We start from the raw sequence: 56,389 nt of genomic DNA on the forward strand, positions 1-56,389 counted from the left end.
GATTCGCCGAGCACCATCCCAAGGATCCGCGGGCCCGAAAAGCCGAGCGTCTTCAGCACGCCGATCTCGCGGGTGCGCTCCCGGATCGACAGCGCCATGGTATTGCCGACGATCATCAGGATGGTGACGAAGGCGGCACCCACAACCAGCAATACAATCAGCGCGATGTTGCCGAACTGGGCCGCGAACGCCTTGCCGAAGGCCTTTTCGGTGTCGGTCGAGGTCTCGGCGGTAGAATTGGCGAACATCGCGTCGATCGTCTTTGCGACGCGAGGGTTGCTTTCGGGAGAGGTGGTCTGAAGGATCATCCAGCCGATGGTGTCCTTGCCGAACGAGCGGGTCTCGTCGAAGTAGGCGTATTGAAACAGCAGGAAGTTGGTGTCGACGTGCTCGGCCTTGCCCTTGACGATGCCGGCAATGGTGAGATCCCAGGTATGCCCGCCGCTCTTCTGGCTGAAAATATTGCTCGCAACGGGGATGCGATCGCCGATCTTCCAGCCCCACTTCTGCGCCAGGCTTTCGCCGACCACCGCGCTGCCGCGATCTCGCATGAAGGCTTGAAGCTGTTCGGGCGGAACTTCGAATTCGCTGCGGTACACGTCGAAATAGGTGCTCGGCTCGATCGCCAGCGACATCAGGAAATTCTTCGGGTCCTGATAGTAGCCGCCGAACCAGTTGGCGAAGGTCACCTGCCGCACGCCTTCCACCGCCCGCACCCGATTATAGTAGGCGATCGGCAGCGGCTGGGTGAAGTTGATCTTGTTGACGGTGATCATGCGGTCCGCGGCGGCGGCATCTTCGCCGGCGGTGAAGGCGCGGTAGAATCCAGCGAGCACGCCGAAGATCATGAAGGCGATCAGGATCGACACGATCATCAGGCTGGCGCGCAATTTGCGGCGGAACAGGTTTTTCCGGACCAGGTCGAAGTCGTTCACGCGGCGAGCTCCCGTTCGACGAAGCGGCCCTTGTCGAGATGCAGGACGCGCTTGGCATAGTTGGCCGCCGCCGGATCGTGCGTTACCATCACGATGGTCTTGCCGAGTTCGCCATTCAGCAATTGCAGGATTGAAAGGATCTCGTCGGCGGATTGCCGGTCGAGGTCGCCGGTCGGTTCGTCGCACAGCAACAGGTTTGGATCCGAGACAATCGCGCGTGCAATCGCCACGCGCTGCTGCTGGCCGCCCGACATTTCGCGCGGACGATGCTTGACCCGATCGGCGAGTCCAACCACGGACAGTGCGGTGTGAACGCGCGCGGCGCGATCCTTGCGGTTCAACCTGGTGAGCAACAACGGCAGTTCAACGTTCTGCGCCGCGGTCAGCATCGGCATCAGATTGTAGAATTGGAAGATGAAGCCGATATTGGCGGCCCTCCAGGCGGCGAGTTCACCTTCGGAGAGACCATCGATGCGCTGGTCCGCAACCGAAATTTCGCCGGCGTCGACGCGATCGATACCCCCGAGCAAATTTAGCAGCGTCGTCTTGCCCGAACCGGACGGTCCCATGACGGCCATGAAGTCGCCGCGCGGAATCGCAAGATCGAGATGGTCGAAGATCGAGATTGTTTCCTTGCCCTTGGTGAAACGCTTGGCTACGCCGGTAAGGCGAACCATCGGATGCTCGGCTGTCACGCTTTTCTCCTCTCAAGGTTTCCGGCCGGAAGCTAGTTCGCGGCGGTGGTCTTGGTGGCGTCCTTCACATCGGCCAGGAAATTCACTTTCACCGCCATGTCGGGCAGGATGCGCGGATCCTTCTTGTCGAAGCGGATTCGAACCTTCACCGTGGCCTTCTCGCGGTTCGCCGTCGGCACTATGGCAATCACCGAGGCGGGAATCGTCCAGTCCGGATACGCATCCAGCATCGCGTTCACGGCGCCTCCGGCGACGACCCGGCCGATGAAGGCCTCATTGACGTCGACTTCGATCTCGATTGAATCCATGTCGACGATGGTGCAGATGCCGGTCCGCGTGTAGCCACCCACCGACATCGGCGAAATCATCTCGCCGGGCTGTGCGCTGCGGTCGATGACGACACCGGCGAAAGGCGCCCTGATCTGATGCTTGTCGAGCATCGAGGCGCTGCGCCTGGCGTCGATCTTGGCGGTCTCGAATTGCGACTGCGCCTGGCGCATTTGCGCGTTGAGCACGCCGACCCGGGCCTGCGCCTTGGTCAGATCGGCCTCGGTCGCAAAATTCTTCTGCGAGAGTGTTTGCACGCGCGTCATGATCCGGGTCGCGTCCTCCAGATCGGCGGCGATCGCGGCGATCGCCGCATTGGCCGTCTCGGCGCGCGAGCGGGCCAGCTCATAGTCCCGTTCAGCAAGCACGCTGTCGAGCCGCGCGACGACCTGCCCCTCGGTCACTGTCATGCCTTCGTCGATGAACACTTCGACCACCTTGCCGGTGATCTCGGCGGCAACGGTCGCCTTGCGGCGCGCCACCACATAGCCGGAGGCCGCCAGGCTGCCGGTCGCCTTGCTATTCGTTGGCGGCTGCTGTGGCGCCTGCGCTTGTGCGACGGGCTGCTGTGCGGTGCGCGATGCGCCCTCTTTGGTCGGGTCCTGCCTGTGGAACTCGAATGCGGCAAAGGCGGCGAATCCGACGACGCAGATGATAATCACCAATGAGATCGGCAACCAACGGCTGCCCGATCGCTCCGCCTTGCCGGCGCTGCGATCGATCGTAAGCGATCTCAGCAGTTTGCTCTTGTCTTCGGTCATTGTTCATTTCCATCCACCTGCTCGCTGCCGTTCCCGCGCGGTCGGCATCGTTCTCGCGCTAGTGGTCTCGCTCACAGCCGGTCTACGCGTCGCGTCATCTTTTGGGGCGGGCCCGCTTTCGGCGAGGCGGCAAACCCAGCTCGGTTGTAAATCCCGTTCAGCTCTCGCGAGCGCCAGGCGGCGCCCGTTCTTTCGACGAGGCGAATAGCGTGAATTTAAAGCTTAATGGCAACGGAAGCAATTGCTGGAACACCAAGAGTTGCATGTGGCCAGATGCTGCCATTTTTGGTATGCGGCGGTTCATCCAATAGCGATCGCCACTTTGCCGAAATGCGCGCCGCGCTCCATAAGGGCGAGCGCAAAGATCTTATCGATTGCCGGTTCCATGCGATTGGCCGAGATGGCGTCCACCATGCCTTGATGTCCTCGACCGATCCGTCGCCGGTTCTTCTTCAGCGCGGTCTGGCGTTTGGCCTTTGCGGATGCCATGTATCCGCAACAGAAAATCAGTAGGCGATGCAGCCGTTCGGTGACCGAGCGCGTCCCCAGCATCTGCGCCACCGCCAGTCGGGCGTTGAGGTGATCCCGCCGTTTTCCGAGATGCGGATCGTCGGCCATGGCCCCCGTCCAAGGAAGCAATTAATCGACATTGGACACGGGTAGGCGCGACGTGACGCAGGGTGCTTGCGCACGCCTGCCACGGGGTCGGGTCATCGCTTGATCGGATTTGGCTTGATTGGATTTGCTGTCAGGCGGCCGGTCGAGACACCGCCCGCCAACACAGCCGGCCCAAGAAAGGCCGGCGAACGGCAGCGAAAAGCGCCGCCGGTTCCAAGCTTCCTACTGAACGAGCAGCGGCACGAAGCGCAGTTCGCCTTCGCCGTTGGCAACCATCAGCAGGACCGACTTACGCCCGTCCTTCTTGATCTGATCGACCCGCTTCTTGACGTCGGCGGTGTTCGTCACCGCCTCCTGCGCCACTTCGACGATGACGTCGCCGGCGGACAGCCGCTTCTCGGCGGCATCGGACGCGTTGTCGACGCCGGTGATGACCACGCCCTTGACGCTGTCCTTGATCTTGTACTTGCCGCGCAGATCCTTGCTCAGCGCGGCCAGGTCGAGACCGAGCACCTTCTGCGTGACCGGCTTCTCGGCGGCAGGCTCGTCCTTCGACTTGGCGGCGGCCTGCTGCACCTTCTCGTTATCCTCGAGCCGGCCGAGCGTCACCTTCTTGGTTTCCTCCGCGCCCTTGCGGATGACGACGACTTCGACTTCCTTGCCGACCGCGGTGTCGGCGACCACCCGCGACAGGTCCTTCGGATCCTTGACGTCCTTGCCGTCGAACTTGACCACGACGTCGCCGGGCTCGATCCCGGCGGGCTTGGCCGGGCCCTTGTCGTCGATGCCGGCGACCAGCGCGCCGCGCGCCGGCTTGATGTTGAGGCTTTCGGCGATCTCGTCGGTGACCTGCTGGATGCGTACGCCGAGCCAGCCGCGGCGCAGCTCGCCGAATTCCCGGAGCTGATTGACCACGCCGATCACGGTCTTCGAAGGTACTGCAAAGCCGAGGCCGATCGAACCGCCGGTCGGCGAGATGATCAGCGTGTTGACGCCGACCACTTCGCCCTCGAGGTTGAACAGCGGACCGCCGGAATTGCCGCGGTTGATGGAGGCGTCGGTCTGGATGTAGCTGTCGTAGGGCCCCTGGCTGATATCGCGGTTGCGCGCCGAGACGATGCCGGCCGTCACCGAGCCGCCGAGGCTGAAGGGATTGCCGATCGCAATCACCCATTCGCCGAGACGCAGTTTGTCGGACTCGCCGAACTTGACCGCGACCAGCGGCTTCACCGGCTTGAATTTCAGCACCGCGATATCGGTCTTCTTATCGACACCGACCAGTTCGGCCCTGATCTTGGTGCCGTCGTTCATGATGATGTTGATCTCGTCGGCATCCGCGATGACGTGATTATTGGTGACGACGACGCCAGCGGTATCGATGATGAAACCGGAGCCGAGCGAATTGGTCTTGCGCGGCTGCATCTCGCTTCGCTCGCCGCCCTTGGGAGCGCCGCCGCGCCGGTTCTTGAAGAAGTCGTCGAAGAATTCCTCGAACGGCGAACCCGGCGGCAATTGCGGCGTGGCCTGCCGGTCGCCGCCACCACCACCACCACCCTTGGCCTCGACGTTCTGCGAGGTCGAGATATTGACGACGGCGTCGATCACCTTTTCAGCGATGTCGGCGATGCCGTCCGGGCCCCGCGCAAAAGCCGGCGCTGAAGCCAGAGCGCCGGCGGCGCCGAGTGAAATCGCAGCCCCCATCATGCGCAGGCGACGGCTCAAAGCGGGTCTGGCTCCGGTCATGTCAGCTTCTCTCCAGCGGGTCGATTTGGGGTCCACAGTGCGCCCGAACGGGTCTGAGGCGCAAGCATTTGAACCGGGCATTTCGGCGAAAAACCGGCCATCGGCGGCTCACGATTTCGTTGATTCCGCAGACGATTTGCCAAGGTCGGCACAGCCGGCGCTAGCGGCGAACCAGCCAGATCAGGAGCAGGCCCACGACCGCCGATCCGATGCCCACCGCGCGCAGAATGTTGTCCGGCGTCGTCATCGCGCTCTTCATCGCCCGGCGCATCCAGGCCGGGCTTGCCGCGAACATCAGGCCTTCCAGCACAAACAGGATTCCCAGGCCGATGAGGAAGTCGGCAAACGCTATGGACCTCATCGGATGGCAACCTCCCGCTGAACGCAGTTCTTGCTTTTGTCGCAGGCGAAGCGGGGTCCGCTTCGCCTGATATGGTGTGGCCGGCCGAGAGCTATTGCTTCGGCGTGGCTGGCGCGGGCGCGGCTGGCGGGTGGCCGGCCGAATTGGCGAAGAAGCGGAAGAACTCCGAATCCGGCCGCAACAGGAAGCGGGTGTCGTTGCTGCGAAGCCCGGTCTCATAGGCCGACATCGAGCGGTAGAAGGCGAAGAAGTCGGGATCCTTGCCGTAGGCCTCGGCGAACAGGCGGTTGCGCTCGGCGTCGCCGGCACCACGCGTCTGTTCGGACGTCGAATTGGCTTCCGCGATGATGACGGTCGCCTCACGATCGGCCTTCGACCTGATCTCCTGCGCCTTCTGTCCGCCCTGGGCGCGGAACTCGGCGGCCTCGCGTGCCCGCTCAGTCTGCATGCGCTGATAGACCGCCTGGCTGTTCTGCTCCGGCAGATCGGCGCGGCGGATTCGCACGTCGACCACCTGGATGCCGTAACCGTCGGCTTCCTTGTCGAGTTGTTCGCGAATACGCAGCATCAGGGCTTCGCGCTCGTCGCGCACCACCGTGATGAAGGAGACCTCGCCCAGCACGCGGCGCAGCGCCGCGTTCAGCAACGTGGTGAGCTGGACGTTGGCGGCCTGGATCGAGCCGATGCTCTGATAGAAGCGCAGCGCGTTCTTGATGCGGTAGCGGGCGAAGGCGTCGACCACCAGCCGCTTCTGGTCCGAAGCGATCACTTCCTGCGACGGATTTTCCAGATCGAGGATGCGCTTGTCGATCGAGATGACGGTGTCGATGAACGGCGCCTTGAAGTTCAGGCCCGGTTCAGTGACGACGCGGATCGGTTCACCGAGCCGCACCACCAGCACTTGCTGGGTCTGGTCGACGGTGAAGACGGAGCTGTAGCCGAAGATGACGACGACGAACAGCGAGATCAGGAGGACAATGCCTGTGACGGGAGACCTCATCGGTTGCCTCCCTGCTGCTGCTGACCGGTGGCGGGCGGCGTCGGCGTTCGCCGCGGCGACAACTCGTTGAGCGGCAGATACGGCACCATGTTCTGTCCATTCGGGCCGCCGTCATAGACGAGCTTCTCGGCATTGGCGAGGATACGTTCCATTGTCTCCAGGTAGATCCGCTGCCGCGTCACGTCTTTCGCCTTGTTGTATTCGTCATAGACCTTCAGGAAGCGCGCGCTCTGGCCCTTGGCCTCGGCGACCGCCTGTTCCTTGTAACCTTCGGCGACCTGCAGGATCTGTGCGGCGCGGCCGCGAGCGTCCGGAACGACGCGGTTGGCGTAAGTCTGCGCTTCGTTCTGCAGACGCTCGAGGTCGGCGCGGGCGGCCTGCACGTCGCGGAACGCGTCGATCACCTGCGCGGGCGGATCGACCTTCTGCATCTGTACCTGTGTGATCTGGACGCCCGAACCGTAATTGTCGAGCGTCTTCTGCATCAGCTCCTGCACGCCGGCTTCCGTGGTGGTGCGGGCGCCGGTCAGGATCGGCTGGATGTTGGAACGGCCGATCACTTCGCGCATCGCGCTTTCGGCGACCGCCTTCACGGTGCCTTCGGGGTTCTGGATGTTGAAGAGGAAATTGCCGACGCCGTCCGGCTTGATCCGCCACAGCACCGTGAAATCGACGTCGACGATGTTCTCGTCGCCGGTCAGCATCAGGCTTTCTTCCGGCACGTCGCGCATGGTGCGGCCGCGCCCGCTCGGATCGCTGATCAGCGTCATGCCGATCGAGATAGTGGAAACGCGCAGCGCCTTCGGCAGCAGCACGGTCTCGATCGGATACGGCAGATGGTAGTTCAGGCCGGGCTGCACGGTCTTGATGTGCTTGCCGAAGCGCAGGATCACGCCGAGTTCTTCCGACTGAACGCGGAAGAAGCCCGACAGGAACCAGATCGCCAGCGCGCCGATCAGAACCAGTGCGATGCCCATGCCGCTGAAATGGCCGCCGGGCAGAAGATTCTGCAGCTTGTCCTGGCCGCGGCGCAGAAGGTCCTCGAGATCGGGCGGGCGTGGTCCAACCGATTGAGGTCCGTTGCCCCACGGTCCCTTCGGACCCGAGCCCCACGGGCCCCCGCCTTGATTCTTCCACGGCATATTAAAGTCTCCTCCGCGGGCCCGGGTCCGCCTGATTGGGCAAAATGCTCGGCCTCGCATGTCCGACCGGCTTTATAGGGGACCGCCCGGGCCCTTACAACGCAAGCTTATGATCTGAAACAGCTATGATTGGGGCCATAATTGTCAATGCAAACATTGGCTAGCGAGGTTAATGCGACAATTGACGCGTGCCGCGCCGACGAAATGTCACATAGGAGAACTCGGCGCTGTCGTCGGGTCCGGCCGGATTCCGCACGCGCGCGACCTCTTCCCAGTCCGAAGCCGCAATTGCGGCGAAACGCGTGTCGCCGTCGGGCCGGGCATGCACCTCGGTGATTTCCAGCCGATCGGCACGATCGATCCAATGCGCGTAGATTTCCGCGCCGCCGATGATCGCGATCTCAGTGGCGAAACGTCGCAGCGCATCGCCGGTGGCGATCGCCTCGGCGTCGGCAAGGGAAGTGGTGACCACGGCGCCCTCCGCGCGGTAGGCGGCATCGCGCGTCACCACGATGTTGGTCCGCCCTGGGAGCGGCCGGCGCGGAAACGACTGGAAGGTCTTGCGGCCCATCACGATCGGCTTGCCCATCGTCATCGCCTTTAACCGCTGCATGTCGGATTTCAGCCGCCACGGGATGGCGCCATCGGCGCCGATCACGCCGTTCTCGGCGACCGCGACCATGAGGACGATCTCCATCAGCGCGCGCCCCGCGCCAGCGCCGGACCGCTCACCCGGCATACCGTCCACTCGTCCATCATGACTGCACCCAGCGATTTGTAGAATTCGATCGACGGCGTATTCCAGTCCAGTACCGACCATTGCAAGCGCGACCAGCCGTTGGCCACACATTGCTTCGCAAGCTGCGACAGCAGCGCCTTGCCGATGCCTTTGCCGCGCTGCGCCGGCTGGACGAACAGATCCTCAAGATAGATACCGGACCGGCCGCTGAACGTTGAGAAATTGACGAACCAGACCGCGAAGCCGACCGGCTCCCCCTCCCACTCCGCTATCTCGCAAAACAGCCGCGGATGGCTGCCGAACAGCGCGGCGTCGATGTCAGCTTCGGTGGCCTCGACCTCGTGAAGCAGCTTTTCGTACTCGGCGAGTTCGCGAACCAGGGACAAGACAAGCCCGGCTTCATCGGGACGTGCGCGGCGGATAGCAAGGGCCATTCAATCGCTCACACCGCGACCGCAGCCTTGATATGCGGGTGCGGATCGTAGCCTTCGAGCACGAAGTCCTCGTAACGGAACGCGAAGATGTCCTTGACGTCAGGATTGATCTTCATGACCGGCAGCGGCCGCGTCGGCCGCGTCAGTTGCAGGCGCGCCTGTTCGAGATGATTGGAATACAGATGCGCATCGCCGAGCGAGTGCACGAAATCTCCCGCCTTCAATCCCGTCACCTGCGCCACCATCATCGTCAGCAATGCGTAGGACGCGATGTTGAAGGGCACGCCGAGGAACACGTCGGCGGAGCGCTGATAGAGCTGGCACGACAGCTTGCCATTGGCGACATAGAACTGGAACAGGCAGTGACAGGGCGGCAGCGCCATCTTGTCGACGTCGGCCGGATTCCACGCGCTCACGATCAGGCGCCGCGAATCCGGGTTGCGCTTGATCATGTCGATGAGATTGGAAATCTGGTCGATGCGGCGGCCGTCGGGCGCCGGCCATGATCGCCATTGCGAACCATAGACCGGGCCGAGATCGCCATTGGCGTCGGCCCATTCGTCCCAGATCGAAACGCCGTTATCCTTGAGGTATTTGATGTTGGTGTCGCCGGCCAGAAACCACAGCAATTCGTGCACGATCGCCTTCAGCGGCAGCCGCTTGGTGGTCAGCATCGGAAACCCGGCGCTCAAGTTGAAGCGCATCTGGTGACCGAAGATCGACAGCGTACCGGTGCCCGTGCGGTCGTGCTTCTCCGCGCCGTCGCTGAGGATCCGTTCGAGCAGGTCGTGGTACTGATTCATGGCACTTCTTGGCGTCGGTTTCGCAAGCCTATCGGGAAGGCGAATTTAGCGGCCTGAAGCGGCAATCGACAGCGCCGATTCGGCGACGCCCCGATTATACCCGGAAAAATGATGCGCCTTCCGTGAAACAACAAGGGGCGGAACCTGCGTTCCGCCCCTCACCTATCTACTTGATCGGATTGATCAACCTGCCGGCTTGAGAACCGGCGTCCACTTCGCGATTTCGCTCTTCACCAGCGCGGCCAGCGCTTCCGGCGTGCGATCCTTGGGGCCCGGGATCACGCTGCCGAGCTCAAGCAGGCGCTTTTTGACGGTCTCGTCGTCGAGTGCCTTGACGATCGCCTCGTTCAGCTTGGCGACGATCGGGGCCGGCGTTCCCTTCGGCGCGAAAATCGCATTCCACGCCTGGGCCTGGAAGGCCGGCAGGCCGGCCTCCGTGGTGGTCGGAACATCGGGCAGCGACGGATTGCGCTCGGCGGTCGCAATCGCATAGGCCTTGATGGTGCCGCCATTGATCTGCGGCACGGCGTTGACGATCTGGTCGCACATGTAGTCGACCTGTCCGGCCACGAGCGCGTTCATCGCAGGCCCGGTGCCGTTGAAGGGCACGCCGACCGGCTTGACCCCCAGCACCGAGTTCAGCAGTTCGCACGACACGTTCGAGACCGAGCCCACGCCGGCATGCGCCGCATTGATCTTGGTTTCGTTCGCCTTGACGTAGGTGATGAATTCCTTGAGGTCCTTGGGCGCGAAATCCTTGCGCGCCAGGATCAGGATCGGCGTGCCGGCGAGCAGCCCGACCGGCTCGAAATCCTTCTCGGGATGATAGGCGAGTTTGGGATAGAGCGGAACCGACGCCGCATGCGTGCCCATATGCCCGGTGATCAGCGTATAGCCGTCATTGGCGGCCTTCGACGCGCGGGTCGTGGCGGTGGTGCCGCCGGCGCCGACCACGTTCTCGATGATGATGGCCTGGCCGAGCGTCTGGGCCATATGGCCGGTGACGATGCGCGCGATCACGTCGGTCGGACCGCCCGCCGCAAACGGCACGATCATGGTGATGCTACGCGTCGGATAGTTTTGCGCCTGGGCCGGCGCGGCAAGCGCGACCAGCCCGGCAAGGATGGCCAGGCAACCACCCGCCATAGAGCGACGACCATATAGTTTCATCTAAGTCTCCCAGCTAAAGCCATTGAAGCAAATGCCGGCCCGATCGGCCGGCATTTCCATTTCACGAAATAACGCGCGAAGTCGAGTCGACTTCGGGCTGTGGCGAGCCGACGCAGGTCAGTTCTCGGACTCCACGAACACCTCGTCGCGCTTCTTTCGTAGCGAAGGCAGCACCGCCAGCACCAGCAGGGCTGCAGCGATAGCCATCAGCAACGCCGATAGCGGACGCGTCAGGAACACTGACCAGTCACCGCGTGAGATCAGCAACGCGCGGCGCAGGTTTTCTTCCATCAGCGGTCCGAGCACCATCCCGAGCAGCAGCGGCGCCGGCTCGAAATCGTGCTTGATCAGCCAGTATCCGACCAGCCCGAATGCGCCGGCGAGCATGACGTCCGTCGGAGCATTGTTCACCGAATAGATGCCGATCGAGCAGAAGACCACGATCGAGGGGAACATCAGCCGATAGGGCACACGCAACAGCCGCACCCAGATCCCGACCATCGGCAGGTTGATGATCAGCAGCATCAGATTGCCGACCCACATCGAAGCGATCATGCCCCAGACGAGGTCGGGTTGCTTCTGCATCACCTGCGGTCCCGGCACGATGCCGTGAATGGTCATCGCGCCGACCATCAGCGCCATGACAGCGTTCGGCGGAATGCCGAGCGTCAACAGCGGGATGAACGAGGTCTGCGCCGCCGCGTTGTTGGCGCTTTCCGGCGCCGCCACGCCTTCGATCGCGCCGCGGCCGAACCGCGATGGGGTCTTGGACAGCTTCTTTTCCATCGTATAGGCCGCGAACGATGCGATTGTCGCACCGCCGCCCGGCAGAATTCCGAGCATCGATCCCAGAACCGTGCCACGCCCGATCGCAGGTGCAGAAGCAATCAGGTCTTTCTTGGTCGGCATCAGGCCGGTCACCTTCTGCTGCACCAGCTGGCGGTCGGTTTCACCGCCCGCATCGAGATTGCGGATGATTTCGGCGAAGCCGAACAGGCCCATCGCGACGGTGGCAAAGCCTAATCCGTCCGCGAGTTCGGGGATGTTGAAGGCCATCCGCGACGCACCGGTCTCGATGTCGGACCCGACCATCGACAGCAGCAAGCCGAACACGATCATCGCGATCGCCTTCAGCACCGAGCCCTTGGCGAGCACCACCGCGAAGATCAGGCCGAGCACCATCAGCGAGAAATATTCGGCGGGCCCGAACGCCAACGCGATTTTGGTCAGCGGCGCGCCAAGCAGCGCGATCAGAACGGTCGCGACGCAGCCCGCAAAGAACGAGCCGATCGCCGCGATCGCCAGTGCCGGACCTGCCCGGCCCTGCTTGGCCATCTGAAAACCGTCGAGCGCGGTCACCACGGAGCCCGCCTCGCCCGGAATGTTGACCAGGATCGAGGTGGTCGAACCGCCATATTGCGCACCGTAGTAGATGCCGGCGAGCATGATCAGCGCGCCGACCGGCGGCAGGCCGAAGGTGATCGGCAGCAGCATGGCGACCGTGGCGATGGTGCCGATGCCCGGCAGCACGCCGACCAGCGTTCCGACCAATGCACCGATCAGGCAGAGCAGAATGTTGACGGGAATGGGAATGGATACGCCGCCAAGAAAAGCGGGGGTCCACTGCACCAGCTGGAATACGACGCCGAAGCCGAGACCAAGGTTTGAAAAAATGTCACCCATCACACCCTCACCGGATCATAAATTTGGGCAGCATCTGCAAGGGCAGACCAAGCGCGTAGGGAAACAACAGGCTGCAGAACGCCGTCAGGCACACGGCGACGATGATGGTTTCCGTCCATTTCGTTTCCGGCGTCCCCAGCGCTGAAATCAGGAAGCTCGAGAACGCCGTGACGATCAGGCCCATCGGGCGGATCAGGAACGCAAAGGACAGGATCGCCAGCGATACAAAGAGCGGGCCCCGCCAATGGTATTTCGCCAGGTGCGCGCCCTCGGTGACAATGCCGACGAGCATCACCGCAATGCCGAGGCCAAGCAACAGAAAGGCGAACATGCGCGGCGCTGTCCCGGCTCCGAACGAGAACCCCCGCATGCCCTGCAGATCGCTCGACGCCCACAGGGCGAACACCGCGATCGCCACCAGCGCGAGTCCGCCGATAAAGTCCTGCGGACCGCGAATCCATTTCGGCAAGATGGAATTGACCGGCGCGTGGCTCGGCGTATCACTCATCGATATCTCTCCCCCCGACAGGGCTTCCCGCCCGTTCTGATTGGATGGCGTTTCTGATTGGATGGCGTTTGTGCACAGTCCCAGGGTCTTGCCTAGCGATTTTCCTCAGATAACGCCAGCAAAACCCAAAGCACCTCCGGCCAGCAATATCCAGACCGGATTGAGCCGCGTCGCAAATGCCAGAACCGCGGCGGCTGCTGTAATCAGGCCGGCCACCCAGCTAAGGTCCGAACTCAGCGCCAAAATCAGGCCACTGGCGCCCATCAGGCCGATCGAAAGCGGAACAAGGGCCGCCTGGATAATGGCGGGCCAGCGGGATTGGCTCGACCGCTGCAAAAGGCGGCTCACATAATAGGCAAGGACGGCGGTCGGGCCGCACATCGCCAGGGTCGCCGCCAGCGCACCGCCCACCCCGGCGACGGAGTAGCCGATCAGGGTCACGATCAGCACGTTCGGCCCGGGCGAGAGCTGGGAGATGGCGAAGATGTCGGCGAATTGCTTGTCATTCATCCAGTGGTGAACGTCGACCGCGATCCGGTGCATCTCGGGTATGGCCGAATTCGCGCCGCCAACCGCAAACAGCGACATCAATCCGAAAGTCCAAACGAGCGTCGAAATCGGATTGCCCTCCGAATTCATGCGCCCACCCGCTGGCGCAGAAAATAGGTAATGCCGAGGCTGAGCGGGACCGCCACCAGCAGCACCGTCTGCAGCGGCAGCCGCAGCACGCCGATGGCAATGAATACCGCAAGCAGGATCACGAGCCCGACCAGGTCGCGCTTTTTGATCAAGGGCATCATCATCTTGAAGACGACCGCGATCAGAAGCCCGACCGCCGCGCAGGAAACGCCGGCCAGGATCCGCCGCAGCGCGTCGATCTCGCCGTAGCGCGCGTACAGCGCCGCGAGGATCGTGGCGATCACCATGGGCGGACCGACCAGCCCGGCAAAGGCCGCGATGCCGCCGGCAATGCCACGAAAGCGCGAGCCGAACACGACCGACAGGTTGACGATATTGGGCCCCGGCAGAAAATGGCACAGCGCGAAGGTCTCATTGAATTCTTCCGCCGTCATCCAGCGGTGCTGGTCGACGATACCGCGCCGAGCCCAGACCAGCACCCCGCCGAAGCCGGCTAGCGACATTTTGGCGAACGCCACAAACAGCTCGAGCAGACCGGGCTGGTTTGGCGGGTGCGATGCAGGAAGATCCGGCGCCGTGACAGCGGCCGGCGGGGATTCCGAAGCCGGGGATTTCATGGTCCAAAACCTAGAACGGCGGCACCGCCAGGGCCAATCCCAATTCGGCCGGTTCCCGCGCTTTCCACGCCTATCCCGGCACTATTTTTCTCAGCCTTTGCCCCCTATATTAGGGGTGCCGGTTCGCCGGCTATGGAAATAAATTGCCGTCGCAATAAACCATTCGGACCCGGGGGCAGTACCCGGCGCCTCCACCCAAGCCCACCCCCTTGAAGGCGGGTTTCGGCGGGGGCGAAACAGGATCGACGAGGGCGTAAAGGGCGTGTTTTTTCTCGGTATGGTTCCGCCGTTATCGGGCTATGCAATAGTTGCAAACGACAACTATGCTCCGGTTGCTCAGGCTGCGTAACGCAGTTTGAAAAACCAAGTCTAAAGTCCTAGTGGGTTAAGCTCCGCTAGGCGGGGTTCGGAGGCACCTGGCAACAGAAGCCTCCACTTTTATTTGCTCCCGCTTTTCCTGCGAGATTTCTTGTGAGTTTTCTCGCCAGTTTTCTTGCCGGTTTTCCTGCCGGTTTTCTTGCGATTTGCCGCTCGGCGGAACGCTGCTGCCGGAAATTCGATCGATGACGCCTGCTGACCTGCGGCCGCCGCCGGGGTAGCATGGGTCAAATGGCGAGTCGGGCGACCGGCAGCGCCACCCTTCTCAACCTGACAGGACCACCATGGCGACCGACCACATCCGTTATGACGTGCTGGCGCGTGACGCGCTGCGCGGGGTGCTGCGCCGCGTGCTGACCGACGCCGCCGAGCACGGCCTGCCCGGCGAGCATCATTTCTTCATCACCTTCCTGTCCACCGCCGACGGCGTCAAACTGTCGCCGCGGCTGCTGGCGCAATATCCGGAAGAGATGACCATCATCCTGCAGCACCAGTTCTGGGATCTGGTGGTGAGCGAGGATCGCTTCGAGGTCGGCCTGTCGTTCGGCGGCATTCCCGAGCGGCTGGTGGTTCCGTTCGCCGCGATCAAGAGCTTCCTCGATCCTTCGGTGAAGTTCGGGCTGCAATTCGAGCCGTCCGACGAGGCCGCCGAAACGCCCACTGCCAATCTGCCCGCCGTTCCCGCAGCTACCAGCCTGCCCGTTCCTGCACCGGCGACAGCCGCCGAAAGCAAGGATGAGAGCAAGGATGATCCGGCCAAGCCAAGCGAGGGCGCGGAAGTGGTGCGGCTGGATCGTTTCCGCAAGAAATAACTGGAGACAATCTACGCGCGGGAAAATCCGCGGCGCGCTAGAATGACCGTTCCGCATCCAAGCGTAACGGAATTCATTGATGGCCCGACGAGCGACACCCAAGCGATCCAAGTCCACCCGCAGCGAAACCGACAGTTTCGGGCCCATCGACGTTCCCGCCGATCGCTATTGGGGCGCGCAGACCGAGCGCTCGCGGCAGAATTTTCGTATCGGCCATGACCGCATGCCGACCGCGCTGGTCCATGCGCTCGGCATCGTCAAGCTCGCCGCCGCGCAGACCAACCGCGACCTCGGCCTGCTCGACGCGCGCCGCGCCACCGCCATCTCCCGCGCCGCGCGCGAGGTGATCGAGGGCAAGCTCGACGACCATTTTCCGCTGGTGGTCTGGCAAACCGGTTCCGGTACCCAGACCAACATGAATCTCAACGAGGTGATCGGCAACCGCGCCAACCAGATGCTCGGCGGCGAACTCGGCGCCAAGAAGCCGGTTCATCCCAACGATCACGTCAATATGAGCCAGTCGTCGAATGATTCATTCCCGACCGCGATGCATATCGCCGCCGCCGGGCGCATTATTGACGATCTGATCCCGGCCCTGAGCGAATTGCATCGCGAACTGCGCAAGAAGGAAAAGGCGTTCGCTGGGATCGTCAAGATCGGACGAACCCATACCCAGGATGCGACGCCGCTGACGCTGGGTCAGGAATTTTCCGGCTACGCCGCACAGGTGGAAAGCGGCATCGCACGGCTGCGCGTGGCGGTGAAGGATCTGTATCCGCTGGCGCAAGGCGGCACCGCTGTCGGCACCGGCCTCAACTCGAAACCGAAATTCGCAAGGACATTCGCAAAACACGTCGCCAAGATCACGAAACTGCCGTTCACGAGTGCCGCCAACAAGTTTGAGGCGCTGGCTTCCAACGACGCCTATGTGCTGGTGCACGGCGCGATCAACTCGGTGGCAACCGGCCTGTTCAAGATCGCCAACGATATTCGCTTTCTGGGATCGGGCCCGCGCTCCGGCCTCGGCGAATTGATCCTGCCCGAAAACGAACCGGGTTCGTCGATCATGCCGGGCAAGGTCAACCCGACCCAATGCGAAGCGCTGACGATGGTTTGCTGCCAGGTGTTCGGCAACCAGACCGCCGTGACCGTCGCCGGCAGCCAGGGCCATTTCGAGCTGAACGTGTACAAGCCCGTGCTGGCATATTGTATGTTGAATTCCATCCAATTGTTGTCGGACGTGGTTCGCTCCTTCACCGAGCATTGCGTGGTGGGAATACGCGCCGACGAAAAGCGCATCCGCGATCTGATGGAGCGTTCACTGATGCTGGTGACGGCGCTCGCGCCCAAGATCGGTTACGACAACGCCGCCAAGGTCGCCAAATCGGCGCATGCGCGCGGAACCACGTTGAAAGAAGAGGCTGTGCGGCTTGGGTTCGTTACTGCGGCCGAGTTCGATCGCCTGGTCCAGCCCGACAAGATGACACACCCGGGCTAATGGTCGCGCGCCCCCGGTAAACTACGGACGTGCAGGACTTGATATAGATCATAACTCCAAAGAATGAGTTTGCTCATCTATCGCCATCTCGCGGACACATGGTACGAGCACAAAATATTTGGTTTTCGCAGAGCGAAACTTATTTATTGATGCTATCAGAGAGCGCTACACGGGGATTCTGATGACGATCGATTTTGCACGCGCGCGGCGTGATCACGTTTGCATACGTAACGGATTTTCACACCTTCAAGTCGCCGGATGATGGAGGCGAGCATGGGGGACGTGGTCAACCTGAAGCGCTTCAAGAAGCGCAACGAGCGCGAAGCCTCGGCCAAGCAGGCCGACGCCAACCGCGCGCGGTTCGGCCGTACCAAATCCGAACGCGCGCTCGACGAGCAGGCGAAGGATCGCGCCGGGAACTTGCTGGATCAACATCGCATCGACGGCGGAGACGCATCATGAAGTCGCCGGTCGTCAAGCGCTCGATCGTGGTCGCCGGCCACAAGACCAGCGTCAGCCTCGAAGAGGCGTTCTGGAACGGCATGAAGGAAATCTCGGGCCTGCGGAACATGACGCTGTCCGAACTGGTCGGCGAGATCGACAGCAATCGCCAGCAGGGCAATTTGTCCTCGGCGATACGTCTGTTCGTGCTGGACTATTTCCGCACCCGCGCGATGCCGGCGGCCGCAGCTGCGCCTGAGGCCAGACCGCAGAGCTAGAACGCATGTCGTCGGGCTCAAACTAGCCGCAGGCGTTCCTCGCAAGGGAATTCGCCCGCGGCGATCGTCTCGCACACATTAATAGACGAGGCTCGAACCGGGCGGCTTCTCAAGCGCGGCCGCGAGCGAACGATACTCCGTGCAGTCGGTGCCGCAGATCGCAGCGATCCGGCTCAGATGATATTGCGCAGAATCACGGTTGCCCTGCTCGATCTGCCATAGGCCGTAGTACTGCCACGTCAGCACGTGGTTCGGATCCGCCTTGAGCGCGCGCTCGTACCAGGCTTGCGACAGTTTGTAGTCGCCGAGCTTGCGATAGGAGTAGCCGATCAGATTGGCCACCTTGGGATGGTCGTCGTGGCCAAGCGCCTTCAACTGCTCGATGGCGCCGGCATACTCGTTGCGGTCATAGATCGTCGCATAGGCCGCACGATACCCCTGGATAAAGGCGGGGTCGCCGAGGCTGGTTTCCTTGGCTTTCTTCTTGGCCTTTTGGGTGCTGCTTCTGGCGGGCCGCGGCGCCGACCTGGTTTCCGGCGCTGGGGTCGTTGCCATCGGTGAATCGGCGCCGCCGCCACCTCCGGCGGCAAAGGCTGGAACCGGCGGTGACGCAACGGCCAGCGCCATCAAGGGCATTGCCAGTGTTACTAACCTGATCACGGATTTGACCACGCGCACCTCCTGCTCTCGAGGGTAGAAATTCCTCCAGCCGTATCCATCAACCCCGCCTTGCACCGTACATTCCCCGACTTCGTCAGAGCCTCCTCACAAATCGGAGAGACCGGCGAGGACGCCCTTGCCTTCGGGCCGGCAAGTTTCTAGGAAATGCCGATCCAGCCACACGGACACATGGAGAGAGCAATGGACATCGCAATGCACACCGCGCCGCGATCCCTGTCCATTTCGGAAGCTCTTCATGCCCGCCTTTCTCATTCTGGATTCGATTTCCCTCAATACACCTGACGGCCGGCCACTGTTCGACGGACTGACGCTTGCGCTTGGGCGCGAGCGAACGGGGCTCGTCGGCCGCAACGGTTCCGGCAAATCCACACTGCTGCGCCTGATCGCAGGCGAGAGCGAACCTGCCGGCGGATCCGTGCAACGCATCGGCTCGATCGGCATGCTCGCGCAGCTGGCGGATGACCGGCAGACGGTCGCGCAAGCGCTCGGTGTTGCCGGCGACCTCGCCCGCCTGCGCCGTCTCGAACGCGGCGAGGGCTCGCTCGACGATGCCGCGGATGCCGACTGGACGCTGGAAGCCAGATTGCAGACCGCACTGGTCGAAACCGCCCTGCCCGCGATGCCGCTGGATCGTGCGATCGCCTCGCTAAGCGGTGGCGAACGAACGCGCGTCGCGCTGGCGCGCCTCTTGATCGAGGCGCCGGACTTGTTGTTGCTCGATGAGCCCACCAACAATCTCGACGCCGATGGACGGCAAGCGGTGGCGCAACTGCTCGAACGCTGGCAGGGCGGCGCACTCGTCGCCAGCCACGACCGCGCGCTGCTGGATCGCGTCGACCGCATCGTCGAACTGACGCCGGTCGGCATTACCGTGTTTGGCGGCGCGTGGTCCACCTTCGCCGAGGCGCGCGATACCGCCCGGGCACGCGCGGGAGCCGAGCTCGAGCGCGCGTCGGACGCGCTGCGCGACACCGAACGCTCTGTACAGAAGGCGCGCGAGAAGAAGGCACGCCGCGACAGCGTCGGTCGCGCCTACGCACGCTCGGGCAGCCAGGCAAGGATAATGTTGGGTGCCCAAAAGCAGATCGCGGAAGCGAGCAGCGCCCGCGAGGGTCGCCTTGCCGACCGCCTGCTCGGCGACCGCACCGATGCGCTGGAAGAAGCCCGCGCCAAAGTGGAAGTCCTGACACCGCTTTCGATCGACCTGCCCAAGACCAACCTGCCCGGCGGGCGCGAACTCATCGCCTTCGGGGATGTAACGATGTCCTTTGAGGACCGCCGTTTGTTCGGCCCCCTGTCGTTCGAGGTCCGAGGGCCTGAGCGGATCGCGATCCGCGGCGCCAACGGCTCCGGCAAGACCACGCTGTTCCACCTGATCACGGGAGAACTGAAACCTGCGAGCGGTGAGATCCGCCGCCTGACCGATCGCATCGCCGTGCTCGACCAGCATGTCGGGCTGCTCGATCCGGCTTCATCGATCCTCGACAATCTCCGCCGCCTCAATCCGGAGCTGACCGCGAATGAAGCGCATGCCGCCCTCGCCCGCTTTGCCTTCCGCAACCGCGCGGCGCTGCAAATCGCCGGCACCCTGTCCGGCGGCGAGCGGCTGCGCGCGGGAATGGCCTGCGTGTTTGCAAGACCTCAACCGCCCTTCATGCTGCTGCTGGATGAGCCGACCAATCACCTCGATCTCACCTCGATCGAGGAACTGGAAGCTGCGTTGAAGGGCTTCGACGGCGCGCTGATCGTGATCAGCCACGATCAGGCGTTCTTGCAGTCGTTCGGGATCCAGCGCGAGATCGTGCTCTAGATTCTTGTTTGACGCGTTTTCTGCCGCAGATAAGTCTACGCAATCTGCGCAAACAGATTGCTATGCGAACCGGTAGCCACTTCGCTTGAAAACGCTTTGGTTAGTTATTCTGCAGCGCCGGCCGCTGCGGAGGCGGATTGGCGACCTGCGGTGTCAGCGACAGCGGCGGCCTCGGCCTCGGCTTGGCTACCGGCGCAGCACCGGGCGCCGGCCTGACTTCGATCGGCGGCGGCAGCGGTGCAAGCTGCGGCTGGCTCGCCAGCGGCGCCGGCGGATTTGGCGCGGGCGCTGTCGCAATCGGTGCCGGTGGGCGCGGCGGTGTGGCGGCCTTTGGCTTGGCTGCCGGCGGCCGCCGCGGATCGCGGCCGGGCACCGGCACTGGCGACAGCGCCTCGCTCGGCGACGCCGCTTCCGGCGTTAATGGCACCGCCGCATCCGGCGGCAACGATATCGGGGCCGGCATCGGCGGCGGCGGTTCGCCACGCTCGATCGCATCCAGCCTTCGTGTTTCGTGATCAATCGTCCGTACCGCCAGCCAGGACGACAACGCCGTCACGTCGACGCTGCGACTGAGCGCATCGGGCGTGCCCACGGCAAACAATTGAATTTCGGGGCGGCCGGTCGCAGGCCCCACTATCGTCAGCGCCAGCGCGGCGCGGATGTCGGCCTGATCGGCCGGAATGTCATAGCCGCCGGAGACGGTGGCGCGCACACCATTGGCGTCGAGCGTGGTGGCGCCGACGCGCAGCCGGCCATCCCGGATGTTGAACGGGATTTGCGCCGAGCCGACCGCCAGCGCGCCGGCCAGCAGCGCCGGTTCGACGATTTGCTTGAGCCGCGCATCGTCCTTGGCCTGGCCGCCATCGCTGGCGCGAACCGCCACCTCAAAGGCGCGCGGGTCGAGCCCGGCAATCCTTGCGGATTCCAGCGTCACGGTTCCGCTGCCGGAGAGTGCGCCGGTCAGCGCCGCCGCGCTGCGGCCCTGGCTTGCCAACGCCATCTGCAGCGACGCACGGCCCGCGGGCATCGAGAGATTGCGATAGCGCAGCGCCGTGCCATCGACGCTACTGAGCTGCACGCTCGCGTTCAGCGCAATGCCATTTGGGCCCTGCCTGGCGTCGATCGTGGTCGTGGCCTCGCCACCGCCGATCTTGCCCTTGATGGAATCGAAGGTCAGCGACTGGCCGTCGCTTTTCACAATCCCGCTCACCGGCTGCAATTCGCTGCCGCCCGGCAGCAAGCCACGCAATGCCTGGAATGCGACCTTGCCGCGCCAGCCCTTGACCAGCCCCGCGGTCAGCGGCTCCGCCGCGTCGTGTCCGGCAGCCCCCATCGCCAACGCAAAGGCCGGCGCCAGCGCGATCTGGTCGAGACCGATTTCGCCTTCGATATTTTTTTCATCGCCCAGGGTAATCGCGACGTGTCCGCGCAGCCGCGAACCGGCAATGCTGCTGTCGAGATCGTCGAATGTCAGCTTGTTGCCTGCGAGTGACACGCGCGAGGACAGGCCGATATTCTGTGCCAGCGTGTCCGTCGGCTTGAGGTCGAGCAACGGCCCGAAATCGGCGCTGCGAACTTTCAGGGAGAAACTACCCTTGGCCTCCTGCGCCCATGGCTCCGCCGTACCGTCGGCATCGGCGTCCAGACCCTTTCCGGAGATCTTCGCCTTGAGCCGCAGCGATCCACCCCATGCCCCCGTCGCCGAGCCTTCGAATTGCGCCGGGCCGTCGCCGGCGGTCATCGTGCGATCCAGTCCCAGCAGCGCCAGCAAGGCACGGCCCTGCCCCGACGACATCTTCGACTCGATGCCGATTTCGCTGCGCCCCAGCGCCTGCAGATCGATGCCCTGGATCGCCGTCACGGCCGGCCTTGCGGTGATCGTGGTGATCCCCTTGAGCTGCGGCGCCTCGATGTCGACCACCGCGCGCGCGTTCGCATGATCGGCCTGCCCCGCGCTCTTGTTGAGTTCGAGCGCGAGTTTGACGCGCGCAGGCCCCGGGCTCGCTCCCATCGCGTTGAGCCGCGCGGCCAGCGACGGCGCAAACGGCGCCACCAACGCGGTGATCTGGCCAAACGACGACGCCGTCGAATGAAGTTCCAGCTTCCCAATCGAAGCGAAGCGATCGAAACGGCCGACGCCTTCCAACGCGACCTTGTCGGGCTGGCCAATATTCAACTGGTCGAGCGAAAACGCCTTTGGTCCATAACCAAGCCTGGCCACCAGCGGCCGCAACTCCTGGCCGGCGGAAATGGCGCGGCCGATATCCAATGACAGCCGCCCTTCGTCCGGCCATTCGGCCTGCGGGCCGGCCAGCGAACGCGCCAATGCCGTGGCCGCATCAAGGTCGAGGCGCTCGGCCTTCAACTCTGCCGTGATCTTCGAGCCGCTGCTTGGCTGCCGGTGTGACACCGCGATACGGCCTTCGACGGCGCCGCCATCGATCTCGGCCTTCATCGCATCGATGGCAAATCCATCAGGCGCGATGGTGACGTCGCCGCGCAGCCGCAACGGCTTCTGGCTGCGAAAGCCGATGTCGCCGCGGCCCTGCAGCCAGGTCATCAGCGCGTCGGGATCCGACGATTCGACGTTGAGCGCGGCCTTGAACTGATCCGGCGCCGCGCCTTTGGCGATCGCCTCACTCAGCGAGACCCGCGTCGTACCCGGCGCGCGAAACTCCAGCTTGCGTACGCTCCAGGATTTCGCATCGCCATGCAGTTCGGCCGCGATGTCCTGCAACGGACGGCCGCCCAGCATCACCTGTTCGGAGGCCAATCCGATCTGCGCCGCGATCGGGACTTGCGGAAGGCCCGACATCAGCGTGCGCACCGCCGGCAACACACGGACCGGCTCAGTGGCGGTAACGTCCTTGCTGTCCTTGGCGAAGAATCTGTCGGCATCGAGCTGGCGCGCGGCGAGCGAAGCCCGCAGCAACGGCGCGGCGCCGAAGCGCAGGTCGCCATTGCCCGCCAGTTTCAGCGCGCGCTCGTCCGCGCCATACGTCACTTCGAGCGCATCAAGCCGTGCGGTTGAGTAATCGGCCTTGACGCGGGAGCTGACACGCCAGGATGGCGGCGACGTGTCGAAGTCGTCTGCCTTTGGGCGCGGCGGACTCGCCAATACCATTGTGCCCTCGAAGCGCGGCGCCCGCGCCTCGAAAAACAATAGACCGTCGAGATCGGCCGAAAGCGTCTTCGGACCGGGATCGATATTCAAATGCACACGGGTGCCGTTGCCGTCGGCGGTCTGGCCGGAAGAAACTCGAAACGGATAGCGCGTGCCCAACAGCACGAAATTGCCGTCACCACGGATCGAGCCCGCCAGCGAACGCACATCGCCGGAAAAGGCGATGTCGTTCAGTTCGAGGGTGCTGCGGCTGGCGGCGTCGTGCAGCGCGATCCGGCCGGTGAGATTGAGCCGATCGATCGCCAGCGAGCCCGGATTGAGTGTTCCGGTCGAGGCCGGCCAGTCGATCCGGCCCTTTGGATCGAGCCCGAGATCGAGCGACATGCCGTTGATGGAAAGTTCGGTGGCGCGCACTTCGCCGCGCATCAGCGAACCCAGGCTGAATTCGACGTCGAGCTTGTCGGCGCGCACCTTGCCGAGGTCGTTGGCGCCGCCGACCGTTACCGCCCGCAGCTGCAACGACGGTGCCGGCAACAGCCGCGCGTCGAGCTTGCCGCCGACGCGCACCGGCGCGCCGATGATCCGGCTCGCCTCGGCCTCGAATTGCGGCCGGAATTGATTCCAGTCGATGAAATACGGCCCGACAAGCGCGGCCACCAGCGCAATGATAAAGGCGATTGCCAGGCCGAGCAGCGTCGTCTGCACGGTGTCTCCCCATGAACCGCTCCGGCACAGACCGCGCCACGCGAACTCAGGGCCGGAGCAGCCCAATATATAGAGAGAAGTATGGCGAAGTCACAGCGGCATCAGCGCCATAGCCCCGCCGGTTCCGATTTATTCAGAACCTGAGGCCTCGTTGATGTCGAGGCGATATGGTTACCAGCTCGCCGGCAGATGCTTCAGGCCCCGGAGCACGAAGGTCGGCCGCCATTCCGGGTTCACCGCGTCATCCAGCCGCAGGTCGGGAATCCGGCGCAGCAGCGTGGAAAGCGCGATCTCAGCCTCGATGCGCGCCAACTGGGCGCCGAGACAAAAGTGGATGCCCCCGCCAAAGGACAGCGGCTTCACATTTGGTCTGGTAATATCGAGACGCTCGGGATGATCGGGATAGACCGCCGGATCGTGGTTGGCCGAGCCGAGCAGGCACAGCACGGTCTCGCCTTTCGGAATCCGCTTGCCGCCGAGGTCGTCGATGTCTTCCAGCGCCACCCGGCCGGTCAGCTGCACGGAGGAATCGTAGCGCAGGAACTCCTCGACCGCATTGGTCATGAGCTCGGGCCTGGCCTTGAGCAGCGCCAATTGGTCCGGATTGCGATGCAGCGCCAGCAGGCCGTTGCCGATCAGGTTGACGGTCGTCTCATGGCCGGCGCCAAACAGCAGGATGATGTTGGCCGTCAGCTCCTCATTGGAGAGCTTGTGACCGTCTTCCTCCGCCTGCACCAGCTGCGTGGTCAGATCGTTGCCGGGGTTCTTTCGCCGCAACTCGAACAATTGCTGGAAATACATCTCGGAAATCATCGTGCCTTCGTTGGCCTGCTTGATCTCCTCCGGCGACAACGGCACGGGATCGAGAATGCGGCCACCCGCACGCGCCCTGGTGTAAAACGCCTCGCGATGCTCTTCGGGAATGCCGAGCATGTCGCAGATGACGGTCACCGGCAGGCGGAAGGCGAAATCCTCGATCAGGTCCATCTTCCCTTGCGGGATGATCCGGTCGAGCGTCTCGTCGACGATTTGCTGGATGCGCGGACGCATGTCCTCGACCCGGCGCGCGGTGAAAGCCTGCACCACCAGCCCGCGCAGGCGGGTATGGTCGGGTGGATCCTGCTGCAGCATCATCAGGCCCAGGCTGCGAAAGGCCGGCTCCTCCATGATGTTGGGCCCATAGCGCCGGATGGTGCGTTCGACATGCTGCTTGCCAAAGCGCTTGTCGCGGATCACCAGGCTGGCTTCGGCGTGCCGGCTGGCGACATAAAGGCCGAGCGGCGTCAGATGCACGGGATCGGTGGCGCGCATCCGCGCGTAGTGCGGATAGGGATTGCGGATGAATTCCGGTGACAACGGATTGAAAAGCGGTTCGCTCGTCGCAGCCTGAACGTGCTCGTTCATGATGACCTCGATTGGTTTCCACACCGCAGTTTTTATTAGTCTATCAGCACATCGCATGCTCTGATGCCGGCTCTTCCATCCGGGTCTCTGCAACTCGATACACTGTTGTATTGAGTTGCATTCTCACCTAAATTGCGCCGATGTCAAGGTTGCGAACCAGACCGACAAGGGACGATACCCGCGACAAGCTGTTCGAGGCGGCGGCGCGGGTGTTCGAGGAACAAGGCATCGGTGGCGCCAGCATCGAAACCATTGCCGCCGCGGCCGGCTTCTCGCGCGGCGCATTCTATTCGAATTTCACGAGCAAGGACGAGTTGATCATCGCCATGCTCGAGAATCACGTCGAGCAATCGATTCTGCGCCTTCACGATCTGCTGGCGAAACACAAAAGCCTGCCGGATTTCATCGACGCGCTGAAGACCATGGATCGCAGCCAGCAGGATCCGCTCGGCCGCTCGCCATTGCTGCACATGGAGATGATCCTGTTCGTGGCGCGCGCCGAAAAGCGCCGGCCCGAACTTGCCAAGCGGCTGCGCGCTCGCCGAAAATTGATCGCCGACATTGTCGAGACCACGGCGAAGAACAGCGGCAAGGATTCGGTGCTCGATCCGGCATGGTGGGGGGCTATCGTTCTGGCGATGGAAGACGGCTTCCGCCTGCATCGGCTGATCGATCCGGATACCACGCCCTCAGACAGCTTTCTGCGCGCAATCAGCGATCTGGAACGCGTGATCGGCGTGGCGTCCAAGTAAATATTCTAACCGTCGCCTTGCATCTTATGCAGCTGACCCGCGACGGCGCGGATCTTGCGCGGTGAGGCCTGCCAGATCGCGAACGCCGACAAGGCGCTCACGGCGACGCCGATCGCAAAGGCCAGCGTGTAGCTGCCGTAGCGGTCGAACAAAAACCCGGTCGCCCACGGGCCGGCCGCGCCGCCGGCCAGCGCCGCCAGCATGATGGTGCCGAAAATGCTGCCATATTGCTTGCCCTGGAAGATTTCGAGCACCACCGCGCCCATCACAGAGGTCAGGCCGTAGCCGAGCACGCCCTGGGTCACGATCATCAGATAAACCAGCGGCAACACAGGCGCGAATTTCAGCCCGATCAGCGCCGCAAAGCAGATCGCAAAACCCAGGCAGCTGATCGCCCAGATCCATTCACGTCCGACCCGGTCGGAGAGATGCCCGAGCCAGATCTGGCCGGGAATGCCGAGCAGGCTGACCACGCCGAGCGCCCAGACCGCGACGTTGGCCGAGAATCCGATATCGAGCAGGAACTTGGTCTGGTGCACCTGCACCGCGTACCAGACGTACAGGCCGCAGAAATAGCCGAGGCAGATCCACCAGAATCGCGCGGTGCGCAGCGCACGCCGCAAGGTCCAGTCGGTAGCGGCCCAGACCGGATCGACGATGTTCGAGATCGGCTTTGCTGAAGTCGCCGTCGGCGCGGCATCACCATCCGGCAGTAGCCCGATATCTTCGGGGCGCATCCGCAGCAACAGATTGATCGGCGCCAACACGACGAGGACGACAATGCCCATTGCGGTGCAGGCGGTGCGCCAGCCGGTCTGCTCGATCATATGCTGCACCCAGGGCAGCAAGGTCACCGAACCGATCCCGACGCCGGCAAACGCCAGCCCCATCGCGAGGCCACGGCGGCGAATGAACCAGTTCGGTACGAACAGCGATTGGCCGGAATAGCCGAGACACACGCTTCCCGCGCCGACCAGCACGCCGATGGTGAGATAGAGATGCCAGGGCTGCGTCGTCAGCGGCGCCAGCAGCAGGCCCGCGCCCATCAAGGCGACGCCGAGTTCCATCACCGCGCGCGGGCCGTGGCGGTCCATCAAGCGGCCGATCAATGGGCTGACGCCGCCGGAGACCACGAAGCCGAACGAGAAGGCGCCCGCGGTGACGCCGCGTTCCCAGCCGAATTCGGAGATGATCGGCGGAAAGAACAACGAGAACGCGGTCCGCGCATTGACGCCGATCGCCATGGTGACGAACGTCACCGCGACGATCATCCAGCCGTAAAAGAAGGGAAGGCGCATTGGCATGTCATTCCGGGGCGCACGAAGTGCGAGCCCGGAATCTCGAGATTCCGGGTCTGGTCCTTCGGACCATCCCGGAATGACGGGGTCAAGAGCTTTTGAAACTATACAAGCGCCAGCTCGTCTGGTCAGCCATGAATGCTGCAGGGCATCAAGGACGTCGCGTCCAGCTGATGGCATTCACGGCGCCGACCGGAATCTCGCTTGCGATGATCTTCTCGACCTGCCGCACCGTTTCCAGCGATTGGTACTCGATCGCCGGCGGCGTCAGGCCGCCGATATGCGGCGTCGCGATCACGTTCGGCAGCTTTGCCAGTTCCGGCGTCGGCATCTGGTCCAGGGCCCGGCCGACATCCATCGCCGCGCCAGCGATGCGGTTCTCGTGCAGGGCCGCGGTCAGCGCCGCCTCGTCGACGAGATTGCCGCGCGACAGATTGATGAAGAACGCATGCGGCTGCATCCGCGCCAGCGCCGCCTGCCCGATCAGATTTTCCGTCGCCTCATTGGCGACTGCGAGGCAGACGACAAAGTCCGAACGCGCTAGCAGATCGTCGAGCGGCAGATGCCGGATGTCAGGCTCGCTCACACTCGCAAAGGGATCGGCGACCAAAACTTCCATGCCCAGCACTTTGGCAATCCCGGCAAGGTAGCGGCCGATGCTGCCATATCCGATAATGCCGATGCGGCTGCCGGCCAGTTGTCGGCCCATCACCACTTTGGGCTTCCGCCCGGCATGATAGTCGGCGCTGGCACGCGAGACGCCGCGCGATAGGTCGACCATGAATCCGAGCGCAAGTTCGGCGACCGACTGGACGAAACCGGGTCCGGCCCGGGTAACCAGCACGCCCGCGCGCGAAGCCTGCTCGACGTCGATGTTGCGAATGTCGACGGCGCAGCGAACGAAGGCGCGCAGCTTTGGCAGCCGCGCAAATATCTCGCCGGGTCCGGCGGTGAGCCGGTCGGCGACGATAATCTCGACGTCACGTGCGGCGTCGATCAGGCCGAACGCATCCAGCGCGTCGTTGCCCTCGTGCAATTGCACCTGCGCGATCGCCTGCAATCCGCTCAGGCTGCGCTCGCCGTAATATTGCGCCCTCGCTTGCGGCGGATGGGTGAGCAGGACTTTCAAATCAACATCTCCGCCTGTTAGCACCTACTTGGATTTGGCGACTGAAGTGCCGTCCCAATCCTGGTCGCTCGGATTCTCGAGTTGCTCCCTGCAGCGCGCGATCATCACCGATGCCGCCGCATCATCCTTGACCTTCTTCACCTCTTCGAACGCCGTGATCGCGGCCGTGAATTCGCGCGCCCGCCAGCATGCGAGGCCGGCTTCATAGGCCCTCACCCAGTCGATCGCACCGCCGGCCTCGTCCGCCATCGCAAGCAATTCGTAGATTTGCAAGCCCCCGGCGCGGCCGTAGACCGCGAGGCGATCGAGTTCGCGCACCACGATGCGGTCGCCCGCGAGACGCCGCGTTTCGGGACCGATGATGATGGTCGAGCCGTAGACCTTGTTGGTGCCCTCGAGCCGGCTCGCGATGTTCACGGCGTCGCCGATCACGGTGTAGTTCAGCCGCACTTCGGACCCGATATTGCCGACCAGCATGTCACCGGAATTAATGCCGATGCGGATTTTGACCGGCTGGCCATGGTCGTCGACCAGACCGACCTCGGTCATCGCGCGCTGGCAGGCCAGAGCCGCACGGCAGCAATCGACGGCGTGTTCGGGGTTCGGCGCCGGCGCACCCCAGAACGCCATCACGGCATCGCCGATGAATTTGTCGATGGTGCCGCCCTGCGCCTGGATCTGCACCGAGACGGAATCGAAATAACGCGACAGCAGCGGGATGATGCGGTCGCCGAGCCGCTCCGAGATGCCGGTGAAGCCGGCGAGGTCGATGAACATCACGCTCATCGGCCGCACCGCGCCGCCGAGGCGCGCGCCGTTACCGTCGCTGATCAGCCGCTTCACGAGATCCGCGGGAATGTATTTTCGGAACGCCGCCAGCCCCTGCGCCATGTCGCCGATGGCGCCGGACAGGTTCTCGATCTCGGTCAGCCGCGACGGATGCCGCTCGACCTTGTCCAGATCGAAGCGCTCGACATGCCTGATCTCGCCCACCACCTTGATCAGCGGCGCCGCGATCAGGCGCTGGGCGAGCCATGCCGACAGCAGCCCGGCGATCACGATCAGGATCGCAAGTCCGATCAGCAGGTTCCGGATCGTCATCTGTACCGGCCCCAGAAATTCCGACTCCGGCACCACTGTCACCAGCGACCAGCCCGGAAACGAGATCGGCGTCAGCACCGCCTGATAGACCTTGCCGTCCCGCGTCACCTGGCGCTTCAGCGGCTCGCCCTCGCCGGGATTGTAGGCGGTGCCGGCCTTCTTCATCGCGTCCACCGCGACCGCAAACAGCGGATGGCCGGTCTTCAGCGGCGTCACTTCGCTGGCATCCGGATCGGGCGCCGCGACCACGCCGCCCTCGCGATCGAGGATGAAGGCGCCGGCCGATTTGCCGACCGTCAGCTGCGACAGGAAATTCGAGACCCGCGTCAGTTCGATGATGATGGCGATGACGCCGGCGGGTCCTTGATCGATCTGGATCGGCGCCGCGAAGGCGGCCGCCAGACGTTCGCCGTTGGGATGCTTGGTCAGCGTCGACCAGTTTTCGTCGTTGGAGCTGGCTACCTCGCGGAACCATTCCTGATCGGTGACGGAATAATTGGTGTCCTCGACGCGGCTGGACTTGAGCAGCGTGTCGCCACCTCCGAATTCATAACGGTTAATCTTCGCCTTTCGATCGCCCGCGATCTCGATCATCTCGATGACGCCATTGCCAAGCTTGTGCCCGCCAAAGAACGTTCCGTCCGGCCATCCGAACGCTACCCAGGAAATGGTCGGTTGCGACCGCAACTGCGATCGGATCACCACCTCGCGCATCTCGGCGTCGCGCGCCTCGAACACCCTTCCGAGCAACAAGGTGCGCACCGCCGACATGGACGATCGCGCTTCCGAGGTGATCGATTGCAGTTCGTCGCCGACCGCGGAGACGATCTGGTCGTTGATGGTGTCGGCAAGGGTCTGGCTGACCTGCTGGGCGGTGCGCCACCACAACAGGTGCACGCCGACGGCGCTGACGACGATCGACGTCAGCACGAGGGCCGAGATGGCGTTGCGAATGCCGATGCGCATTGCGGGGTCCTGGTTCGCGGGATCGGTTACCGCAATACGGAACGATACTAGCGTCTGTTTCACCGGCGAGGCTATCCCGGCGCCTTCCATATGCCTTGTCATACCCTTGGACACGGCTCTGTGACCAGAGTTGAGCCGGAAGCCGACGAAACTTACCGATTGCCTGTTCCGTACAAGCCAAGACGGCGCTATGCCTTGCGGCAGTTCTCGAAGGTCATGCAATGCACGATGTTTCCATCCCGGCGGCCCTGATTGCCGGACTTGTCAGCTTCCTGTCGCCCTGCGTGCTGCCGCTGGTGCCTCCGTATCTGATCTACCTGACCGGCGCGACCATCGAGCAGGTCAACAATGACGGGGCGACGAAGGCCTCGAAACGCGCGGTGATGGCCGCGGCGCTGATGTTCGTGCTCGGCTTTACCACCGTGTTCGTGGCGCTCGGTGCCAGCGCTTCGTTCGTCGGCGGCCTGATCCGGGCCTGGTCGGCGGAGCTCTCGATTCTCGCCGGCATCGTCATCATCATCATGGGCCTGCACTTCCTGGGGCTGACCCGCATCGGGCTGTTGATGCGCGAGGGACGGCTGACCGCACCGAAGCCGGTCGGGCTGTGGGGCGCCTATGTCATGGGGCTTGCGTTTGCGTTCGGCTGGACCCCCTGCATCGGGCCGATCCTGGCGGCGATCCTGTCGATCGCGGCCGCCGAAGCCACGGTGACCAAGGGCGCGGGCCTGCTCGCGGTCTATTCCCTCGGGCTTGGAATTCCGTTCCTGCTGGCCGCCTTCATGATCGAACAATTCTCCGAGCTGTTCGCGCGGATGAAGCGGCATCTCACCACCGTCGAGCGCGCCATGGGTGTGTTGATGGTCATTACCGGCATCGGTTTCCTGACCGGCGCCGTTACCAGCGCCAGCATCTGGCTGCTGGAAACGTTTCCCGCACTGCAAAATTTCGGCTAACGCCCCGTAACAAACGGGCTATCCGTTGCGAAACTCCTGCCATGACCAGATTGCCGCCCTGCGCGGCCGCAGCGTCTTCGTGCGCACTTGATTTGAGAGGCCGCCGGTGCGGCCTCGCGTCACGATAATAATCGGAGGGGGCCCGCATGAATTTTATCGTCAATCTTCTCATCCTGTTGCCGGCGCAGATCGGCTCATACTTCTCCTGGGCCGGCCCGCTGATCATGCGGCTGGTCGTCGGCTACACCTTCATGCTGGCCGGCTGGGGCAAGCTCACCAATTTGCCGCAGGTCACCGAGAATTTTATCGGCTGGGGCATCCCGTTTCCGAAAATCCTCACCCCCTTCGTATCCGGCGTCGAGTTCTTTGGCGGCGCCATGCTGATCCTCGGCCTGTTCACCCGGATCCCCGCCGCCATGCTGGCGGTGGTCATGCTGGTCGCGATCAAGTCGGCCAAATGGGATGACGTCGATTCGCTGCAAACGCTGCTCGGCTTCGAGGAAATGACCTACTTCGCCGCCTTCACGTGGCTCGCCATCGCAGGCCCTGGTGCCGCCTCCCTCGATCGGCTGCTGATGAATACCCCCGGATACAACAAAGTGCCGGCCTGAGCATCGGCAGCCCCCGCCCTCACAATGCCGTGACATCGCGGATAAGTCTGAGCCCGGATTTTGGCGCGCGCGTAGCTGTCGAGACACCAGCGCTTCCGGGAGCCGCCATGAAACTCGTCCGCCTCGCCGCCTTCGCCCTTGCCGCGCTCGCGGCCGGTTCCGCCCACGCATCCGATGGCGTCAAATGGAGCGAATGGAGCGATGACCTGTTCACCCGCGCCGCCGCCGAAAAGCGCTTTGTGATCCTCGATCTCGAGGCGGTGTGGTGCCACTGGTGCCACGTCATGGAAAAGACCACCTATGCCGATCCGGAGGTCGAAGGCCTGCTGGCGTCGAAATATCTGCCGGTTCGTGTCGACCAGGACGCCAATCCGGATCTGTCGAGCCGCTATGGCGATTGGGGCTGGCCGGCGACCATCGTGTTTGGACCCGACGGCACCGAGATCGCCAAGCTCCGGGGCTATATCGAGCCGGAACGGATGCGGGCGCTGCTCAAGGCCATCATCGACGATCCCTCACCCGGGCCTTCAGTCGGCGAGGCCTTTGAAGTCAAACCTTCAGCATCGGCCTTCCTCAGCAAGCAGCAGCGCGCGGACCTAACCAAGATTGTCGACGAGTCCTACGACGAAAAGCTCGGCGGTTGGGGCGAGAACCAGAAATTCATCGACGCCGACAGCCTGGATCTTGCGATCACCCGTGCAGAGACCGGCGATGCCCTTGCGATCAAGCGCGCGCGACAGACGCTGGACGCTGCAATCGCACTGATCGATCCGGTGTGGGGCGGCGTGTATCAATATTCCGAAGCGGGCTCCTGGACCCATCCGCATTTCGAAAAGATCATGTCGTTCCAGGCGCAGTATCTGCGGCAATACAGCCAGGCCTATGCGCTGTGGAAGGACCCGAAATATCTCAAGGCGGCCCGCGATATCGAGCGCTATCTTGCGGCCTTTCTCTCGGGTCCCGAGGGCGCCTTCTATGTCAGCCAGGATGCCGATCTAGATCACGACACCGACGGCCACAAATATTATGCGCTAGGCGATGCCGGGCGCCGCAAACTCGGCATGCCACGCATCGACAAGAATCTGTATGCGCGCGAGAACGGCTGGGCGATCTCGGCTCTCGCCGCCTATTACAACGTCACCAACGATGTAAAAGCGCTGGCCATTGCCGAGCGTGCTGCGAAATGGGTCAACGCCAACCGCGCGCTGCCGGGCGGTGGGTTCCGCCATGGCGAGAAGGATCGCGGCGGACCCTTCCTCGGCGACACGCTGGCGATGGGCCAGGCCTTCCTCGATCTCTACGCAGCCACCGGCAACCGCGACTGGCTCACCTCCGCGGCCAAAGCCGGCGATTTCGTCGCGACTTTTCGCGACGAGGCCGGTGGCTTCGTAACGTCGAGGAAAGCGGAAGGCAAAACCGGCGTATTGGCAAAACCGGCAAAACTGCTTGATGACCAGGTGCAGGTGGCGCGCTTCATGAACCTGCTCAACCGCTACTACGGCGACGAAACCTATCGCGAGCACGCCTCACATGCGATGCGCTATGCGAGCAGTGCCTCGGCCGAGATGATGCGCCCGTTGCCCGGCGTGCTGCTCGCCGACGAAGAACTCGCGATCGAGCCGACCCATATGACGATCGTCGGCCACAAGGATGCGCCCCGCGCGCAGGCCCTGCATACCCTCGCACGGGCGCTGCCGGCCCGCTACAAGCGCCTGGAGTGGCTCGACCTGCGCGAGGGCAAGCTGCCCAATCCCGACGTCGAATACCCCGATCTCGGCGAGCCCGCGGCGTTCGCCTGCAGCAACCGGATCTGCTCGTTCCCCTCGTTCAATGCCGAAGAGCTGCAGGCCACGGTGAAACAGATGGCAAAGTTGAAACCTTCGCGCGCCGCGATGAACTAGGCGCCGTTCATAAGACGGGCGATGCGCGCCCGCAGCCCCGCGACCATCCCGCCAAGCGGGAAGCGCCCCTCTGTGACCGGCATCACAGCGCCTCCACCCGCTTCAAGCGACAAACGGCCAACAGGAATGAACCGGTGTTGGTCGTCATGGCTTGCTCAAAATATGCTTGCTGGTCGAATGTGGCGCGCGGCTCGCTTGCAGCGATGCTGCTGGCCGTTTCGCTGTTTGCGGCCGGCCCTGCCGGCGCGGAGATTATCAGGAAGGAAGACACGCTGCGCGGGATCACGATGACGCGCGAAGAGTGCGCCGCGAAACCGCAGACCTTCTGGCTCAACGTCTACAGCCAGGATTTCTGTGTCCGGTATTATCTTTCCACCGCCGGAGGCCAGGGCTCGCGCCCGGTCATCATTCTGAACGGCGATCACAACGGTCCGGTTGATCCGACCCGTTGGACCTGGGCAGATCCGTCCAAGGCCAGTGACGTCAACACCGACAAACTCGTCGCTATTGCCGACCATTTCTCGAAGATGGCGAAGACCACCGCGATCTATCTTGGTCGTATCGGCGTCGAAGGCACCTCCGGCACCCATCTATCACGCAAGACCCTCGTCGAGCTGCACCTGATGGACATGGCGCTCGAGGCGCTCCGGCAACGCTACCAGTTCGAAGGCTTCCATCTGTTCGGGGAGTCCGGCGGAGGCCGGCTGGTGTTCGGCCTCGCGCAAATGCGGCGCGACGTCGCCTGCCTGATTTCCGGCTCGGGACAGATCGTGACCCGGGGTCCCGCACGGCCCGGCGATCCTGCCAGGACTTATTTCGACATCACGGGCAAGGTGCAATGGCTCGCGCAGAACCGCGCCCTGCGCATGATGGTCATTAGCGACCCGTATGACCAGCAGGTGCCGACAGCCGCTCAGCAGACCCCCATGGTACAGACCCTGAGACAGGCCGGGCACGTGGTCCCCCACCTCCTCGTCGAAGCCACCGACCCGAAGCGTCACGCGGTGCTCGACTATGGCGCGATAGCGATGGGCGGCTGCGTGCTCGGCCGGCACGACGACGAAATCGCGCGGGCAATAGGCACGCTCATACGCCGCAACGCCGAGACCAACCGGCGTCTGCAAGACGAAGCCCGTGCCAAGTCCCCGCCGCAGACGGCTTCCGACACGATCGCGCGTCAGCCGGGACGCTCGTGACATGAAAGCGACGCAGCGGCCCGGATCAGCAACGGGACAGTCTCGAAACACGGAGCGCGCGATGCGGGTTCTCGCCAGTGTCCTTCTCACCGCCGTCACGATCATCCTGGCGCCGGCAGGCGCGCAGGCCGAAGCGCAGCAGCGCATCTGCCTGGACAACGCCACCCCGCCCGCCCCGAGGGCTGCGGCCTGCTCATTCGTCATCACGAATGCGCCGCCCGCCGAGGCCAGGGAACTTGCCCGTGTCTATCTCATCCGCGGCAATGCCAATCTGGCTCTCGGCGTCTACGACCGGGCGGTGGCGGATTTCGACGCGGCGACGAAAGCCCACCCGACCGCCCATGGCCCGTTCAACAGCCGCGGTGTCGCGTTCCTGCGCCAGAAGCAGCTCGATCGCGCCATCACGGAGTTCGATTCTGCGATCCGGCTCAATCCCAACGATCCCCTTGCCTTCACCAACCGCGGCGACGCCTACCGGACAAGGGCCGCATCGACCGCGCGATGCAGGACTACGACGCCGCGATCGTGATCAATCCAAAGTGGGTCAATGCTTACTTCGGCCGGGCAGCGGCGTTGCAGCAGAAGGCCGGCTCCGATTTCGACGCCTTCGTCAACGAGGGCCGCTTCGAAGAGCTGGCCATCGCGGAATACGGCAAGGTGCTGCAGATCGCGCCGCGACACGCCGGCGCCCTCAGCAACCGCGGCCAGCTACATCATATCTTGCGCAGATACGACCTTGCCATCGCCGACTTCACGCAAGCAATCGAGATCAATCCCGCAAATCCGGCCTTTCTGCGCAACCGCGCGCTGACCTACCGGATGATGCGGCGGTTCGACCTTGCGATCGCGGACTATCGCAACGCGCTCGCGATGACGCAGGATGCCGACGGGCGCAAGCTGATCGGAGAACTGCTGGCTCAGCTCGGCGCCGCCGTCTGAGGCCGTGGCTACACGCCGGCGTCTTACGGAGCACACGCTCGCGCAGCAGCCAACACTCCCGTTGTGCAACGCAACCGGTCATTGAAGCTTCCCGATTATCCCGCGCGGACGGCTTCTGTTGCCATTCTGCCGCGCAACCAAATACTCCCATGCATCGGGGCTTAGACATGGCGGATCGTCCAAATCCAAAAAAGAAAAATTTCTTTCGAAACTCTGTAACCAAATCGCCCGATGCCCCGTAGCTGGTTTCGGATGAGCACTCAAATCGCGGAGGCTAACGGCTTTCGTGAGCCGCCGCGATCTGATTGGCATCCGCTGCTTCCTTAGCGTTGTGCGGGTCGATGATCCCAAGTCATCGAACGCTCACGGCGTCCTGTTGTCGTCAAACAATCATCGAGGAGAACGTCATGAAGTTGAATACGAAATCCGGTGCGACGCTCGCGGCCGCCGCTGCCACTTTGTTCCTCGCCGGCGCGGTTGTGTCGACCGGGTCGACATCGGCAAACGCCGCCGCCGGCAAGTGCATGGTCGGCAACGCCTGCAAGGGCCAGAGCGCCTGCAAGGGCGGCTCGAGCGCCTGCAAGGGCCAGAATGCCTGCAAGGGTCAGGGCTTCTCGATGACCACCGAGAAGGCGTGCACCGCCATGGGCGGCAAGTTCGTCAAGGCCTGACCGTCCCGAATTGACGCGAAAAGGGCCCGGCGTCGTGCCGGGCCTTCACGGTTCATTCCAGCCCGGGAATGTTTCACTTAAGCCCGCCCGATCATTGAAATAAATTTCGCTCGCCGTGTAACCAAGCCAAATCCGCCGCGTATCTATCCCCGGGTACCATCTGTCGGTCCTGATGTCAGTGGCTTGCGGGTGGTGCACCTTCACACTTCTATCTCGAGGAGACGTCCATGAAGATGACTTCCAAGTCCGGCGCCACGATTGCCGCCGCTGCAGCCACGCTGTTCCTGGCTGGCGCGACGATGTCGACCGTCACCTACGCCGCCGGCGAAGGCAAATGCGTCGGCGCCAACGCCTGCAAGGGCCAGAGCGCCTGCAAGAGCGGCGCGAGCGCCTGCAAGGGTCAGAACGCCTGCAAGGGTCAGGGCTTTTCGGCCATGACCAAGGAGAAGTGCGACGCCGCCAAGGGCAAGTATTCGCCCGCCTGATCGAGGCTATCCGGAAAGGGGGGGCCGGTGTATGCCGGGCCCCCTTTCCATGATAATTTGAGGCAATACCCATCGCCCGATCGCGATGCGCGAAGCGGAGACGACATGAACGTCGCGAGCAGATTGCCCAACTCCCCGGCGGCGCTTGGGCGTCCGTTGCAGTCGGATAAGCCACCCTTCCTTGGCTTCGGGCTCGGCCTGCGCGCACAACACTACGACGAGATCCTGAGCGGAAACCCGCCGATCGACTGGTTCGAAGTCATCAGCGAAAACTACATGCTGCCCGGCGGCCAGCCGCTGCGCGTACTTGACCGGATTTGCGAACGCTATCCCGTCGTGATGCACGGCGTGTCGCTGTCGATCGCATCGACCGCGCCGCCGAATTTCGAATATCTGCAGGGCCTGAAAGATCTCGCTGTGCGAGTCGAGCCAAAATGGATCTCCGACCATTTGTGCTGGACCGGCGTCCACGGCAAGAACCTGCACGATCTGCTGCCGATCCCCTACACGTCAGAGGCGCTCGACCACGTGGTCAGCCGCGTTCAGCTGGTGCAGGATTTCCTCGGCCGCGCCATCGTGCTCGAGAACGTCTCGACCTATGTCCAGTTCAACAATTCAGAAATGACGGAATGGGAATTCCTCGCCGAATTGTCGCGCCGTTCCGGTTGCTGGCTGCTGTTCGACATCAACAACGTCTATGTCAGCGCCTTCAACCACGGCTATGACCCCATGACCTTCCTGAACGGGATTCCAGCGGACCGCGTCGTGCAGTTCCACATGGCCGGCCACAGCCACATGGGCACCCACATCATCGACACCCATGATCATCCCGTCTGCGAAGACGTCTGGGATCTCTATGTCGCGGCCATCAAGCGCTTCGGCCGGATCTCGACCATGATCGAGCGCGACGACAACATCCCGCCGCTCGACGAACTGCTCGTGGAAGTGAACCGCACCCGCGAGATCGCGGAGAAGGTCTTAGCCCAATTGGACAAGAACTTGGGCAAGCAGGCGGGATGAGCGACTTCGCGCGGCAACAGGCGGATTTCCAGCGCGGCATCCTGACCGGCGACGACACGGTGCTCACCGAAATCCTCGACAGCCCCCGCGAGAAACGCGAGACGCTGTACGGCGTCTATCGCTACGCCTACGGCTCGCGGCTGGTGGAGGCGCTTCGTAACGACCACGCGTTGCTGCATTCGTATCTCGGCGATGAGGCGTTCGACGAGATGGGCCATGCCTATGTCAAGGCGCGCCCCTCAGAACATCCGAACCTGCGCTGGTTCTCGCAAGGCCTGCCGGAGTTTTTGAGGTCGGCAGAACCCTATTGCAACCATCCTGTTCTTGCTGATCTCGCAGCGCTGGAGAAGGCGCTCAACGACGCCTTCGACGCCGCGGAAGGTCCGGTGCTTGAACTGACCGCCATGGCTTCGTTTGCGCCAGAGCAATGGAACGATCTCAAGTTCCAGCCGCACCCCAGTGCGGCCAGGCTCGATTTGTCGACCAACGCCTCCGCGGTCTGGCTGGCGCTCAAGAACAACGAGACGCCGCCGGACGCGGCCACGCTGGAAGAACCGGCGCGCATCCTGGTCTGGCGCCAGGACACCACGCCAATGTTCCGCGAACTTGCCCCTGAAGAAGCGATGATGTGGGACGAGGCCGCGAGCGGCATTCCGTTCGGCGTGCTCTGCGAGATGTTGGCTACCTATAACGATCCCGATGGCGCGGCGGCACGCGGCGCGGGCTATCTGCATGGCTGGATTACTTCGGGCAACCTGACGGCGGTTTCCACCTGATAACAGAGGCCCGAGACATGGGCACCGATACCGATCACCATTTTATCGAGCGTATGACATGGGACGAAGTCGCGCGGCACATCGCTAATGGTGCTGCGGCGATACTGCCCGTTGGCGCGGCCGCCAAGGAGCATGGTTTCCACCTCCCTCTCAATACCGACCGCATCCAGGCCGAATGGCTTGCGAGCCAACTCGCCGAACGGATCGACGCACTGATCTGGCCGACGCTGGCTTACGGATACTATCCCGCCTTCGTCGCCTATGCGGGCAGCTGCAGTCTTTCGAGCGCGACCTTCGAAGCCGTCGTGCATGAGATCGCGGAAGGCATTCTCGGCAGCGGGTGCCGAAAGCTGTTCGTTCTCAACACCGGGATCAGTACGCTGGCACCGGTCGAGCGCGCTTTGGCGCGGCTTGATGCCGGCAAGGTCATGCATCTGCGCATCCATGAAGGCCCGCGCTATCGCCAGGCCGCCGAACGGCTGGCCGAACAGAGCCATGGCAGCCATGCCGACGAACTCGAGACGTCATCGATGCTGGCGCTGGTGCCACACCTCGTCGATATGGCACGCGCCGAGCCGAGCCCGGCCATCGGAAAGGAGGCGCCCGGCCCCCTGACACCGGTGGATACGAACTCGCCGAATTACAGCCGCTGCGGCAGCTATGGCGACCCGACCTTGGCGACGTCGGCCAAGGGCGAAATCCTGCTCGCCACGATGCTCGACGATCTCAGGGAAAAGGTCGCGGCGTTCGTGACAGACCGAACCGTCGCGCAGCAGCGGCCCGGCACGACCAGAAGCGTGTCGTGATGAAAACCCTCGGCGGCATCAGCTGGATCGTGTTGACCGCCGTCCTCACCGCCATGCCGGCGAGCCTGATTTCGTTCCGCGCCGATGCGCAGTCGGACTATATGCGCGGCGACCGGATGCCGTATGACGCGTTCGACCGGATGCCCAAGACCGACCTCGAAATCGAAGGCGGCACCATCCATGTCGGCTTCGCGCCCGGCGAGATGGCGCTGCCGAGAGAAAAGGTGCTCGACTGGGTCCGGATGTCGGCGAAGGCCGTCGCCACCTATTATGGCCGGTTTCCCGTCGAACAACTGCGGCTGCTGCTGGTGCCGGTCGACGGCGCCCGCATTCGCGGCGGCACGACGTGGGGCTATCGCGGCGCCGCGATCCGCATTCCGCTCGGCCGCGATTCCACCGAGGAGGTTTTGCGGCGCGACTGGGTGATGGTGCACGAGATGGTGCACACCGCCCTGCCCGATCTGAACCATCGCCACACGTGGCTGTCGGAAGGTCTTGCCGTCTATATCGAGCCGGTGGCGCGGGTGCAGGCCGGCGACCTCACGGCAGCGGAAATCTGGCAGGCAATGATGCGCGACATGCCGAAGGGCCTGCCGCAGGCCGGCGATCAGGGTCTCGACAAAACCGACACCTGGGGCCGGAGATATTGGGGCGGCGCGCTGTTCTGCCTGCTCGCGGACATCGAAATCCGAAAGCGAACGAATAATCGCCTCGGCCTGCAGGACGCCATGCGCGGCGTCCTCGCCGCGGGCGGCAATCATGAAAAGGATTGGTCGCTCGATCGTCTTCTCTCCACCGCCGACAAGGCCGTCGGCGTCGACGTGCTGACGACGCTTCATGGCGAGATGGGTTCAAAGCCCGTGACGCCCGATCTCGCGGGCCTGTGGCGCGACCTCGGCCTGAAGCCGCAGGGCGAAAGCCTCGAGTTCGACGACGCTGCGCCGCTGGCGGCGATCCGCAAAGCGATCACTGCGCCGCGCGCGAAATAGCGCTGCGGCTACGCCGTGCCCAGCGAGGGATGCTGCTTCAGCACGTCGTCACTGATCGATTTGGACTGGATGGCGCGAAACAGCGTTCGCGCGGTCGTGGTGTGATTGGCTTGGAGGCAGAGTTCGAGGATCTGCCGCACGGCGGTGTCTCGCAACAGACCATCGGAAATCTTCATAGCAATTTGCATAGCGGCTTTCGCCGCGCGCTCATAACGTTCGATTTCGGACTTGATTTTCGAACGGTCGGCAGCACCGCTGATCTTTTCCGCACTGCTGGCCGCAGAACGGCAGATTTCCCGTATCTTGTTCGCAGCCTGGAGATCTCCGATCGGCCCCTCGATGGGCTCGTCCCAGATATCCTTGGGTGCGGATACGTCCTTTTTGAACCATTGCATGGAATCAGCAGCCAGCGCGTTTGCAAGACAAACAATGCGATCGTGCGATCAGCGGCCGCATTCTCATCCGGGAAAATCAATCGATGGTGACATTCCGGCAACAGAGGTTTGCAAATCCGGATCGTTGCTCTTGGCGTGCGGCCGGCCTCCATGAGCTCGGGCGGCCATCTACGAAATGCCCATGGCCTCCGCCGTGACCTCCACGCTTGCCGATCGCTACACTCGAAGGTAGGGCCGCCCAGACGCCGACAGGGAGCAAAAGTTCCACTCGCGAAGCGGGGAGTGCACGGGCCTTCGGGGAATTCGCGGGAGAATTTGTGCCCGGCCCTAAACCGTCGGCACGATCTTCCCCGGGTTGAAGATGTTTTGCGGATCGAGCGCCTTCTTCAGCGCGCGCATGGCGTCGATCGCCTCATCACCGAGTTCGGCCTTCAGGTATTTCTGCTTGCCCTGCCCGATGCCGTGTTCGCCGGTGCAGGTGCCGCCCATCGCCTGCGCGCGTTCGACCAGGCGGTGCATGAAATCCTCGCCGCGGGCCATCTCGTCGGCATTGTCGACGTCGCAGACCAGCGAGCAGTGGAAATTGCCGTCGCCGACATGGCCGACGATTGGCGACAGCAGGTTGAGCCGCTTCAGATCTTCTTCAGTCTCGGTGACGCAATCGGCCAGCCGCGAAATCGGCACGCACACATCCGTCGCAACCACGCCGGCGCCGGGACGCAGCGCCTTCACCGACCAATAGGCGTCGTGCCGCGCCTGCCAGAGTTTGGTGCGGTCCTCCGGCTTGGTGGTCCAGGTGAAATCGCCGCCGCCACATTCACCAGCGATCTCCTTGAAATTCTTCGACTGCTCCGCGACCTCATTGGCGCTGCCGTGGAATTCCAGCAGCAACAAGGGCGTCTCCGGCAGGGTCAATTTCGAATAGGAATTGCAGGCGCGCACCTGCTCGGCGTTGAGCAGCTCGATGCGCGCGACGGGAATGCCGGTTTGAATTGCAAGGATCGTCGCCTGGCAGGCACCGCGCACCGTCTCGAACGAACAGGCGGCGGCCGCGATCGTCTCCGGAATGCCGCGCAGCTTGATGGTGAGTTCGGAGATGATGCCGAGCGTGCCCTCGGCGCCGACAAACAGATGCGTCAGGTCGTAACCGGCGGAGGATTTCTTGGCCCGCGTGCCCGTGGTGATGATCTCGCCGTCGCCGCGCACGACCTTCAGCGCCAGCACGTTGTCGCGCATGGTGCCGTAACGCACCGCGTTGGTGCCGGAGGCGCGGGTCGAGGCCATGCCGCCGAGCGAGGCGTCGGCACCGGGATCGATCGGAAAGAACACGCCCTGGTCGCGCAGATGCTCGTTCAGCGCCTTGCGGGTCACGCCGGGCTGGATCACGCAATCAAGGTCGTCGGCATGGACTGCCAGCACCTTGTTCATGTCGTGCAGATCGATGCAGATGCCGCCGGCCGGCGCGTTGACCTGCCCCTCCAGCGAGGTGCCGGTGCCGAACGCGATGACGGGAACGGTATGCTTGGCGCAGATCCGGACCACATCCTGGATATCGGCGGTTTCCTGCGCCATCACCACGGCATCGGGCGGCTGGGTCGGCAGCCAGGTGGTGGTATGGGCATGCTGTTCGCGCACCGCATGCGAGGTGATCAGCCGGTTACCGAACCGCGCCGCCAGCGCCTCAACGGCGCTTGCCAGCGCCAGCGGTTCCGGCCGCTTCTCATTGCCCGATATCGTCATCGCCACGCAAAATTCCTCCCGGCTTTGAGCGGACCGTGGCAAAGGATATATGAGGGGTCAAGAGAGATCGGCCAAGGGATGGATGATGACGTCAGCTTCAGCCGCCAAAAACAAACTATCCGATATGCCCCTGCCTTCAGCACCGTTCCTGTCGTCGGTGATGCAGATCGAGCCGCAATGGATCGATTACAACGGCCATCTCAACATGGCCTATTACAACGTGATGATGGACCGCGCGATCGACCAGATGTGGCTGCATCTCGGGATCGGACCTGCGTACATGAAGGAGCGCCACGGCTCGACCTTCACTGCCGAATGCCATGTGCGGTATTTGCGCGAGATTCACCTTGGCGATCCCGTACAGGTTACGGTCCACCTGCTCGCCGCCGACGAGAAGCGCATTCACACCTTTGAAGAGCTGCGCCACGCCACCGAGGGCTGGATCTCCGCGACTTCGGAGAACATGACCATTCACATCGACATGAACACGCGCAAGGCCGCGCCGTTTCCGCCCGATATCCGCGCCCGCATCCAGGCGGTGGTGGATAGCCATGCGGCCGTTCCACGTCCCGAGGGCACCGGCCGGAAGGTGGCGATGCCCTCGAAATAGCTTTTGCTATTATGCAGGCGTCATCCTGTCAGGACGACGGAGCGCTAAACCTGTCCCCGTCCGCGCACGAGGCCAACCACCGCCGAGACCAGGAACAGGATGATGGCGATGAAGAAGATCGCCTTGGCAATTTCGACGGAGGCGCCGGCGATGCCGCCGAAGCCCAAAATACCCGCGATCAATGCGACGACCAGAAACGTAACGACCCAGCTCAGCATGACACCACCTCTGTTTGGTTGCGATCGGCGCGGCTAAGAGGATCGCGCCTGCTCATGCCAAAACAATCCGCCCCGGCAGCGATGGTTCCTGGGTGCGAAACCGGGAATATTTGCCAGCAATGCGGAACAAAATCGCGGGCGCCTGCGAAATAAGGCGCAGGGATAACGCCGGATTAAACCTGTCAAAACAGCCGGACAGGCCCTATATGGCGCTTAATCCCTGCTAAGAAGGCTCCCCTTCACCGCCTCACGGTGCCATCGTGGGGACAAGACGATTCGCATGACAGAGCCGAGCAAGCTGCCCCATCACGGCGTTCCCGAGCACCAGCCCGCAGCTGGCGGCATCGCCGCGCGTGCGCGCGCCACGGCGGCCCCGCAATATCTCAGCGGGCTCAATCCGGAGCAGCGCGACGCCGTCGTGACGCTGGACGGCCCGGTGCTGGTATTGGCCGGCGCCGGCACCGGCAAGACGCGCGTGCTGACCACCCGCATCGCCCATATCCTGAGCCAGGGCCGGGCGCGGCCGCACGAAATCCTCTCCGTGACCTTCACCAACAAGGCCGCGCGCGAGATGAAGCTGCGGCTCGGCCAGATGCTCGGCCAGGCCGTCGAGGGTATGCCGTGGCTTGGTACCTTCCACTCGATCGGCGGACGCATCCTGCGCTACCACGCCGAACTGGTGCAGCTGAAATCCAATTTCACCGTGCTCGACGTCGACGACCAGGTCCGCCTGCTCAAGCAGTTGCTGCAGGCCGAGAACATTGACGACAAGCGCTGGCCGGCGCGAATGCTGGCCGGGCTGATCGACGGCTGGAAGAACCGCGGCCTGACGCCGGCGCAGGTGCCGGCAGGCGAAGCCGCGGTGTTCGGCAATGGCAAGGGCGGCAAGCTCTACGCCAGCTATCAGGAGCGGCTGAAGATCCTCAACGCCGCCGATTTCGGCGATCTGCTGCTGGAGAACATCCGCCTGTTCCGCGAGCACCCCGATGTGCTCCGGCAATACCAGACCCGTTTCAAGTTCATCCTGGTCGACGAATATCAGGACACCAATGTCGCGCAATATCTGTGGCTGCGGCTGCTGTCGCAGGCGCCGGGTAAACCGGGCGTGCCGTTGTCTTCCGTCATCCCCGGCGCACCTGCCACCTCCGTTATTCCGGCAACCACCTCCTCCGTCATTCCGGGGCGCGTCGAAGACGCAAACCCGGAATCTCGAAGTGAAGAGGACTCATCTCGGGATTCCGGGTTCGCGCCTGTCGGCGCGCCCCGGAATGACGAGGGGACTGCCCTGCCCGCGATGGCCGCGCCGAAAAACATCTGCTGCGTCGGCGACGACGACCAGTCGATCTATGGCTGGCGCGGTGCCGAGGTCGACAACATCCTGCGCTTCGAGCACGATTTTCCCGGCGCCAAGGTTATCAGGCTCGAACGCAATTACCGCTCCACCGGTCATATCCTCGCCGCCGCCTCGCATCTGATCGCGCATAATGAAGGCCGGCTCGGCAAGACGCTGCGCACCGAGGATGTCGACGGCGAGAAGGTGACCGTAACCGGGTCCTGGGATTCCGAAGAGGAAGCCCGCGCCATCGGCGAGGAGATCGAGCAGCTGCAGCGCGCCGGCGACAATCTTAATGAGGTCGCGATCCTGGTGCGGGCTTCGTTCCAGATGCGCGAATTCGAAGATCGTTTTGTCACGCTCGGCCTGCCCTATCGCGTGATCGGCGGCCCCAGATTCTACGAGCGCGCCGAAATCCGCGACGCGCTGGCTTATCTGCGCGTGATCAATTCGCCGGCAGACGATCTCGCCTTCGAACGCATCGTCAACGTGCCCAAGCGCGGGCTCGGCGACGCCACCGTGCAGATGCTGCACGACCACGCCCGCAAGCGGCGCATCCCGCTGTTCGAGGCCGCCCGCAACGTGGTCGAAACCGACGAGTTGAAGCCGAAGGCGCGCGGGAGCTTGCGCGACCTCATCCTGCATTTCGACCGCTGGCGCGCGCAGCGCGAGGTCACTGCGCATACGGAGCTGGCCGAAATCGTGCTCGACGAGAGCGGCTATACCGAGATGTGGCAGAAGGACCGTTCCGCCGACGCCGCCGGACGGCTCGATAACCTCAAGGAGCTGGTGCGCTCGATGGAGGAGTTCGAGAACCTGCAGGGCTTCCTCGAACACATCTCGCTGGTGATGGACCGCGACGGCGGCGCCGAGGACGAGGCCGTGTCGCTGATGACGCTGCATTCGGCCAAGGGCCTCGAATTCGACAACGTGTTCCTGCCCGGTTGGGAGGAAGGCCTGTTTCCGAGCCAGCGCACGCTCGACGAACAGGGCCGCGCCGGTTTGGAAGAAGAGCGTCGGCTCGCCCATGTCGGGCTCACGCGGGCGCGCCGCCGCGCCAAATTGTATTTCGCCACCAACCGCCGCATTCACGGCACCTGGTCGACCACGATCCCGTCGCGCTTCCTCGACGAACTGCCGGCTGACAATGTCGAGATCACGGAATCCAAGGGCGGCTCGGGCTGGGGCGGCGCCGGCGGCTATGGCGCCTCGCGCTTCGACAACGTGGAATCCTTCGGCTCCAGCTACACCACGCCGGGCTGGCAGCGCGCGCAGGCCAACCGCGCCCGCAACAACCAGGGCGGCCGTCACGGCCAGACCCGCGACGGATTTGAGGAAAGCCAGTCGCCATTTTCAGGTTCGCGCGGCGATACCTCACGGGGCGAAACCGGCAGCTTCTCGCGCACCAAGCGCGGGCCGATGGTGATCGAAGGCGAGCTGGTCGCCAAATCCACTGGCACCGTTTCGGAATTCTCGCTGGACGACCGCGTCTTTCACCAGAAATTCGGCTACGGCAACGTCGTCAAGATCGACGGCAACAAACTCACCATCGCCTTCGAGAAGGCCGGCGAGAAGAAGGTGGTCGATAGTTTCGTGGAACGGGTGTGAGCGGCAGAAATCGAAACGTCAATTTAGGCCTCGGCGGTGCGCCACTCTACAATTGTGCTGCCGTCATGAGGTGATGTTTCAAAGCGAGCCTTCAGTACTTGGCGTGCGAACGATCAACCCTCAGGCGATCCCCAATAGCGATTTTGAGAGCCTCATGTCGCTCGCGATCCCGAGCCAATGCTGGATGTGTTTCGATAGAAGCGTCCCCTCGTCTATAGGCTGAGTTCCAACGCAACCAAATTTCCCAATCTTCCGTAACGAGCGCTAGAAGGTTTTCATCAACAGGCGAAGCGAAGTATGTGTCGCCAAATTCGTCTGAACTGTAGTCGAACTCCGCCTCATAAATATGTGGCACACCATCGAAATCGGCGATGCCTAGACGCGGCCCATCGTAGTAATTGTTCACCGTGTGTACCCGATCCCAGGCCATTGAACCTCCTTGCTCGTGATCTCAAGCCCGAGATCGCCGACTCCGGCCTGTCTGTCCTTGCACGTACTCGCGCAGCGCCCGATTGATGCGCGTTTGATAGCCCTCACTGGATGTCGTTTGGCTCTTGAACCAGGCCACGACATCGGCGTCGAGACGAAGTGTCAGTTGCTGCTTGACGGGCCGATAGAACGCCCCACGCCTGGCGCCGGACCAGTCGAGCAGTTCCGGTGCGTCCGAGGTGTCGATCGCGCTATCGGGCAGCGCGGCCAGCGACTTCAGTTCCTCCTGCTGCTCGCGCGTCAACCGCTTAGAGATTTCCTTCTTCATAGGCTTTCCTTTCGCGGGCAGTAGCCTTGCGCGCGCTGATAATCCGCCCGACCGGCTCGTCGTCTTCGGAATTGGCTTCGGGCAAGGTGTGAACCACCAGCAGCAAGATCGGCCCAACAAGTCCGATCGTTTGCCAGCGGTCTCCGTCGGGATGCGGGTCGGGCTTCGACGCATGGAGTGGATCGTCAAACACCAGTATCGCGGTTTCGAACGATAGGCCGTGCTTTACCCGGTTTGCCGTCGCTTTGTTCGGATCCCACGTCCAGCGCACGGTCACCTCATCTGTAGCTACAAATATGGCACTACAATTTTGTGACGTCAAGGGCCCGTTGCCCCGCCCGCGCCCCGGCTGACCGCTCCACCGGCTGCCTTTCGGTCGTCCCACCCCTCGCATCGAGAACACGAAACGAAGACCTTGCGCTCGATAGGCCGCGAGTGATCAACTCTCGAACCGGAATGCTCCTGCACTGTTGGAGAAAACATGATGTTGAAGAAGATTGCGATCGTGGCTGGTTTGGGACTGGCGCTATCAGTCACGGCGGAGGCCCAGACACCGCGCAAGGGAGGCGTCATTCGGATGACGGCGCCCTATGGCTCGAGTTTCACCAGCATGGACATTCATACGACGCAGCGAGCCCAGGACGAGATCGTCGCCAAGGGCCTGCATCGGTCGCTCTACATTTGGGACTCCGCCGAGGGCAAGCCGGTTCCGGAGCTTGCCAAGGAGGCCACCGTCTCGGGCGGCGGTCTTGTTTATACCTTCAAGCTGCGCGACGACGCTTATTTCCACCACGGTCGCAAGATGACGGCTGACGACGTCATCTGGAGCTACAACCGCATCATGGACGGCGCCAAGGCCTATCCCGGCGCGCGTTTTGTCCGCATGATCGAGGGTGCCTCCGAGGTCGAGAAGGGCAAAGCCAAGGAAATCTCCGGCCTGAAGAAGATCGACGATTTCACCCTCGAAATGAAGCTGACCGAGAAGGTCGATCCAGGTTTCTATTTTTTCACCGCGCTGACTTCGATCTATCCGGCCGACGAGGGCGCCAAGGACAGCTTCATCCAGAAGCCGATCGGCCTTGGGCCGTTCAAGTTCGTCGAGCACGTGCCGGGATCGCGCGTCGTGCTGGAGCGGTTTGACAAGTTCTACAAGCCCGGCAAGCCATACGCCGACAAAATGATCGTGTCGATCATGGCTGAAGCCGCGGCGCGCGATGTCGCCTTCCGCAACAAGGAAATCGACACCTCGGTGCTCGGGCCCGCGCAGTATGTCGCCTATCAGGCCGACCCCGCCCTCAAGAGTACCATCGTCGAAGTCGCCGAGGTCTTCACGCGCTACATGGGCATCAATCCCTCATTCAAACCGTTCTCCGACAAGCGGGTGCGGCAGGCCATCAACCATGCGATCGATGCCGACCTGATCATCAACAAACTGGTGAAGAACAAGGCCTATCGCGCCACCAGCTGGCTGCCTTTGACCTCCCCCGCCTACGACAAGACCATGAAGCCCTACGCCTTCGATCCTGCAAAGGCAAAGCAGTTGCTCGCGGACGCGGGCTATCCCACCGGCTTTGAATTCGAATGGACGGCGAGCCAGAATGAAAGCTGGGGCCTGCCGATCGTCGAGGCCATCATCCCGATGCTGGACCGGGTGGGCATCAAGGTGAAGGTCAAGCAGGTCGAGACCGCGGTGCTGGCGGAGGTCGCCCGGAAGGGCGAATTCCAGGCCTTCATCTATTCCCAGGCCACCGGCCCGGATCCTCAGGCTGCCCTGAAATGCTTCCACTCGGCGACGCCGCAATCGGCCTGCAACTACACGGCTTTCAAGAACGCGGCCTTCGACAAGCTGCTCGATGAGGCCGGGCAGACCGACGACGCCGCCAAGCGGGTCCAGCTGATGCAAAAGGCCAATGCCCTGCTCTACGACGAAGCGCCGGTCTGGTTCTTCAACTACAACAAGGCGGTCATGGCGGTGCAGCCCTGGCTCAAGGGGATTCAGTTGAACGCGACCGAACTGACCCACCAGAACGTCGAAGACCTCTGGGTCGACGCGTCCTCGCCCGCCAAATGAACTAGCCAACTACAAGTGACACGCGCTCTCGCCTCCCTCCATCGCAAGACGATGGAGGGAGGGAGGAACAGGGTCCAATGCTCTCGTTCGCGATCCGTCGAATCCTGCAAACCATTCCGACCGTGCTGGCTGTCGTGCTGGTGATCTTCGTGCTTTTCAGCGTCGTGCCGGGCAGCATCATATCGAGCATGAACGATGACGGCCGCGGTCCGACGGACCCGGCGGTGGTGGAGCGCATGAAGAAGCAGCTCGGCCTCGACGATCCCGTCTACGTGCGCTTCAGCTCCTACATCGCCAAGCTCGCGACCGGCGATTTCGGGACGTCGTTCCGGACCCGCGAGCCGGTCACGACCATGCTCGCCAAACGGATGTGGCCGACGCTGCAATTGATCTTCGCGTCCATGACGTTTGCGATCGTAATTGGCGTACCGCTGGGGTTCATCGCGGCGCTGCGGCCGGGCAGCTTCGTCGACACGCTCTCGATGGTCCTGGCGGTGTCGGGCCTTTCAATGGCCAAATTCTGGCTCGGGCTGCTGCTGATGTACCTGTTTGCGTTGAAACTCGGCTGGCTGCCGAGTTTCGGCTATGGCGATGGCGGGCTCAAATATCTGATCCTGCCTGCCGTGACCCTCGGCGTCTCGCCGATGGCGCTGCTGGCGCGAACGACGCGCGCCGCGGTTCTCGAGATCATGACCGCGGATTTTGTCCGTACCGCGCGCTCGAAGGGCATGAGCGAGACCCGGGTGGTGAAATGGCATGTGATGCGCAATGCGCTCGTCCTCATTCTCACCACGATCGGCCTGCAATTCGGCGCGTTGATGGGACAGGCGGTCGTTGTCGAGAAACTGTTCTCCTGGCCGGGCATCGGCTCGCTGCTGGTCGACAGTGTGCTGCAGCGCGACCTTCCTGCCGTCCAGGGCTCCATCCTCGTGGTGGTACTGTTCTTTCTGACCATCAATACGATGATCGACCTGCTCTATGCCGTGATCGATCCCAGGATCAGATACGCATGAGGTTAGGGGCCAATCTCGTTATCGGCGGGGCATTGTTCGCGCTTGCGATCTTCGTCGGCCTGCTCGCGCCCTGGCTGGCGCATACCGATCCCGTCATGGATGCCAACCTCTTGAATGCCGAGGAGCCACCGAGCTGGATCTGGTGGTTCGGCACCGATGCGCAGGGCCGCGACATTTATTCCCGCGTCGTGCACGGCGCGCGCATCTCGCTGACGGTCGGCATCGTCTCGCAGCTCGTCAACAGCGTCATCGGCGTGACACTGGGCCTGACGGCGGGCTATTGGGGCGGCTGGTGGGACGATTTCGTCAATGGCCTGACCAATCTCATGCTCGCGATCCCGTCGCTGATCTTTGCGCTGGCCATCATGGCGGTCCTTGGACCCGGCCTGACCAGCCTGCTCATCGCGCTCGGCTTGACCAACTGGTCCTTCACCTGCCGGATCGCACGGGCGTCGACGCTGTCGCTCAAGAGCCAGGGCTATGTGCAGGCCGCAAAAGTGCTCGGCTACGGCGATTTGCGCATCATGATCACCCAGCTGGTGCCGAACATGGTCGGCCCGATCATCGTCATCGGCACGCTGGGCATGGGCGGCGCAATACTGGCCGAAGCCGCCCTTTCGTTCCTCGGCCTCGGGGTCCGCCCGCCCTATCCAAGCTGGGGCAGCATGCTCTCGGAAGCCCGCGACCAGATCACGACGGCGCCGTGGCTGTCGATCTTCCCCGGCCTCGCCATCTTCCTGACGGTGCTCGGTCTCAATCTGCTCGGCGACGGCTTGCGTGACGTTCTCGATCCGCAGTCGCGGAGCCGGCGCACATGACGGGGCCCCCTCTGCTCGAAGTCGAGGATCTGCGCATCGATCTCAACTATCGATCCAGCCATGTTGCGGCGGTCGAGGGCGTTTCGTTCCGCATCGACCGTGGCGAGACTTTTGGACTCGTCGGTGAATCCGGCTGCGGCAAGAGTATTACCGCGCTCGCCTTGATCGGCCTGTTGCGCCAGCCGCTTTCGATCGGCGCCGGCGCCATCCGATTTGACGGCCGGGAAATCCAGAGCCTTTCGGCGGCCGAGCAGCGCGCACTGCGCGGCAACCGCATCGCCATGATCTTCCAGGAGCCGATGACGGCGCTCAATCCGGTCTCGCCCGTGGGCCGGCAGATCGCCGAGATGTTCGTGCTGCATCAGGGCAAGGACTGGCGGGAAGCCAACCGACTTGCGGTGGAAGCGCTGGCGAGCGTCCGCGTCCCCGCACCCGAGCGGCGGGTGAAGGATTACCCGCACCAGCTTTCGGGCGGCATGCGCCAGCGCGTGATGATCGCCATCGCTCTCGCATGCGGGCCGGATCTTCTGATCGCCGACGAGCCGACCACCGCGCTCGACGTCACCGTACAGGCGGAGATCATCGAGCTGATGCGCAATCTATGCGCCGAGCGAGGCACCGCCATCTTGATGATCAGCCATGATCTCGGCCTGGTCGCCAATGTGTGCCGCCGCGTCGCCGTCATGTATGCCGGCCGCATCGTCGAGGAGCGCGGCTCGGACGACATCTTCCGCGCCAGCGCGCATCCCTACACGCAAGGCCTGGTCGACTCGCTTCCTCGGCTCGGGAGCCGCGCGGCGCTTGGCCGGACACGGCTGACGGAGATTGCGGGCGTCGTGCCGGCGATCACGGATTTCCCGGACGGCTGCCGGTTCAATCCACGCTGCGCGCGGGCGACCGACATTTGCCGGACCACCGAGCCGGAGACGACGTTGCTCGGTGCAGGCGGGCTGGTCAGGTGCCATCACCATGCATGAACCGGCGGGAAGACCCGGCGACGATGTCATCCTCAGCGTAGAGGATCTCGCGGTCCATTTTCCCGTTGGTGGCGGCTTGCTGGGCGGCGGCCGGCGGCTGCTCCGTGCGGTCGACGGCGTCGATCTCGAACTGAAGCGCGGCGAGTGCCTCGGTCTTGTCGGCGAATCCGGATGCGGCAAGTCGACATTGGCGCTTTCGATACTGGGCCTGCAGGCACCGACACGGGGCCGCATCGTGCTGGACGGACAGGTCGTAACGGGAGGGCGATCGGGCGATCGAAAGGCGCTGGCCCGTATCGTGCAAATCGTGTTTCAGGATCCCTATGCCTCGCTCAATCCGCGCCAGACCGTTCGCCGCACGCTGGAAGACCCGCTGCGCCTGCACGGCGTGACGGCCAAGAGCGAGGTCGACGACCGTGTCGCGGCGATGCTCCGGCATGTCGGCCTGCGGCCCGAACAAGCCGGCCGCTACCCGCATGAATTCTCGGGCGGCCAGCGTCAGCGCATCGGCATCGCCCGCGCGCTGATCCTCAATCCCAGGATTGTCATCTGTGACGAACCCGTATCGGCGCTGGATGTCTCGATCCGCGCCCAGATCATCAATCTGCTGCTGGAACTGAAGGAAACGCTCGGCCTCTCCTACATCATGATCAGCCACGACCTCGGCGTGGTCGAGCACATGAGCGACCGGGTCGCCGTCATGTATCTCGGCCGCATTGTGGAGAGCGGCCACTGGCGCGAGATCTTCGAACGGCCGGCGCACCCGTATACGCAGACCCTGATATCCGCCATTCCCGATCCGCTGCGCCGCGCGCCGCTTGCTACGATACCGGGTGAGCTTCCCAATCCGCTCAATCCGCCGGACGGCTGTGCGTTCAGTCCGCGCTGTCGTTACGCCGAAGCCGTGTGTCGTCGCGAGCCCCGGCCATCGCTCGAAACGCGCCCCGACGGACACGCGGTCCGCTGCTGGCGAGCCGACGAGATTGCCGGTGAGACGGCGCTGGCCGCGACGGAAAACTGAAATACCCAGGACGGTGAGCACGTGACGCTATGAGTCCAAAAACGGGACTTTACCGGAAAACCAGCCATGTCGGTTATTTGCCAGCAACGGACTCGTGCACCGCAGCGGATGGCACAATCATTCGACACACCCTCGCAGCCAACCCCGCTGGCGCGTCGATCAGCCTTGCGGATCGATGAGCACTCCCGGGTTGAGCATGCCTTGCGGATCGAGTTCTCTTTTTGCTGCCCTAAACGCGGCCGCGAAAAGTCCCGGGCGCTGCCGATCGTACCAGGGCCGATGATCACGGCCAACAGCGTGATGATGCGTGATAGTACCACCCGCCTCAATCAGCGCATCGCTGGCCGCATTCTTGATCGCCTGCCACTGCTCCAGAAGAGCACCGTGGCGGCCGAGTGCGTGGAAGGAGAAATACGGTGCGGGCCCGTCCGGATAGACATGGGTGAAGCGGCATGTGACCTCGCCTTTTACGCCAGTCGCCTGGAGGATCGCACGCTCCGTCGCCGCCTTCACTTCATCGTGGAAACTTTCGAACCGATCCCAGGTGATAGCGGTCTCAAAGGTGTCATTGATGAGACCGGCCGGCGTCAGAAACTCGCGCGCATAGGGCATACGAATGAATGCATTGCGCCAGATTCCTGCCGTGCCTTCGAGATGTGCATCGCCGGCCTTTGCGACCTCCGGCGTCCCGCCATGGTCGGCGCAGCATTCGAGCGCGCGTGCCATCCAGGCGTCCGGTGAATGGTCGCCGGATTCAAAGCCCAGCACCATGATCGCGACGCTGCCATCGGCGGAGCCGGTGTTGAATGCCTCTTGCGCGTCAAGGATGCGGCAGTTCGATGGATAGAGGCCGGCCTGTGCGACGGCGCGCAGCGCGCGCGCCGCACCGAAGAACGAATGGAAACGAACCGATGCGCCGGCACGGAATTTCGGGCGTGGCTGCAATCGCATCCAGGCGCGCGAAATCACCCCGAGCGTGCCTTCCGAGCCGATGAACATGCGGTCGGGGCTCGGTCCGGCACCCGATCCCGGCAAGCGGCGCGTTTCCAGCACGCCGCGCGGGGTTACGACGCGCAGGCTTTCGACGAAATCGTCAATATGCGTGTAGAGACTAGCGAAATGGCCGCCCGATCGCGTCGCGATCCACCCGCCAAGGGTTGAATATTCGAAACTCTGTGGAAAATGCCGTAACGTGAGCCCATGCGGCTTAAGCTGGCTCTCCAGGGATGGACCATAGGCACCACCTTCGATCAGTGCGGCGCGCGATATCTGATCCACCTCGATAACCTTACCGAGATTACGGAGGTCAAGAGTGATCGCTGCCTTATAGCGAAGCCCGTCGACTCGCGACTCGACACCGCCGCAGACACTCGACCCGCCCCCGAATGGCGTAAGCGAGGCGCTGGCACCACCGGCCCAATCCATCACAGCGGAAATCTCTGCTTCGTTGCGTGGATAGGCGACCACGTCGGGCGCGCTGTCGTAGTCGCCGAGCATGGCTCGCACGTAGTCTGGATAGGATTTGCCATACGCGTGCGCGACGCGATCGTAGCGTTCGCTCGTGCAGAAAGCGGCAAGCGAGGCCGGCGGCGCCACGCGCGGCGCGCGCAGCGCCAGGTCCTCGAGACGCGGGACAGCTTTTGTCTCGAATGCATCGCGTGCAAATTTTGCGCGGTAACGGCCGAGCACAAAGGCCTGCTCCTCAGCAGTCATGCCTTCGTCTTCGCGGCCCCAACCGTAATGTTTTAGCCTCGCATCGCTCATGGCTTCCTCGTTCTGTTTTCAACTGTGAGTTTGGAGTTAGCCGCCATACCGGCTCTTAATCATGTGAACGCGTAAAGGGCACAAAGCGCACGAGAGCGACGGCGCGCGTTGTCGTCTTGTCGGGGGCAATTTTTTCGACGACCGTGAGGTGCTGAGTGGTGTAAGCGGGCCCGACCGGCATGACGAGCCGACCACCCACTTTAAGCTGCTCAATCAGCGGCGGTGGTGGCTGCCCGAGCGCGGCGGTCACGACGATGGCGTCAAACGGACCGCATTCGGGCCAGCCACCATAACCGTCGCCAAGCCTGACGCTTACGTTTTCATACGCGAGGTTTCTCAGTGTTTTCGCAGCCGTCTCGGCCAATGCCGGGATAATCTCGATTGTGCAGACCTTTCGCGCCAGGTGCGCAAGGATGGCGGCCTGATAGCCCGAGCCCGTACCGACTTCGAGCACGACATAATCCGGAGCGATGCGGGCTAACTCAGTCATCAAGGTGACGACGAACGGCTGCGATATGGTCTGGCCGAGGCCGATCGGAAGCGGCCTGTCTGCGTATGCGATGGAGCAAGATCGCTCAGGGATGAACAGATGGCGTTTCGTTTGCCCCATGGCCTCGAGGACCCTCTCCGACAGGGCCTGCTGTCCCAAACCACTGGCGTAGGACCGGGCGTGGGCCCGGATGGTTTCGACCATGGCGGCGCGTTCGCGGACACATTCGGTGTCCTGTGCGGTCGCTTCCCGCGCGACGGCAACCATGGAAAGCACGAGCAGCAGCAAGTTCTTCATGATGGTGCGGTCTCCAGTCGGTCCACGATTCGCGTCGACCGCTTGAGGGCAACGAGTGGATTCGACCCATCAGCCGCGAAAACACGGCGTCCAGCGACTGACCGTAATTCGGCAAGCCCTGATACCATGACTGCATTTGGCCGGTAAGTTGACTTCTCCGCACACATCGCCGCGGAAATGCGCGCAAAGCAACGTCGCTTGTTGCGATCAAGTATGACAGAGGACCTGACCGAACTAACGCCCCTCATCGGATTCAAGGTCCGCAAGCGCGGTGCAGCCCAATAGGCGATTCGTCACAGCTGGTCGCGTCCGGTAAGTTCGCTCGTGAAGAGATCTTCAGCGGCCGGCTCAGATCCAGTGAGAGGTCATCGAATGAAA

56 protein-coding genes and 1 other RNA gene (2 of these 57 cut by a window edge) are annotated in these 56,389 nt (G+C 63.2%); 27 read left to right on the forward strand and 30 right to left on the reverse strand.

Going from position 1 to position 56,389, the window contains the following annotated elements:
* From JQ609_RS02510 to JQ609_RS02585, 16 genes are all read right to left on the reverse strand, one after another.
* Positions 1 to 935, reverse strand: partial view of an ABC transporter permease gene (locus JQ609_RS02510; RefSeq protein WP_212206985.1) — the 5' portion only. It extends 226 nt beyond the left edge of the window; the window shows 935 of its 1,161 coding nt (coding positions 1-935); its start codon is at positions 933 to 935; its stop codon lies off the left edge, out of view.
* Complete coding sequence (locus tag JQ609_RS02515; RefSeq protein ID WP_212272044.1) at positions 932 to 1,612, reverse strand: ABC transporter ATP-binding protein; 681 nt, start codon at positions 1,610 to 1,612, stop codon at positions 932 to 934. Before JQ609_RS02515 ends, JQ609_RS02510 begins: the two co-directional genes overlap by 4 nt.
* A gap of 50 nt (positions 1,613 to 1,662) precedes the next feature.
* Positions 1,663 to 2,718 carry an efflux RND transporter periplasmic adaptor subunit gene (locus JQ609_RS02520; protein WP_212206984.1) on the reverse strand — a complete coding sequence of 352 codons (1,056 nt, stop codon included), beginning with the start codon at positions 2,716 to 2,718 and terminating at the stop codon, positions 1,663 to 1,665.
* Positions 2,719 to 3,018: 300 nt separating this feature from the next.
* Positions 3,019 to 3,336 carry a hypothetical protein gene (locus JQ609_RS02525; RefSeq protein WP_212206983.1) on the reverse strand — a complete coding sequence of 106 codons (318 nt, stop codon included), beginning with the start codon at positions 3,334 to 3,336 and terminating at the stop codon, positions 3,019 to 3,021.
* Positions 3,337 to 3,558: 222 nt separating this feature from the next.
* Entirely contained in the window at positions 3,559 to 5,079 is a 1,521-nt protein-coding gene (locus tag JQ609_RS02530; RefSeq protein ID WP_212271901.1) for a Do family serine endopeptidase, read from the reverse strand.
* 160 nt (positions 5,080 to 5,239) lie between these two features.
* On the reverse strand, positions 5,240 to 5,440 hold the full coding sequence (locus JQ609_RS02535; RefSeq protein WP_192737988.1) for a DUF2065 domain-containing protein: 201 nt from the start codon (positions 5,438 to 5,440) through the stop codon (positions 5,240 to 5,242).
* Positions 5,441 to 5,531: 91 nt separating this feature from the next.
* Positions 5,532 to 6,440 (reverse strand): protease modulator HflC, encoded by a 909-nt coding sequence (hflC, locus tag JQ609_RS02540; protein WP_212206981.1) that lies wholly within the window; start codon positions 6,438 to 6,440, stop codon positions 5,532 to 5,534.
* A complete protein-coding gene (gene hflK, locus JQ609_RS02545) occupies positions 6,437 to 7,582 on the reverse strand; it encodes an FtsH protease activity modulator HflK (protein ID WP_212206980.1) in 1,146 nt (381 codons plus the stop codon). Before hflK ends, hflC begins: the two co-directional genes overlap by 4 nt.
* Before the next feature lie 169 nt (positions 7,583 to 7,751).
* On the reverse strand, positions 7,752 to 8,279 hold the full coding sequence (locus JQ609_RS02550) for a dihydrofolate reductase (protein WP_212206979.1): 528 nt from the start codon (positions 8,277 to 8,279) through the stop codon (positions 7,752 to 7,754).
* The gene (locus JQ609_RS02555; protein WP_212271902.1) at positions 8,279 to 8,755 is read right to left on the reverse strand and encodes a GNAT family N-acetyltransferase; all 477 of its coding nucleotides are present in this window, start codon (positions 8,753 to 8,755) and stop codon (positions 8,279 to 8,281) included. Before JQ609_RS02555 ends, JQ609_RS02550 begins: the two co-directional genes overlap by 1 nt.
* 8 nt (positions 8,756 to 8,763) lie before the next feature.
* A complete protein-coding gene (locus JQ609_RS02560) occupies positions 8,764 to 9,558 on the reverse strand; it encodes a thymidylate synthase (RefSeq protein WP_212206978.1) in 795 nt (264 codons plus the stop codon).
* 183 nt (positions 9,559 to 9,741) lie between these two features.
* Positions 9,742 to 10,728, reverse strand: coding sequence for a tripartite tricarboxylate transporter substrate binding protein BugD (locus JQ609_RS02565; RefSeq protein WP_212271903.1), 987 nt, complete (start codon positions 10,726 to 10,728; stop codon positions 9,742 to 9,744).
* A gap of 117 nt (positions 10,729 to 10,845) precedes the next feature.
* On the reverse strand, positions 10,846 to 12,411 hold the full coding sequence (locus JQ609_RS02570; protein ID WP_212206976.1) for a tripartite tricarboxylate transporter permease: 1,566 nt from the start codon (positions 12,409 to 12,411) through the stop codon (positions 10,846 to 10,848).
* A gap of 7 nt (positions 12,412 to 12,418) precedes the next feature.
* Entirely contained in the window at positions 12,419 to 12,919 is a 501-nt protein-coding gene (locus JQ609_RS02575) for a tripartite tricarboxylate transporter TctB family protein (RefSeq protein ID WP_212271904.1), read from the reverse strand.
* 105 nt (positions 12,920 to 13,024) lie between these two features.
* Positions 13,025 to 13,558: a chromate transporter gene (locus JQ609_RS02580; protein ID WP_212206974.1), complete on the reverse strand. Its 534-nt coding sequence runs from the start codon at positions 13,556 to 13,558 to the stop codon at positions 13,025 to 13,027.
* Positions 13,555 to 14,175 (reverse strand): chromate transporter, encoded by a 621-nt coding sequence (locus JQ609_RS02585; protein WP_212271905.1) that lies wholly within the window; start codon positions 14,173 to 14,175, stop codon positions 13,555 to 13,557. The genes JQ609_RS02580 and JQ609_RS02585 overlap by 4 nt, the downstream gene beginning before the upstream one ends.
* Positions 14,176 to 14,253: 78 nt before the next feature.
* Here JQ609_RS02585 and ssrA point away from each other — a divergent pair.
* The 5 genes from ssrA to JQ609_RS02610 all read left to right on the forward strand — a co-directional run bounded on the left by ssrA (position 14,254) and on the right by JQ609_RS02610 (position 17,582).
* Positions 14,254 to 14,612: a transfer-messenger RNA gene (ssrA, locus tag JQ609_RS02590) on the forward strand.
* A gap of 225 nt (positions 14,613 to 14,837) precedes the next feature.
* Positions 14,838 to 15,365, forward strand: a complete 528-nt coding sequence (locus JQ609_RS02595; RefSeq protein ID WP_212271906.1) for an SspB family protein — start codon at positions 14,838 to 14,840, stop codon at positions 15,363 to 15,365.
* Between the two features lie 79 nt (positions 15,366 to 15,444).
* Positions 15,445 to 16,863: a class II fumarate hydratase gene (gene fumC, locus JQ609_RS02600; RefSeq protein WP_212271907.1), complete on the forward strand. Its 1,419-nt coding sequence runs from the start codon at positions 15,445 to 15,447 to the stop codon at positions 16,861 to 16,863.
* Between the two features lie 273 nt (positions 16,864 to 17,136).
* Positions 17,137 to 17,325, forward strand: coding sequence for a DUF4169 family protein (locus JQ609_RS02605; protein ID WP_192738001.1), 189 nt, complete (start codon positions 17,137 to 17,139; stop codon positions 17,323 to 17,325).
* Positions 17,322 to 17,582 carry a ribbon-helix-helix domain-containing protein gene (locus JQ609_RS02610; RefSeq protein ID WP_212206970.1) on the forward strand — a complete coding sequence of 87 codons (261 nt, stop codon included), beginning with the start codon at positions 17,322 to 17,324 and terminating at the stop codon, positions 17,580 to 17,582. Before JQ609_RS02605 ends, JQ609_RS02610 begins: the two co-directional genes overlap by 4 nt.
* 78 nt (positions 17,583 to 17,660) lie before the next feature.
* On the opposite strand, the gene JQ609_RS02615 is transcribed toward JQ609_RS02610, so the two are convergent.
* The gene (locus tag JQ609_RS02615; protein WP_312014666.1) at positions 17,661 to 18,254 is read right to left on the reverse strand and encodes a tetratricopeptide repeat protein; all 594 of its coding nucleotides are present in this window, start codon (positions 18,252 to 18,254) and stop codon (positions 17,661 to 17,663) included.
* 244 nt (positions 18,255 to 18,498) lie between these two features.
* Here JQ609_RS02615 and JQ609_RS02620 point away from each other — a divergent pair, with 244 nt between their 5' ends.
* Entirely contained in the window at positions 18,499 to 20,073 is a 1,575-nt protein-coding gene (locus JQ609_RS02620) for an ABC-F family ATP-binding cassette domain-containing protein (protein ID WP_212271908.1), read from the forward strand.
* Positions 20,074 to 20,173: 100 nt separating this feature from the next.
* Here the strand turns inward: JQ609_RS02620 and JQ609_RS02625 are convergent, their stop codons facing one another.
* Positions 20,174 to 23,902, reverse strand: a complete 3,729-nt coding sequence (locus JQ609_RS02625; RefSeq protein ID WP_212271909.1) for an AsmA-like C-terminal region-containing protein — start codon at positions 23,900 to 23,902, stop codon at positions 20,174 to 20,176.
* Between the two features lie 171 nt (positions 23,903 to 24,073).
* Entirely contained in the window at positions 24,074 to 25,306 is a 1,233-nt protein-coding gene (locus tag JQ609_RS02630) for a cytochrome P450 (RefSeq protein WP_212206967.1), read from the reverse strand.
* A gap of 140 nt (positions 25,307 to 25,446) precedes the next feature.
* Here JQ609_RS02630 and JQ609_RS02635 point away from each other — a divergent pair, with 140 nt between their 5' ends.
* Positions 25,447 to 26,058: a TetR/AcrR family transcriptional regulator gene (locus JQ609_RS02635; RefSeq protein ID WP_212206966.1), complete on the forward strand. Its 612-nt coding sequence runs from the start codon at positions 25,447 to 25,449 to the stop codon at positions 26,056 to 26,058.
* A 5-nt stretch (positions 26,059 to 26,063) separates the two neighbouring features.
* Here the strand turns inward: JQ609_RS02635 and JQ609_RS02640 are convergent, their stop codons facing one another.
* From JQ609_RS02640 to JQ609_RS02650, 3 genes are all read right to left on the reverse strand, one after another.
* Complete coding sequence (locus JQ609_RS02640; RefSeq protein WP_212206965.1) at positions 26,064 to 27,356, reverse strand: MFS transporter; 1,293 nt, start codon at positions 27,354 to 27,356, stop codon at positions 26,064 to 26,066.
* A gap of 151 nt (positions 27,357 to 27,507) precedes the next feature.
* Positions 27,508 to 28,485: an NAD(P)-dependent oxidoreductase gene (locus JQ609_RS02645; RefSeq protein WP_212271910.1), complete on the reverse strand. Its 978-nt coding sequence runs from the start codon at positions 28,483 to 28,485 to the stop codon at positions 27,508 to 27,510.
* A 24-nt stretch (positions 28,486 to 28,509) separates the two neighbouring features.
* A complete protein-coding gene (locus JQ609_RS02650) occupies positions 28,510 to 30,615 on the reverse strand; it encodes an adenylate/guanylate cyclase domain-containing protein (protein ID WP_312014790.1) in 2,106 nt (701 codons plus the stop codon).
* 158 nt (positions 30,616 to 30,773) lie between these two features.
* On the opposite strand from JQ609_RS02650, the gene JQ609_RS02655 reads away from it, so the two are divergent.
* From JQ609_RS02655 to JQ609_RS02710, 12 genes are all read left to right on the forward strand, one after another.
* Positions 30,774 to 31,505 carry a cytochrome c biogenesis CcdA family protein gene (locus tag JQ609_RS02655; protein ID WP_212206962.1) on the forward strand — a complete coding sequence of 244 codons (732 nt, stop codon included), beginning with the start codon at positions 30,774 to 30,776 and terminating at the stop codon, positions 31,503 to 31,505.
* Positions 31,506 to 31,651: 146 nt separating this feature from the next.
* The gene (locus JQ609_RS02660; protein ID WP_212271911.1) at positions 31,652 to 32,116 is read left to right on the forward strand and encodes a DoxX family protein; all 465 of its coding nucleotides are present in this window, start codon (positions 31,652 to 31,654) and stop codon (positions 32,114 to 32,116) included.
* Between the two features lie 107 nt (positions 32,117 to 32,223).
* Positions 32,224 to 34,017, forward strand: a complete 1,794-nt coding sequence (locus tag JQ609_RS02665) for a thioredoxin domain-containing protein (RefSeq protein ID WP_212271912.1) — start codon at positions 32,224 to 32,226, stop codon at positions 34,015 to 34,017.
* 134 nt (positions 34,018 to 34,151) lie between these two features.
* The gene (locus tag JQ609_RS02670; protein ID WP_212271913.1) at positions 34,152 to 35,213 is read left to right on the forward strand and encodes a hypothetical protein; all 1,062 of its coding nucleotides are present in this window, start codon (positions 34,152 to 34,154) and stop codon (positions 35,211 to 35,213) included.
* Between the two features lie 61 nt (positions 35,214 to 35,274).
* Positions 35,275 to 35,742 (forward strand): tetratricopeptide repeat protein, encoded by a 468-nt coding sequence (locus tag JQ609_RS02675; RefSeq protein WP_212271914.1) that lies wholly within the window; start codon positions 35,275 to 35,277, stop codon positions 35,740 to 35,742.
* The gene (locus tag JQ609_RS02680) at positions 35,715 to 36,152 is read left to right on the forward strand and encodes a tetratricopeptide repeat protein (RefSeq protein WP_212271915.1); all 438 of its coding nucleotides are present in this window, start codon (positions 35,715 to 35,717) and stop codon (positions 36,150 to 36,152) included. Before JQ609_RS02675 ends, JQ609_RS02680 begins: the two co-directional genes overlap by 28 nt.
* A gap of 407 nt (positions 36,153 to 36,559) precedes the next feature.
* Complete coding sequence (locus JQ609_RS02685; RefSeq protein ID WP_212001595.1) at positions 36,560 to 36,823, forward strand: hypothetical protein; 264 nt, start codon at positions 36,560 to 36,562, stop codon at positions 36,821 to 36,823.
* A 227-nt stretch (positions 36,824 to 37,050) separates the two neighbouring features.
* Positions 37,051 to 37,308 (forward strand): hypothetical protein, encoded by a 258-nt coding sequence (locus tag JQ609_RS02690; RefSeq protein WP_192738016.1) that lies wholly within the window; start codon positions 37,051 to 37,053, stop codon positions 37,306 to 37,308.
* A 105-nt stretch (positions 37,309 to 37,413) separates the two neighbouring features.
* The gene (locus tag JQ609_RS02695; protein ID WP_212271916.1) at positions 37,414 to 38,328 is read left to right on the forward strand and encodes a DUF692 domain-containing protein; all 915 of its coding nucleotides are present in this window, start codon (positions 37,414 to 37,416) and stop codon (positions 38,326 to 38,328) included.
* Entirely contained in the window at positions 38,325 to 39,104 is a 780-nt protein-coding gene (locus tag JQ609_RS02700; protein WP_212271917.1) for a DNA-binding domain-containing protein, read from the forward strand. Before JQ609_RS02695 ends, JQ609_RS02700 begins: the two co-directional genes overlap by 4 nt.
* A gap of 17 nt (positions 39,105 to 39,121) precedes the next feature.
* Positions 39,122 to 39,910, forward strand: coding sequence for a creatininase family protein (locus JQ609_RS02705; RefSeq protein WP_212271918.1), 789 nt, complete (start codon positions 39,122 to 39,124; stop codon positions 39,908 to 39,910).
* Positions 39,910 to 40,899 carry a hypothetical protein gene (locus tag JQ609_RS02710; protein WP_249127599.1) on the forward strand — a complete coding sequence of 330 codons (990 nt, stop codon included), beginning with the start codon at positions 39,910 to 39,912 and terminating at the stop codon, positions 40,897 to 40,899. The genes JQ609_RS02705 and JQ609_RS02710 overlap by 1 nt, the downstream gene beginning before the upstream one ends.
* A gap of 8 nt (positions 40,900 to 40,907) precedes the next feature.
* Here JQ609_RS02710 and JQ609_RS02715 read toward each other — a convergent pair whose 3' ends face one another.
* Both JQ609_RS02715 and JQ609_RS02720 read right to left on the reverse strand, forming a co-directional pair.
* Positions 40,908 to 41,294, reverse strand: a complete 387-nt coding sequence (locus JQ609_RS02715; RefSeq protein ID WP_212271919.1) for a hypothetical protein — start codon at positions 41,292 to 41,294, stop codon at positions 40,908 to 40,910.
* 327 nt (positions 41,295 to 41,621) lie between these two features.
* Positions 41,622 to 43,034, reverse strand: a complete 1,413-nt coding sequence (locus tag JQ609_RS02720) for an FAD-linked oxidase C-terminal domain-containing protein (protein ID WP_249119371.1) — start codon at positions 43,032 to 43,034, stop codon at positions 41,622 to 41,624.
* Between the two features lie 124 nt (positions 43,035 to 43,158).
* Here JQ609_RS02720 and JQ609_RS02725 point away from each other — a divergent pair, with 124 nt between their 5' ends.
* Positions 43,159 to 43,644 (forward strand): thioesterase family protein, encoded by a 486-nt coding sequence (locus JQ609_RS02725; protein ID WP_212272047.1) that lies wholly within the window; start codon positions 43,159 to 43,161, stop codon positions 43,642 to 43,644.
* A gap of 44 nt (positions 43,645 to 43,688) precedes the next feature.
* On the opposite strand, the gene JQ609_RS02730 is transcribed toward JQ609_RS02725, so the two are convergent.
* Positions 43,689 to 43,862: a DUF1328 domain-containing protein gene (locus JQ609_RS02730; protein WP_192738021.1), complete on the reverse strand. Its 174-nt coding sequence runs from the start codon at positions 43,860 to 43,862 to the stop codon at positions 43,689 to 43,691.
* Between the two features lie 280 nt (positions 43,863 to 44,142).
* On the opposite strand from JQ609_RS02730, the gene JQ609_RS02735 reads away from it, so the two are divergent.
* Positions 44,143 to 46,803, forward strand: a complete 2,661-nt coding sequence (locus JQ609_RS02735) for an ATP-dependent helicase (protein WP_212271920.1) — start codon at positions 44,143 to 44,145, stop codon at positions 46,801 to 46,803.
* Between the two features lie 91 nt (positions 46,804 to 46,894).
* On the opposite strand, the gene JQ609_RS02740 is transcribed toward JQ609_RS02735, so the two are convergent.
* Genes JQ609_RS02740 through JQ609_RS34880 form a run of 3 tightly spaced genes read right to left on the reverse strand, consistent with a single transcriptional unit; the run spans position 46,895 to position 47,831 of the window.
* Entirely contained in the window at positions 46,895 to 47,233 is a 339-nt protein-coding gene (locus JQ609_RS02740) for a hypothetical protein (protein WP_212271921.1), read from the reverse strand.
* Between the two features lie 21 nt (positions 47,234 to 47,254).
* The gene (locus JQ609_RS02745; protein WP_212271922.1) at positions 47,255 to 47,560 is read right to left on the reverse strand and encodes a BrnA antitoxin family protein; all 306 of its coding nucleotides are present in this window, start codon (positions 47,558 to 47,560) and stop codon (positions 47,255 to 47,257) included.
* On the reverse strand, positions 47,541 to 47,831 hold the full coding sequence (locus tag JQ609_RS34880) for a BrnT family toxin (RefSeq protein WP_409411157.1): 291 nt from the start codon (positions 47,829 to 47,831) through the stop codon (positions 47,541 to 47,543). The genes JQ609_RS02745 and JQ609_RS34880 overlap by 20 nt, the downstream gene beginning before the upstream one ends.
* A gap of 210 nt (positions 47,832 to 48,041) precedes the next feature.
* On the opposite strand from JQ609_RS34880, the gene JQ609_RS02755 reads away from it, so the two are divergent.
* From JQ609_RS02755 to JQ609_RS02775, 5 genes are all read left to right on the forward strand, one after another.
* The gene (locus tag JQ609_RS02755) at positions 48,042 to 49,631 is read left to right on the forward strand and encodes an ABC transporter substrate-binding protein (RefSeq protein WP_212271923.1); all 1,590 of its coding nucleotides are present in this window, start codon (positions 48,042 to 48,044) and stop codon (positions 49,629 to 49,631) included.
* A 77-nt stretch (positions 49,632 to 49,708) separates the two neighbouring features.
* The gene (locus tag JQ609_RS02760) at positions 49,709 to 50,644 is read left to right on the forward strand and encodes an ABC transporter permease (protein WP_212271924.1); all 936 of its coding nucleotides are present in this window, start codon (positions 49,709 to 49,711) and stop codon (positions 50,642 to 50,644) included.
* On the forward strand, positions 50,641 to 51,462 hold the full coding sequence (locus tag JQ609_RS02765; RefSeq protein ID WP_212271925.1) for an ABC transporter permease: 822 nt from the start codon (positions 50,641 to 50,643) through the stop codon (positions 51,460 to 51,462). Before JQ609_RS02760 ends, JQ609_RS02765 begins: the two co-directional genes overlap by 4 nt.
* Entirely contained in the window at positions 51,459 to 52,439 is a 981-nt protein-coding gene (locus JQ609_RS02770) for an ABC transporter ATP-binding protein (protein ID WP_212271926.1), read from the forward strand. Before JQ609_RS02765 ends, JQ609_RS02770 begins: the two co-directional genes overlap by 4 nt.
* Complete coding sequence (locus JQ609_RS02775; protein WP_212271927.1) at positions 52,432 to 53,460, forward strand: ABC transporter ATP-binding protein; 1,029 nt, start codon at positions 52,432 to 52,434, stop codon at positions 53,458 to 53,460. Before JQ609_RS02770 ends, JQ609_RS02775 begins: the two co-directional genes overlap by 8 nt.
* 159 nt (positions 53,461 to 53,619) lie before the next feature.
* Here the strand turns inward: JQ609_RS02775 and JQ609_RS02780 are convergent, their stop codons facing one another.
* Together JQ609_RS02780 and JQ609_RS02785 are read right to left on the reverse strand one after the other, a co-directional pair.
* Complete coding sequence (locus tag JQ609_RS02780) at positions 53,620 to 55,224, reverse strand: FAD-binding oxidoreductase (RefSeq protein ID WP_212271928.1); 1,605 nt, start codon at positions 55,222 to 55,224, stop codon at positions 53,620 to 53,622.
* Between the two features lie 55 nt (positions 55,225 to 55,279).
* Positions 55,280 to 56,011 carry a protein-L-isoaspartate(D-aspartate) O-methyltransferase gene (locus JQ609_RS02785; protein ID WP_212206945.1) on the reverse strand — a complete coding sequence of 244 codons (732 nt, stop codon included), beginning with the start codon at positions 56,009 to 56,011 and terminating at the stop codon, positions 55,280 to 55,282.
* Between the two features lie 372 nt (positions 56,012 to 56,383).
* On the opposite strand from JQ609_RS02785, the gene JQ609_RS02790 reads away from it, so the two are divergent.
* On the forward strand, positions 56,384 to 56,389 hold the beginning of the coding sequence (locus JQ609_RS02790) for an ABC transporter substrate-binding protein (protein WP_212271929.1). It continues 990 nt past the right edge of the window; only the first 6 of its 996 coding nucleotides appear in the window; it begins with the start codon at positions 56,384 to 56,386; its stop codon lies beyond the right edge, outside the window.

The sequence above is a fragment of the Bradyrhizobium sp. AUGA SZCCT0169 genome, from assembly GCF_018130085.1.
Classification (GTDB): Bacteria; Pseudomonadota; Alphaproteobacteria; order Rhizobiales; family Xanthobacteraceae; genus Bradyrhizobium.

Coding starts and splice junctions, on each gene's coding strand:
- JQ609_RS02515 (WP_212272044.1), bottom strand. CDS start 1,612: ATGGTTCGCCTTACCGGCGTAGCCAAGCGTTTCACCAAGGGCAAGGAA.
- JQ609_RS02520 (WP_212206984.1), bottom strand. CDS start 2,718: ATGACCGAAGACAAGAGCAAACTGCTGAGATCGCTTACGATCGATCGC.
- JQ609_RS02525 (WP_212206983.1), bottom strand. CDS start 3,336: ATGGCCGACGATCCGCATCTCGGAAAACGGCGGGATCACCTCAACGCC.
- JQ609_RS02530 (WP_212271901.1), bottom strand. CDS start 5,079: ATGACCGGAGCCAGACCCGCTTTGAGCCGTCGCCTGCGCATGATGGGG.
- JQ609_RS02535 (WP_192737988.1), bottom strand. CDS start 5,440: ATGAGGTCCATAGCGTTTGCCGACTTCCTCATCGGCCTGGGAATCCTG.
- hflC (WP_212206981.1), bottom strand. CDS start 6,440: ATGAGGTCTCCCGTCACAGGCATTGTCCTCCTGATCTCGCTGTTCGTC.
- hflK (WP_212206980.1), bottom strand. CDS start 7,582: ATGCCGTGGAAGAATCAAGGCGGGGGCCCGTGGGGCTCGGGTCCGAAG.
- JQ609_RS02550 (WP_212206979.1), bottom strand. CDS start 8,279: ATGGAGATCGTCCTCATGGTCGCGGTCGCCGAGAACGGCGTGATCGGC.
- JQ609_RS02555 (WP_212271902.1), bottom strand. CDS start 8,755: ATGGCCCTTGCTATCCGCCGCGCACGTCCCGATGAAGCCGGGCTTGTC.
- JQ609_RS02560 (WP_212206978.1), bottom strand. CDS start 9,558: ATGAATCAGTACCACGACCTGCTCGAACGGATCCTCAGCGACGGCGCG.
- JQ609_RS02565 (WP_212271903.1), bottom strand. CDS start 10,728: ATGAAACTATATGGTCGTCGCTCTATGGCGGGTGGTTGCCTGGCCATC.
- JQ609_RS02570 (WP_212206976.1), bottom strand. CDS start 12,411: ATGGGTGACATTTTTTCAAACCTTGGTCTCGGCTTCGGCGTCGTATTC.
- JQ609_RS02575 (WP_212271904.1), bottom strand. CDS start 12,919: ATGAGTGATACGCCGAGCCACGCGCCGGTCAATTCCATCTTGCCGAAA.
- JQ609_RS02580 (WP_212206974.1), bottom strand. CDS start 13,558: ATGAATTCGGAGGGCAATCCGATTTCGACGCTCGTTTGGACTTTCGGA.
- JQ609_RS02585 (WP_212271905.1), bottom strand. CDS start 14,175: ATGAAATCCCCGGCTTCGGAATCCCCGCCGGCCGCTGTCACGGCGCCG.
- JQ609_RS02595 (WP_212271906.1), top strand. CDS start 14,838: ATGGCGACCGACCACATCCGTTATGACGTGCTGGCGCGTGACGCGCTG.
- fumC (WP_212271907.1), top strand. CDS start 15,445: ATGGCCCGACGAGCGACACCCAAGCGATCCAAGTCCACCCGCAGCGAA.
- JQ609_RS02605 (WP_192738001.1), top strand. CDS start 17,137: ATGGGGGACGTGGTCAACCTGAAGCGCTTCAAGAAGCGCAACGAGCGC.
- JQ609_RS02610 (WP_212206970.1), top strand. CDS start 17,322: ATGAAGTCGCCGGTCGTCAAGCGCTCGATCGTGGTCGCCGGCCACAAG.
- JQ609_RS02620 (WP_212271908.1), top strand. CDS start 18,499: ATGCCCGCCTTTCTCATTCTGGATTCGATTTCCCTCAATACACCTGAC.
- JQ609_RS02630 (WP_212206967.1), bottom strand. CDS start 25,306: ATGAACGAGCACGTTCAGGCTGCGACGAGCGAACCGCTTTTCAATCCG.
- JQ609_RS02635 (WP_212206966.1), top strand. CDS start 25,447: ATGTCAAGGTTGCGAACCAGACCGACAAGGGACGATACCCGCGACAAG.
- JQ609_RS02640 (WP_212206965.1), bottom strand. CDS start 27,356: ATGCGCCTTCCCTTCTTTTACGGCTGGATGATCGTCGCGGTGACGTTC.
- JQ609_RS02655 (WP_212206962.1), top strand. CDS start 30,774: ATGCACGATGTTTCCATCCCGGCGGCCCTGATTGCCGGACTTGTCAGC.
- JQ609_RS02660 (WP_212271911.1), top strand. CDS start 31,652: ATGAATTTTATCGTCAATCTTCTCATCCTGTTGCCGGCGCAGATCGGC.
- JQ609_RS02665 (WP_212271912.1), top strand. CDS start 32,224: ATGAAACTCGTCCGCCTCGCCGCCTTCGCCCTTGCCGCGCTCGCGGCC.
- JQ609_RS02675 (WP_212271914.1), top strand. CDS start 35,275: ATGCGGGTTCTCGCCAGTGTCCTTCTCACCGCCGTCACGATCATCCTG.
- JQ609_RS02680 (WP_212271915.1), top strand. CDS start 35,715: ATGCAGGACTACGACGCCGCGATCGTGATCAATCCAAAGTGGGTCAAT.
- JQ609_RS02685 (WP_212001595.1), top strand. CDS start 36,560: ATGAAGTTGAATACGAAATCCGGTGCGACGCTCGCGGCCGCCGCTGCC.
- JQ609_RS02690 (WP_192738016.1), top strand. CDS start 37,051: ATGAAGATGACTTCCAAGTCCGGCGCCACGATTGCCGCCGCTGCAGCC.
- JQ609_RS02695 (WP_212271916.1), top strand. CDS start 37,414: ATGAACGTCGCGAGCAGATTGCCCAACTCCCCGGCGGCGCTTGGGCGT.
- JQ609_RS02700 (WP_212271917.1), top strand. CDS start 38,325: ATGAGCGACTTCGCGCGGCAACAGGCGGATTTCCAGCGCGGCATCCTG.
- JQ609_RS02705 (WP_212271918.1), top strand. CDS start 39,122: ATGGGCACCGATACCGATCACCATTTTATCGAGCGTATGACATGGGAC.
- JQ609_RS02710 (WP_249127599.1), top strand. CDS start 39,910: ATGAAAACCCTCGGCGGCATCAGCTGGATCGTGTTGACCGCCGTCCTC.
- JQ609_RS02715 (WP_212271919.1), bottom strand. CDS start 41,294: ATGCAATGGTTCAAAAAGGACGTATCCGCACCCAAGGATATCTGGGAC.
- JQ609_RS02720 (WP_249119371.1), bottom strand. CDS start 43,034: ATGACGATATCGGGCAATGAGAAGCGGCCGGAACCGCTGGCGCTGGCA.
- JQ609_RS02725 (WP_212272047.1), top strand. CDS start 43,159: ATGCCCCTGCCTTCAGCACCGTTCCTGTCGTCGGTGATGCAGATCGAG.
- JQ609_RS02730 (WP_192738021.1), bottom strand. CDS start 43,862: ATGCTGAGCTGGGTCGTTACGTTTCTGGTCGTCGCATTGATCGCGGGT.
- JQ609_RS02735 (WP_212271920.1), top strand. CDS start 44,143: ATGACAGAGCCGAGCAAGCTGCCCCATCACGGCGTTCCCGAGCACCAG.
- JQ609_RS02740 (WP_212271921.1), bottom strand. CDS start 47,233: ATGGCCTGGGATCGGGTACACACGGTGAACAATTACTACGATGGGCCG.
- JQ609_RS02745 (WP_212271922.1), bottom strand. CDS start 47,560: ATGAAGAAGGAAATCTCTAAGCGGTTGACGCGCGAGCAGCAGGAGGAA.
- JQ609_RS02755 (WP_212271923.1), top strand. CDS start 48,042: ATGATGTTGAAGAAGATTGCGATCGTGGCTGGTTTGGGACTGGCGCTA.
- JQ609_RS02760 (WP_212271924.1), top strand. CDS start 49,709: ATGCTCTCGTTCGCGATCCGTCGAATCCTGCAAACCATTCCGACCGTG.
- JQ609_RS02765 (WP_212271925.1), top strand. CDS start 50,641: ATGAGGTTAGGGGCCAATCTCGTTATCGGCGGGGCATTGTTCGCGCTT.
- JQ609_RS02770 (WP_212271926.1), top strand. CDS start 51,459: ATGACGGGGCCCCCTCTGCTCGAAGTCGAGGATCTGCGCATCGATCTC.
- JQ609_RS02775 (WP_212271927.1), top strand. CDS start 52,432: ATGCATGAACCGGCGGGAAGACCCGGCGACGATGTCATCCTCAGCGTA.
- JQ609_RS02780 (WP_212271928.1), bottom strand. CDS start 55,224: ATGAGCGATGCGAGGCTAAAACATTACGGTTGGGGCCGCGAAGACGAA.
- JQ609_RS02785 (WP_212206945.1), bottom strand. CDS start 56,011: ATGAAGAACTTGCTGCTGCTCGTGCTTTCCATGGTTGCCGTCGCGCGG.